The organism is Desulfatiglans anilini DSM 4660 (assembly GCF_000422285.1).
GTDB classification, from domain to species: domain Bacteria; phylum Desulfobacterota; class DSM-4660; order Desulfatiglandales; family Desulfatiglandaceae; genus Desulfatiglans; species Desulfatiglans anilini.
In genome coordinates this window covers 1-43923 of record NZ_AULM01000029.1, presented here as the reverse complement: position 1 = coordinate 43923, position 43923 = coordinate 1, and the positions used below count along the sequence as shown (strand labels likewise).

At 60.4% G+C, this 43923-nt stretch carries 29 protein-coding genes, 2 tRNA genes and 1 pseudogene; 27 read left to right on the top strand and 5 right to left on the bottom strand.

The annotated features are described in order from the left end of the window. Nucleotides 1-109: 109 nt before the first annotated feature. The 10 genes from H567_RS25480 to H567_RS0116315 all read left to right on the top strand — a co-directional run bounded on the left by H567_RS25480 (nucleotide 110) and on the right by H567_RS0116315 (nucleotide 18725). Nucleotides 110-928 (top strand): solute carrier family 23 protein, encoded by an 819-nt coding sequence (locus H567_RS25480; protein WP_051185041.1) that lies wholly within the window; start codon nucleotides 110-112, stop codon nucleotides 926-928. Nucleotides 929-1879: 951 nt separating this feature from the next. After that, nucleotides 1880-4939 carry a sigma-54-dependent Fis family transcriptional regulator gene (locus tag H567_RS27375; RefSeq protein WP_051185040.1) on the top strand — a complete coding sequence of 1020 codons (3060 nt, stop codon included), beginning with the start codon at nucleotides 1880-1882 and terminating at the stop codon, nucleotides 4937-4939. 188 nt (nucleotides 4940-5127) lie between these two features. Further along, nucleotides 5128-5454, top strand: a complete 327-nt coding sequence (locus H567_RS25465; RefSeq protein ID WP_051185039.1) for a putative quinol monooxygenase — start codon at nucleotides 5128-5130, stop codon at nucleotides 5452-5454. Nucleotides 5455-5673: 219 nt separating this feature from the next. Then, nucleotides 5674-10623 carry a hypothetical protein gene (locus H567_RS25460; RefSeq protein WP_153306224.1) on the top strand — a complete coding sequence of 1650 codons (4950 nt, stop codon included), beginning with the start codon at nucleotides 5674-5676 and terminating at the stop codon, nucleotides 10621-10623. Nucleotides 10624-10689: 66 nt separating this feature from the next. Continuing rightward, nucleotides 10690-11955, top strand: a complete 1266-nt coding sequence (locus H567_RS0116340; protein ID WP_051185038.1) for a multicopper oxidase domain-containing protein — start codon at nucleotides 10690-10692, stop codon at nucleotides 11953-11955. A 20-nt stretch (nucleotides 11956-11975) separates the two neighbouring features. Continuing rightward, on the top strand, nucleotides 11976-13304 hold the full coding sequence (locus H567_RS0116335) for a multicopper oxidase domain-containing protein (protein ID WP_035254805.1): 1329 nt from the start codon (nucleotides 11976-11978) through the stop codon (nucleotides 13302-13304). 16 nt (nucleotides 13305-13320) lie between these two features. Further along, on the top strand, nucleotides 13321-14826 hold the full coding sequence (locus H567_RS25455) for an Ig-like domain-containing protein (RefSeq protein ID WP_035254804.1): 1506 nt from the start codon (nucleotides 13321-13323) through the stop codon (nucleotides 14824-14826). Between the two features lie 165 nt (nucleotides 14827-14991). Beyond that, nucleotides 14992-15468: a hypothetical protein gene (locus H567_RS0116325; RefSeq protein WP_028322215.1), complete on the top strand. Its 477-nt coding sequence runs from the start codon at nucleotides 14992-14994 to the stop codon at nucleotides 15466-15468. 16 nt (nucleotides 15469-15484) lie between these two features. Further along, on the top strand, nucleotides 15485-17248 hold the full coding sequence (locus tag H567_RS0116320; protein ID WP_028322214.1) for a S8 family serine peptidase: 1764 nt from the start codon (nucleotides 15485-15487) through the stop codon (nucleotides 17246-17248). A 37-nt stretch (nucleotides 17249-17285) separates the two neighbouring features. Beyond that, a complete protein-coding gene (locus H567_RS0116315) occupies nucleotides 17286-18725 on the top strand; it encodes a cytochrome-c peroxidase (RefSeq protein ID WP_035254802.1) in 1440 nt (479 codons plus the stop codon). Nucleotides 18726-19330: 605 nt separating this feature from the next. Here the strand turns inward: H567_RS0116315 and H567_RS0116305 are convergent. From H567_RS0116305 to H567_RS0116290, 3 genes are all read right to left on the bottom strand, one after another. Continuing rightward, nucleotides 19331-19415: transfer RNA gene (locus H567_RS0116305), tRNA-Leu, on the bottom strand. Nucleotides 19416-19822: 407 nt separating this feature from the next. Continuing rightward, a complete protein-coding gene (locus tag H567_RS30130; RefSeq protein WP_244155492.1) occupies nucleotides 19823-19921 on the bottom strand; it encodes a DUF2080 family transposase-associated protein in 99 nt (32 codons plus the stop codon). A gap of 122 nt (nucleotides 19922-20043) precedes the next feature. Beyond that, nucleotides 20044-20838, bottom strand: coding sequence for a hypothetical protein (locus H567_RS0116290; RefSeq protein WP_028322212.1), 795 nt, complete (start codon nucleotides 20836-20838; stop codon nucleotides 20044-20046). 342 nt (nucleotides 20839-21180) lie between these two features. Between H567_RS0116290 and H567_RS0116285 the strand changes: the two genes are divergently transcribed. From H567_RS0116285 to prxU, 8 genes are all read left to right on the top strand, one after another. Continuing rightward, on the top strand, nucleotides 21181-21927 hold the full coding sequence (locus H567_RS0116285; RefSeq protein ID WP_028322211.1) for a hypothetical protein: 747 nt from the start codon (nucleotides 21181-21183) through the stop codon (nucleotides 21925-21927). Then, a complete protein-coding gene (locus H567_RS0116280) occupies nucleotides 21924-22778 on the top strand; it encodes a hypothetical protein (RefSeq protein ID WP_028322210.1) in 855 nt (284 codons plus the stop codon). The genes H567_RS0116285 and H567_RS0116280 overlap by 4 nt, the downstream gene beginning before the upstream one ends. Nucleotides 22779-23100: 322 nt before the next feature. Continuing rightward, nucleotides 23101-24054 (top strand): molybdate ABC transporter substrate-binding protein, encoded by a 954-nt coding sequence (gene modA, locus H567_RS0116275; protein WP_028322209.1) that lies wholly within the window; start codon nucleotides 23101-23103, stop codon nucleotides 24052-24054. A gap of 339 nt (nucleotides 24055-24393) precedes the next feature. Next, the gene (locus H567_RS0116260; RefSeq protein WP_028322208.1) at nucleotides 24394-25194 is read left to right on the top strand and encodes an ABC transporter permease; all 801 of its coding nucleotides are present in this window, start codon (nucleotides 24394-24396) and stop codon (nucleotides 25192-25194) included. Further along, nucleotides 25184-26104: an ABC transporter permease subunit gene (locus H567_RS0116255; protein ID WP_028322207.1), complete on the top strand. Its 921-nt coding sequence runs from the start codon at nucleotides 25184-25186 to the stop codon at nucleotides 26102-26104. The genes H567_RS0116260 and H567_RS0116255 overlap by 11 nt, the downstream gene beginning before the upstream one ends. Before the next feature lie 12 nt (nucleotides 26105-26116). Beyond that, the gene (locus H567_RS25445; RefSeq protein WP_051185036.1) at nucleotides 26117-27139 is read left to right on the top strand and encodes an ABC transporter ATP-binding protein; all 1023 of its coding nucleotides are present in this window, start codon (nucleotides 26117-26119) and stop codon (nucleotides 27137-27139) included. 49 nt (nucleotides 27140-27188) lie between these two features. After that, nucleotides 27189-28508, top strand: a complete 1320-nt coding sequence (locus tag H567_RS0116245) for an alginate export family protein (RefSeq protein ID WP_028322206.1) — start codon at nucleotides 27189-27191, stop codon at nucleotides 28506-28508. A gap of 494 nt (nucleotides 28509-29002) precedes the next feature. Continuing rightward, the gene (gene prxU / locus H567_RS27970) at nucleotides 29003-29722 is read left to right on the top strand and encodes a thioredoxin-dependent peroxiredoxin (protein WP_084517422.1); all 720 of its coding nucleotides are present in this window, start codon (nucleotides 29003-29005) and stop codon (nucleotides 29720-29722) included. A gap of 255 nt (nucleotides 29723-29977) precedes the next feature. On the opposite strand, the gene radC is transcribed toward prxU, so the two are convergent. After that, on the bottom strand, nucleotides 29978-30712 hold the full coding sequence (radC, locus tag H567_RS0116230; RefSeq protein ID WP_028322203.1) for a RadC family protein: 735 nt from the start codon (nucleotides 30710-30712) through the stop codon (nucleotides 29978-29980). Nucleotides 30713-30967: 255 nt separating this feature from the next. Between radC and H567_RS0116220 the strand changes: the two genes are divergently transcribed. From H567_RS0116220 to H567_RS0116180, 9 genes are all read left to right on the top strand, one after another. Next, entirely contained in the window at nucleotides 30968-35155 is a 4188-nt protein-coding gene (locus H567_RS0116220; protein ID WP_028322201.1) for a PEP/pyruvate-binding domain-containing protein, read from the top strand. Nucleotides 35156-35165: 10 nt separating this feature from the next. Next, on the top strand, nucleotides 35166-36437 hold the full coding sequence (locus H567_RS0116215; protein ID WP_051185035.1) for a type I glyceraldehyde-3-phosphate dehydrogenase: 1272 nt from the start codon (nucleotides 35166-35168) through the stop codon (nucleotides 36435-36437). Nucleotides 36438-36491: 54 nt separating this feature from the next. Continuing rightward, nucleotides 36492-37367 carry a zinc dependent phospholipase C family protein gene (locus H567_RS0116210; RefSeq protein ID WP_028322199.1) on the top strand — a complete coding sequence of 292 codons (876 nt, stop codon included), beginning with the start codon at nucleotides 36492-36494 and terminating at the stop codon, nucleotides 37365-37367. Beyond that, nucleotides 37364-39115 (top strand): DNA mismatch repair endonuclease MutL, encoded by a 1752-nt coding sequence (mutL, locus tag H567_RS0116205; protein ID WP_028322198.1) that lies wholly within the window; start codon nucleotides 37364-37366, stop codon nucleotides 39113-39115. Before H567_RS0116210 ends, mutL begins: the two co-directional genes overlap by 4 nt. A 92-nt stretch (nucleotides 39116-39207) precedes the next feature. Next, nucleotides 39208-40176 (top strand): tRNA (adenosine(37)-N6)-dimethylallyltransferase MiaA, encoded by a 969-nt coding sequence (gene miaA / locus H567_RS25440; protein WP_084517420.1) that lies wholly within the window; start codon nucleotides 39208-39210, stop codon nucleotides 40174-40176. Nucleotides 40177-40299: 123 nt separating this feature from the next. Then, nucleotides 40300-41460, top strand: coding sequence for a hypothetical protein (locus tag H567_RS0116195; RefSeq protein WP_028322197.1), 1161 nt, complete (start codon nucleotides 40300-40302; stop codon nucleotides 41458-41460). A gap of 5 nt (nucleotides 41461-41465) precedes the next feature. Then, on the top strand, nucleotides 41466-42011 hold the full coding sequence (gene pgsA, locus H567_RS0116190) for a CDP-diacylglycerol--glycerol-3-phosphate 3-phosphatidyltransferase (protein WP_028322196.1): 546 nt from the start codon (nucleotides 41466-41468) through the stop codon (nucleotides 42009-42011). A 35-nt stretch (nucleotides 42012-42046) separates the two neighbouring features. Continuing rightward, nucleotides 42047-43291 carry a NupC/NupG family nucleoside CNT transporter gene (locus H567_RS0116185; protein ID WP_028322195.1) on the top strand — a complete coding sequence of 415 codons (1245 nt, stop codon included), beginning with the start codon at nucleotides 42047-42049 and terminating at the stop codon, nucleotides 43289-43291. Between the two features lie 175 nt (nucleotides 43292-43466). After that, nucleotides 43467-43541 (top strand) — tRNA-Val (locus H567_RS0116180). 139 nt (nucleotides 43542-43680) lie between these two features. Here H567_RS0116180 and H567_RS29055 read toward each other — a convergent pair. Further along, a pseudogene (locus H567_RS29055) lies at nucleotides 43681-43923 on the bottom strand (IS1634 family transposase); the annotation flags it as partial.

The following is a 43923-nucleotide window of genomic DNA, read 5'->3' as shown; positions in this document are numbered from 1 at the left end:
CCCAAAGCCAGAATAATTCGACATCCGACCCCCTCTAGTCAAGCGTTTGTGAAAAATACGGCCCCTTCCCGACAGCATATTCTGCCAACCAACAACGGATGGTTGCGAGATGATGGCTTGGCCCATCAGAAGCTTGCCGATGCAGTGTGCTTTGGAGGAAACAGGCTGCGCCGCTCTCAAACTTTACAGTGTCCTTGGCGGGTTGATCACCGGTTATCTCTTATCACTCCCTGCCGGTTTGTTGACCAGAGAGCACTTTCATATGATTGACGCTGTACCGTGGCTGGCATTGCCTTCAACGAAAGGGATGCTGGACATCACTTTCAAGTGGTCACTGGTCCCAATCTTTGCTATCGTCTCTATTACCGGAGCGCTCAAGTCATTCGGCAATCTCATCATGTGTGAAAAAGTCAATGACACGGAATGGACGCAACCTGATACGAAGCGCATCGGCAACGGGCTTGTGGCGGATGCCTGCTGCGCAACGGTCTCGGGTCTGCTGGGAGGAATGGCTTCAGACACCTCAGCAAGCAATGTAGCCTTCAGCGCCGCATCAGGTGCTACCAGCCGCTACATCGGGTACATGGCTGGTGCGCTCTTCATCATCTTCGGTTTCTTTCCGAAGATAACCGGGGTTCTTTCACTCATGCCGATGCCGGTGATGGGGGCCATCCTGATTTTTGTCACCTGTTTCATGATCATTTCAGGGATTCAGATCATATTCGGGGCGGGTATAGATAACCGCAAAACCTTTGTGATCGGCATATCGATTATTTTCGGACTGAGCCTCGATCTGCTCCCCTCTCTTTTCGTCGACATTCCTCATGCTATCAGACCGCTCTTCGAGTCATCATTGACGCTGAGCACCGTAATGGCAGTTTTCCTTAACCAGGTCCTGCGCCTGGGGAAAGTGCCGAAAACAGTGTGAGTCGTCAATCATTCTCAGGACCTGCCCTGGTTTTGTAAAATGCCCGGACTATCATGGCTCTAAAGGACGTCATTCCAAAACAGTGACGGGATTCAGGTTTGACGGTCCCGGCGCGGGCCGCCAGGGGATATTCATCCCCGCCGAGATCAGGAGGCCCCCAATCGCGGGACCATTTTCTCCGAGATATAAGGCGTAAGAACTCCAACTTCACTCCGACTGTTCGTTAGTCGGAACTTGGCCACGCCTCGCGGAGCCTTGCTGAGCTCAGGCGAGCAGTGGCCGAGCCGGCGAGGGCTCGTGAGGATAGGCAGAATCGTTTTCCCGCTCTTGCTATTCTTTCCCTTGTGAGTTAGAAACATTGTGCGGTCGTCCTTGATGTGTATCTTTTAGAAAGGTCCGCGATCCGGAACGATTTTGCAGGGCTTTGAATTCCTTATTTTAGTTGGAATCTCAAGTCATCATGGCGAGTCGAAGAACCATCCTCCAATCTGGCAAACGGATTGGCAGAAAATCTGCTCCAGGGGTTCGGATCCATTCTCTGCGTCAAATTTCAGACAGGTGCATGGGGTCCTCTGGGAACCCTTTTTTTGGTGTTGCTCATTTTGTGCGCCCGACCTGAATTTTCCTGCTGCGAGTTTTATTGGTTTTTTCCGCTGCACTGGTTCGTTCTTGCGGGATCCACCTCACCTCTCCCGCGACATTTTTGAGGGCGGGCTCTATTTCTGAGGCTGCAAAGGGTTCAGTTTCGGCGGATCCATCGGAAATGGTGCAACGTTTGAGGTAGAGGAACAACCCTTTTCCCAGAAGGAATTTTCCCCCCGAGAGGGATTGCACGGAGATGGTCCAGGCCGCTATCCGTGATGAGCGGCACGGGGCCTTTTTCCGGGAGCCGTTGGCAGAAATGGATCGCTTAGCGATGGGGCGAGCGCCCGAATTCAGAGGAGCGAAGCCATGACGGTTGATCGAAGAGAGGGCAGATCGTATGCCCTGATGATTGTATCGGCCTTGGTTTTCGGCGGCCTTTACCTGACAAGCCTTTACAGTTATCTTCTTTTTCATGCGCTGAGCGAGATATTCAGCACGGCTGTCGCCGCTGCAATTTTCCTCCTCGTCTGGAATGCCCGACGCTCCCTTGATAACTATTACCTGTTGCTGCTGGGGGTCGCCTACCTCTTCATCGGAGGTTTGGATCTCGTTCACACACTTGCTTACAGAGGCATGGGCGTTTTTCCCGATCATGACGAAGACCTGGCGACCCAGCTCTGGATCGCCGCCCGGTACCTTCAAAGCCTGTCGCTCCTGATCGCTCCTTTCTTCGTTGAAAAAAGACCGAACTTGAAGGCCGCCCTCGCAGCCTATGCGACGGTTGTGGCCTTGCTCCTGTCGTCTATATTTTTTTGGGATGTGTTTCCCACCTGTTACGTGCCGGGCGAGGGTCTGACTCTTTTTAAGATTGCGAGCGAGTTCATTATCGGTCTCATTCTCCTGGGGGCCATTATCCTGCTTCTGAAGAAAAGAGAGCGCTTCGACCCCGCCGTTTTTCGTCTGCTCATCGTTTCCATAATTTTGACCATTCTTTCGGAACTGTTCTTTTCCGCCTACACCGATGTGTATGGAGAACCCAACCTTCTCGGTCATTTTCTGAAAATCGCCGCATTTTACTGCATCTACAAAGCGATCATCGAGTTGGGCGTGGCAAAGCCGCAGGCCGTCCTTTTCAGGAGTCTCAAAGAAAGCGAGGAGGCGCTCAAAAAAGCCCACGCGGAATTGGAGCGAAAGGTAGAGGAGCGTACAGCGGACTTGGTCAGCGTCAACCGGGATCTTTCAAAGGAGGTGGAAGAGCGCCGGCACGCGGAACGCAGCCTTGAAATCGAGCGGAACAACTTGTTGTCGATCCTGGAAGCGATGCCTTACGGGGTCTACATCGCCAACCAGACCTACGATATCGAGTATGTAAACCCTGTCCTCGAAAAGGAGTTCGGGCCGCCCGACCGGCGCAAATGCTATGAATACTTGGAAGACCGGCTGGACGTCTGCCCATGGTGCAGGAGTCAGGAGGTGTTCGAGGGAAAGAGCGTTCAATGGGAGTGGCAATCCGCCAGGACAGGCAAGACCTATGAAATTTTCGAAACCCCTGTTGCGCGTGATGACGGGAGTATGTGCAGGCTGGAGATTCTTCAGGACATCACCTGGCGGAAAGAGGCCGAAATGGCTTTGCAGGCCTCCGAAACCAAATACCGCATCGTCGCTGAGAACACCTATGACTGGGAATGGTGGGTGGACGAGGGAGGAAGATTTGTCTATGTTTCGCCTTCCTGCAAAGAAATTACGCTGCACGGTGCAGAGGAATTCATCTCCGATCCCCAGTTGTTTTCCAGGCTGATCCATCCTGATGATCAGGCTCTTTTCGGGGGCCACGTGGTCCATATCGAAGATAGACGTCTGGAGGGAGAGGTCAAATTTCGCATCGTCCGTCCCGATGGATCCATTCGCTGGATAGCCCACGTCTGTCTGCCGGTTTTCGATGCGGAGGGCCGTTTTCTGGGACGGCGGGGGACCAACCGCGATATCACCGAGAAGAAGGCTGCGGAAGAAGCTTTGCGAGAGAGTGAAGAACGCTATCGTGCACTGGTCGAAACCATGAACGAAGGGCTTGGGATAAAGGACGAGAATGGGATTTGGACCTATGCCAACAAGAAATTGTGCACGATGTTGGGGGCTGAATGCAGCGAGGTCATCGGACATTCTGTCGAGGAGTGGCTTGACGAGGCGAATCGGAAGATCTTGAGCGACCAGATGAGCCGACGCAGGGAAGGGGTTAGAAGTTCGTACGAGTTGGCCTGGACCAGGAAGGATGGATCCGTGATTTATACGCTGGTCTCGCCCAAACCCATCGTAAGTAAAGATGGGCGGTTCGTGGGCAGTTTCGCTGTCTTGACGGATATAACAGAGAGGAAAAAGGCCGAAGAAGCGGTCTTGAAAGCCTTGTCGGAAATCGAGGCCCTCAAAGACCGCCTGGAGGCGGAGAACATCTATTTCCGGCAGGAGATGAAGCTGAAGCACGAATTCGAACAGATTATCGGCCGGAGCAGCGCCATCAAGTATGTCCTCTTCCGGGCCGAGCAGGTCGCCCCGACGAACAAGACCGTCTTGATCATGGGTGAAACCGGCACGGGGAAGGACTTGATAGCGTCGGCCGTCCACAGGATGAGTCCGCGCAGGGACAAACTCATGATCACCGTCAATTGCGCCGCCCTGCCGAGCAACCTGATCGAAAGTGAACTTTTCGGGTTCGAGAAGGGAGCCTTCACCGGGGCCGATGCCCGGCGGGAGGGGCGGTTCGAGGCTGCAGACGGGTCGACGCTCTGTCTGGACGAGATCGGGGAGATGCCGCTGGAATTGCAGGCAAAATTGCTGCGGGTGATCCAGCACGGTGAGATTCAGCGCCTGGGTTCGTCCAAGACCATCCGGGTGGATATGAGGATCCTGGCGACGACCAACCGGAACCTGGAAGAAGAGGTTCGCGCGGGCCGTTTTCGACAGGATCTGTTTTACCGGTTGAGCGTGTTTCCGTTGACCGTACCCCCGCTCAGGCAGCGGAAAGATGACATCCCTCTGCTGGTCGAGGCCTTCGTCGAGCGCTACGGCAGAGAACTCGGAAAGAGGTTCACATCGATTCATCCTGAGAGTATGAGGATGCTTCAGGAATATGATTGGCCCGGCAACATCCGGGAGTTGGAGAACGTCATCGAACGTGCGGTGATCCTGGGTAAGGGACCCGCGCTGGTATTGGCCGAAAAGCTCGAGAATCAACCGCAGCCCCAGGATTCCGATTTGAGAACGCTCGAGCAGGTGGAACGGGAGCATATCCTTTCCACCCTGACAGCGACCCGCTGGCGCATCAACGGCAAACAGGGTGCAGCTTCCATCCTGGGCCTGCATCCAAGCACGCTCCGCGCCAGGATGAAAAAACTCCACATCCGCCGCCACGAAGTGAACCCTGCTGAATAAACACCCCCGCCTTTTGCTCTTGATCTCTCCAAATATGGATAGTTCGCGAAATATGGATACCCCGAACCTCTCCTCATGCGTTTGATCCGCTCTTTCTCCGTATTGTATAAGTATCTGTTTTTAAAGCCATTCAAGTGATTTCAGCACCGCCTGCCTTTTCTGGCCAGCATCTTGCTATATCCGTTTTCATGATCTGGATCACCTTCCACATGAAAGTCGGGCGGGAAAAAAGGAGAGAACTCCTGCAGACACTGGTCTCGTTGGTCCCTTCTATACGGTCGGTCAAGGGATGTCTCGTCTGCGACCCCTGCTTCAGCTTGGAGGAACCGGACGAAGTCTGCCTGTTCGAGGTGTGGGAGACGCTCGAAGATCTCGAGCGGCATAGGCAATCCGAGATGTACAAGGTGCTGCAGGGCGCCATGAACCTTCTCCTGGCACCCTGCGAGCCCAGACGTTACGCGCGGTTGGCGGAGGAAGCGGTCCATGAATGGGTTGGAAACTGGAATGGTGTGTGACAGCGGTTCCTGTTTCAGCGCAGTTCGGACCCGGGCGGTTCGTTGCGGTGAACGGTCTGAGCGCCAGCGTCGGAGACAGAGGCGGCCTCGGAGGCCGCCTGGATCTGCCGGCCGGAAGGAGTCGCCGGTTGGGCAGCGAGAAACGGAACGGTTTCATGGCGGTGGATGAAGGCGGCAAACAACGAGAAGGAGGATGTCATGGTTCACAGAGGAAGAAGTATGGGAAATCGGAAAGAAAGGTGGAAAACCGGCGGGTGGCTGATGGTCCTCGCCGCTGTTTTCCTTTTTCTGCAAACCTGGACGTTTGCGGGGGCTCAAGCGGCCGTATTCGAAGTGAAGGGCGTACCCCGCGATTCCCTTCAAAAACCCCTGACGCCGGTGCCTTTGACAGCGTACCGCTGGGTCATCGAGGAGGATCTGACCTACCGGACGACTCCGGGCACCCCCGATCCCGACACCCTGGCATTGAGTTTTCACCGGAGCTATATGCCGGTCGTCGCCCAGGGGGATGAAACCTGGACCGTCTTGTGGGGAGATGTGGGAGACGAACAAGGTGTCGATCCCGATGCCATGACTGTCACGCTGGATCCCTTGAAATCCTACTACGTCTCCGTCATTCCCAAAGACTCGGGAAGTTGGAGCATCGGCGCGGCGGCGCTCACAGGGGGAGAAATAGATGTGCCGGTCTACCTGAACGCCCTGCCGCTCCCGACGGCGCAGATCACGGTCTTCGTCTTCGAGGACAACTTCCCCATCAACAATGCGCCGGATCTTCCCCAGGAAGTAGGGCTCGCCGGCTTCAAGATCATCGTGGAAGACGCAGGCGGCCGGTACGGGATGTCGGCCGGCGCCATGATGATGGACGCCTTCGGCAACCCCATCGGGACCACCTACAATCCGGACGGCACCGTGGCGATGATGGGGAACGGCTATGTGCTCACCGATGCGAACGGGGAGGCGGTCATCAAGAATCTCGCACCCGGGAAGTACGGGATCCTCGCCGTGCCGCCTCCGGGCACGAACTGGGCCCAGACCTCCACGATCGAGGGCACCAGGGTTATCGACGCCTGGGTCAAGGCCAACGAACCTCCTTTCTTCGCGGAGTTCGGCCCCCCGGGCTGGCATGTCTTCTTCGGATTCGTGAGCCCGATGAACGACACGACGGTTCTCACCGGCGGGAGCAGCATCACGGGCCAGGTCGTGAACCTCCACCTCTCCCGACCGCCGGACTATGCCTTTTATAACGGCGCCCCGTTCGGGCACACCACCCCGTGGGTCGGCCTGAACCTCGGGCCTGCCGGAAGAGGGGTGTTCGCCAAGAGATGCAACTCCGACGGGACCTTCGAGATCCCCAACGTGCCGCCCGGAGATTACCAGCTCGTGGTCTGGGACGACAACCTGGATCTCATCTTCGCCTTTCACGGCGTCAGGGTGGAGGAGGGGACAGACCTCGAACTGGGTGATGTCCCCGTCTTCCAGTGGTTTACGAGGCTGGAGCACTTCGTGTTCAACGATCTGGACGAAGACGGCTTCTGGGGCGAAGGCGAGATGCCCATGATGGACCAGACCGTCAACCTGCGCTGGCGGGACGGCACCATGTACCAGTCCATGACCACGGACCACGAGGGGTACGTCCCCTTCGACGAGGTTTTCCCGTTTTTCTCCTGGCAGGTGGCCGAGGTGGGGTTCGAACGTTTCAAGGCGACGGGGGTTACCGTGGTCGTCGACCATGGAGGGCCGATAGACGGCACCGATCCCTGGACGTTCGGCGGACAGCTGAATCCGCAGGCCCAGCCGGACAATGGAGGTTTGGCCTATCGCACGGAGACAGGCCCCGTCCTTACCCAGGCCTTCCAGGGTTTTCTCGGGCAAACGAGCGTCATGATGTGGGGCAAAAAGGCGTATGGCCCGGGAGAAAACGGCGGCATCTCGGGGATGGTCTTCTATTCGACGACCCGTGCCGAGGACGACCCCGAATACGGGGCCGCAGAGCCCTGGGAACCGGGAATCCCCAACGTGCGCGTGAACCTGTACTCCGTGGTCTATGACGGAAGCGGGAATCCGGTGCCGGGCCTGCTTGTCAACTCGACCACCACCGACAGCTGGGACGGCGATCCGCCCACCGGCTGCCCGGGCGACCCCGGCGACCCCTTTTATAACGGCGGCCGGTGCTACGACGGCATGTACAACTGGAACCAGGTGAGGCCGGGCGTGTTCGACGGCGGCTACGCCTTTACGGAATACTGCCCTGACGGTGTCACAGTTGACGCATCTGGCAGTGTGATTGCAAATGGCGACGTTGTTCCGCTTCCCGCCGGGCAATACGTCGTCGAGGTGATCCCTCCCCAGGGATACGAGATCGTCAAGAGCCAGGACAAAAACGTGGATTTCGGGGAGGATTACCTCATCAGTCCGCAGCTGCTTCCGCCTCAGTGCGTCGGCGAGCCGTATACGGTCCCTGCTGAACTGACATTGTTTCCCGGTGTCGCCGCCCCCAAGAAAGACGCGGTCTTGAACCTCTGCGACCGAAAGTTCATCAACCTGAGCGGCGGGCAAAATGCGGCGGCCGACTTCTTCCTCTTCACCCAGACGCCGATCGCCGGTCACATTGTCGGATTCATCCTGGATGATACGGCGAACGAGTTCGACCCCACCTCTCCCCAGTTCGGAGAAAAGTATGCTCCGCCCTGGCTCCCGGTCGGCATTTACGACTGGGCGGGCCGCCTGATCGGGCAGACCTACTCGGATGAGTGGGGCAGGTACAATGCCCTGGTGCCCTCCACCTACACGGAGAACCTGCCTCAGCCAAGCGGCATATCGCCCAACATGATCACCACCTGTATGAACGATTCCAACGCCGATCCGCTGGGCTATCACAATGCGCAATACAGCACCTTCTGCTACACCTTCCAGTACATGCCGGGTGCAACCACCTACCTGGATACGCCCGTCATCCCCGTGGCGGCCTTCGCGGGGCCGGACCAGTACCCCCTCGACTGCGAGTTCCCCGACGGGACGCCGGTGATCGACTATGTCCAAAACGGCCCGTACGTTCCGGGGGGCAACAGCCCGCTCACCATTTACTCCATGGGGTCGGTGGCCATACCCGACCCGACCTTCGATGGGGCAGGATCCCGCACGGTCTTGAGGGACTATGGGTTCGGCAGCGGAGGCACGGTCAAGCTCGTCGCGGCCGATGGGACAATTTATCCATTGACCGTGAACAATTGGAGCAACGCCGCTGTCACGGCCACAACCCCGTCCAATATCCCCAGGCAGGGGGCTGCCTACCAGCTGGTCATCACACGCAACGACAACGGCCTTTCCACCATCAGGGGCATCACGGTCCAGGTGGGGACGGCGCGGCAGGCTGAGGTCCTGACCGTCCCGGCAGGCGGCTCCATTCAGGCTGCGATCGATGCCGCCGATCCCGGGGATCTTATCCTCGTGCCCCCGGGCACCTACAATGAATCCGTGATCATGTGGAAGCCGGTGAGGCTGCAGGGATACGGCGCAGGCAGCGTGGTCATCAACGCGGTGAAGGGCGTCCAGGCCGAGAAGCTCACGGCCTGGAGGGATAAGGTTCGGCAGCTCATCGAAGGGAACCTCGTTGACCTCGCGCCGGGCCAGGAGATCGGCTTTGGCGGGATCGAACCCGTGACGCTCTTCAATGAGGAAGGCGCCGGCATCCTGGTGCTCGCGAAGTCGGGCGGGAACAGCCGCTTCGACCACCCGCGGAACCGGGGGGCCCGGATCGACGGCTTCACCATCAGGGGCTCCGATCAGGGCGGCGGCATCGTGGTCAACGGCTATGGGGACTACCTGGAGATCAGCAACAACCGGATCATCAACAACAGCGGCTTTTTCGGAGGCGGCATCCGCCTCGGGCACGCCCAGTTGACCGTGGAGCAGGGCAACACCCTTTTGCACTCGGATGCCGACAATGACTTCATCCGAATCCACAACAACCACATCACCCAGAACGGCGGCCTCGGCGGGGCGGGTGGCGGCGTCTCCCTGTGCACGGGCTCGGACGGCTACAGCCTCGTGGAGAACTATATCTGCGGCAACTTCACCCTCGGCCAGGGCGGCGGCATCGGCCACCTGGGCCTCAGCGACAACGGCCTCATCGCACGCAACACCGTCCTCTTCAATGAATCCTTCAACCAGGGGGTGACGGTCATGGGCGGCGGCATCTTCGTCGGCGGGCAGGCCCCCCTTGGCGGCCCGGGCAGTCTCAGCCCCGGGTCGGGCAGTGTCAAGGTGATCGGGAACCTGATCCAAGGCAACGCGGCTGAAGCCGGCGATGGGGGCGGCATCGCCGTCCAGCGCGCCAACGGTCAGGATGTGGCCGACAATTTAAAAAAGGCCGACCAGTGGCACACCATCGACATCCTCAACAACATGGTGGTCAACAACCTGGCCGCCCTGGCCGGGGGCGGAATCTCGCTCTATGACGGCGCAAGGGTGAACATCCTTCACAACACCGTGGCTCACAACGACAGCACGGCCACGGCAGGCGAGGCCTTTTCGCCGGGCAACCCGAATGTGTCGAGCCCCCAGCCGGCCGGCATCGTCTCCCGCGCCCACAGCCCTGAACTGGCGGCATTGGGTGTGGCCGGGGTCTTCAGCAACCCGCAGCTCGCGAACGACATCGTTTGGGAGAATCGCTCGTTCTACTTCACGGGAGACCCCAATGATGCGGATCCGGTGTACACGCTGCAGCCCGCACCCGAACCTCACTGGGATCTCGCCGTGATGGGCGCCGCCGGAAGCCTGGATCCGGCCTACTCCATCCTGACCGACGCCACCGGATACGACGGGACGAACGTCAGTTTGGACCCGGGGTTCGTATTCCCCTATCTGAACGGCGGCAGGGGGACGACGGTCGTTCCGGGCGAAGGCACCACGGCGCTGCAGCCCGCTCCGGCCTTTGACGAGGGAGGAAACTTCATCAAGGTGCGCTTCGGGCCCCTCACCCGCTGCGACGATGCCGTCCCTGGAGATGGAAACCCCGGGGTGTGCAGCGATTACCACATCCAAGCAGGGTCGCCTGCCGTGGGTGCAGGGACCCCTCTTAGCGGGGCCTACCCGGATCTTGCCTGGGATTTCGACGGCGAGCTCCGAACCGCTCCGGTGGATATCGGCGCAGACGAGCTGCTCCCGTAAAGAGAACCCGCTCTGCCTTCCGGGGATCGCCCCGGCAGGCAGAGATCCAATGAAAGGAGAAACGAGATGAAGCAGCTTTCAAGATATGCGGCTCTGCTTGCCATGGCCTTTCTGCTGCTTGGCGGGTCGGTGCCTGCGATGGCCCAGATCCTTGTCCAATGCCCCGGTGACCTGAACGGGGACAGCATACCGGACCCGTTCCTGCTTCTGCCGAACGGGAAGCCCAGCAACAAACCGAACCCGGAGTATGACCCGGGCGTCAAGTGCATGCACCTTTCAGCCGGAGACGGGTACATCTCCATGGCCGACGGAAGGTCGATGTACATGTTCGGCTTCGGCGACGTGACGGGCATCCCCGAAGACAGGGTGATGGAGGAAGGGATGATGTCGGCCGCTTTCCCCGCCCCCACCATCGTGCTCGATGAAGGGGACCGGTTTTACCTGAACCTCACCAACGTCGGGATGATGATGCGCCCCGACCTCTTCGACCCCCACACGGTCCACTGGCACGGTTTCCCGCAGGCCTCCTCCGTCTTTGACGGGGTGCCGGATGCCTCCATCTCGATCAACATGGGGGCGACCCTCACCTATTTCTACCACGTGGTGGAGCCCGGCACCTACATGTACCACTGCCACGTGGAGGCCACCGAGCACATGCAGATGGGTATGCTCGGAAACCTGTACGTCAGACCGGCCCAAAATCGGCTGCCCGCCGGGCAGGACCTGAACGGCTTCATCCACCAGGCGGGATATACATACGCCTACAACGACGGGGATGGCTCCACCTACTACGACGTCGAGTACCCGATCCAGATCGGGTCCTTCGATTCGGCGTTCCACGATGCAAGCGAATCGGTCAACCCCCTGCCCTTCGCCCTCATGAGGGACGATTATCCCATGCTGAACGGCCGGGGATACCCTGACACGATCGTGCCGGGTTCGCTGACGCCGCCCATGGAGAACATGGGAAGGGTCTCCCAGCCCGTCAGCAGCCTGATCGAGGCAAGCCAGGGCCAGAAGATCCTGCTGCGCGTCTCCAATCTGAACGTGACCCGGTTTTACACCCTCGCGAGCCTGGGCATCCCGATGAAGGTGGTCGGGTATAACGCCCGGCTCCTGAGAGGGCCGAGCCCCGACGGGATCACCCCCGGGAAGGACCTCTACTACACGACCCACTCGGTCACACTGGGCGGCGGGGAGGCCCTGGACGTCATCCTCGACACGGCGGATGTGGATCCGGGAACCTATTTCCTTTACACGACCAATCTCAATTACCTCAGCAACGATGATGATCCCTTCGGCGGCATGATGACCGAAATCCGGATCCAATAAGAATGGAAGGAGGAGTAGCCATGAGACTACGATCCATACACGCGGCGAAGCTGCCCATGGTGCTTTCGGTTGCCCTGTGCCTGATCTTGTGGGGCGGCCCGGCCTGGGCCATGATCGACGGCATCCCGGGGCCCAGCTTCAGCCTGACCGCAAAAGCGGATCACATCAGCACACCGGACGGGGGGAGCGTCTATTTCTGGGGTTATGCGGACGGGGATGGGCGGGCCCAGTATCCCGGACCGACCTTCATCGTCAACCAGGGGGACGAGGTGACGGTGACCCTGACGAACCAACTGCCTTACGGGCAGAATGCATCCATTCTGTTCCCGGGGCACGTCGTGTCAACGCAGGGCGGCACTGCCGGCCTTATCACCGACGAGGCGCCGCCGGGGGGCACAGTGGAATACACCTTCACCGCCACCCACGCGGGGACCTACCTCTACCACAGCGGCACCCACCCGGAACTCCAGGTGGAGATGGGGCTCCTGGGGGCGATCATCGTGAGGCCCACCGGCTTCGATGCCTCCCATCCCACGGCGTACGGGCACCCGGATTCGATGTACGATCAGGAGTACCTTTTCCTCCTGAGCGAGATGGACCCGCGGCTTCACCAGCTGGTCGAGTTCCAGGGGCCGGCCGCCCTCGAGGACACCAACTACCTCTCGGATTACTTTCCGAACTACTGGTTCATCAACGGCCGGTGCGCCCCCGACACCATGCTGATGCCCGGTGTGGATTGGCTGCCGACCCAGCCCTATGACAGCATGCCCATGATGCAGCCGGGGCAGAGGCTGCTGCTGAGGATCATCGGCGCGGGAAGGGATCTGCACCCCTTCCACCACCACGGCAACCACTCCAGGGTGATCGCGCGCAACGGGAGGCTGCTGCAAAGTGAGGCCGGGGCCGGAGCGGACCTGAGCTATGAGGTGTTCACCTTGCAGTCGGTGCCGGGCGAGACGGCCGATGCCATCTTCGGATGGACGGGCAAGGGAATGGGCTGGGATATCTATGGAGATCCCAACGACCCCGACTACGCGCACATGTGCATGGACATGGACGGTGACGGATTCGACGACAACACCTGGGAGTGGTGCGCCGACCACGGAAAACCCTTTCCCGTCGCCCTTCCTCAGGATCTGGATCTCACCTTCGGCGGCTTCTGGAGTGGTTCGCCCTTCCTAGGCCGGATGGAGGCCCTCCCCCCCGGTGAAGGAGGCCTCAACCCTTACGGCGGATTCGTCTACATGTGGCACTCTCACACCGAAAAAGAGATGGTCAACTACGACATTTTCCCGGGCGGCATGATGACGATGCTGATCGTCAATCCCCCCGGCGCCCCCATGCACTAGGAAAGGAGGGACGAACATGAAGCTCACCAGACCAAGGAACAAACCAGGATGGCTTGCATCGATCCTTCTCGCCGTCCTCCTGATGGCTGCGCCCTCCTTCGCCGCGGAGTACAACCTGACGGCGGATGCCACAACGCTCACCATGCCCGATAGCACGGTCATTACCGTGTGGGGGTTTGCCGACGCGGATGCGGGGGGAGTGGTGACGGTGCCGGGTCCGATGCTGGAGGTCCTTCCGGGGGATACCACCCTCACCATCCACTTGACGAATAACCTTCCAGTACCGGTTTCGATCGTGATCCCGGGCCAGGCCTCGGCGCTTTCGCCGGTGGTCGACGGCGGCAGGGTCACCTCCTTTACCGGCACCGTCGCGGCTGGCGATACAGGCTCCTACACCTGGACCGGTATGCGGCCCGGCACGTATATCTACCACAGCGGCGCCGACCCGGCCCTGCAGGTGCACATGGGGCTCTACGGCGGGGTCAAGGTGGTGCCGGCTTTAGGAGAGGCCTACCCTGGAGTCCCGTATGACGCAGAGCTGGTCCTCTTTTACAGCGAGATCGATCCGGCTCTTCACGACCCGGCTCCCCTCCAGGCCCAGCCCTTGAGGTACGACCCGGCCTATTTTCTGGTCAACGGCCAGCCCTATCCGGACACTCCTGCCCTGAATACGGTGAGCGCGAATCAGCGGGTCCTGATCCGCCTCCTCAACGCAGGGCTCAAGAACCATGTCCCCGCGCTTCAGAACGGGTGGTGGACGGTCGTCGCCGAGGACGGAAACCCCTACCCTTACCCGAGGGAGCAGTACTCCGCGCTCCTGCCGGCCATGAAGACCCTGGACGTGATCTGGGTGCCTGAAGCCGCCGAAACCTACGCCGTTTACGACCGGATGCACCATCTCACCAATGCCGGTGTGAGCGGCGGGGGGATGCTGGTGAATCTCACAGTCGGATGGGGCTCCACCCCCGCCGTGAACATCCTTTCGCCGCTCGACGGGGCTTCGTTCGTCTTGGGCGAGACGGTGGCCTTTAGCGGGACCGCAATGGATGCGGAGGACGGCGACCTCTCCGGGACGCTTTCCTGGACCTCGAGCATCGACGGAAACATCGGCACCGGCGGCTCCTTCTCGACCTCGGCGCTTGCCCCAGGCATGCACATGATTACGGCCTCCGTGACGGACAGCGGGGGCCTGCCGGGCTCCGCGACGATCATGCTGACCATCGAGGATGTCAACGATCCTCCCGTGGCGGTGGACGACTACGCCACCACGACCCGAAACACCACCGCGTTCGTCTACCTGACGGAGAACGACTACGATCCCGACGGCGCCATCGATCCGGATTCGATCGTCATCGTCACGCAGCCGACCAGGGGAGGCACCGTGGAGGTGGTGTCCAACGGCGTGGTTTTTACCCCCAGGAAGAACTTCCTGGGCACGGATGTCTTCTCCTACACGGTCAGAGACGACGACGGTGCGACTTCCAATACCGCGACCGTACGGGTCAATGTCGTGAGAAACTGAGGCGGCGGAGCGTCGACCCTTTTCTCCTGAAGAGCGGAAGAGGGCCGACGCCTCCCGCAGCTGCCAGTGCACTCCGGCACCATCGCCGGTCCCCGCACCCGAAACGGCAGCGGACCGGCGGAAATGGCCCGGATCGTTTGAAGAGACGAAAGGGGAATTCGATTCATGACTCTATCACGGCTGCACAGATGGCTGCTTCTGTTCGCTTCGGCATCGATGCTGCTGGCCGCCGGGGCCTGCTCGGAGAAAATCTCTACCCCCGCGCTGGAGGAGGCCTCCCCTAGCGGTGAGTCCGGGGCCATGCAGATGGATCTAGCTCAAAACTGGGGCATCGAGATCGTCGGGATCTGGATGAGCGCCCGGGGACATATGGTTGACTTTCGGTACCGGGTGGTGGATCCGGTCAAGGCCGCTCCGTTGTTCGATAGGAATGTGAAGCCCTATCTCGTGGATCAGGAAACCGGCAAGGTGCTTGGCGTTCCGATGACCGCAAAGGTCGGCCCTCTGCAGGGCACGTCCAACGAGCCTCAGGAAGGGCGGATTTACTGGATGTTCTTCGGGAATCCGGGGCTCGTCAAGTCGGGGAGCGAGGTGACGGTGGTGATCGGCGACCTCGAGGTGAAAAACTTGATTGTGCAATAATCATAAGGAGAAAGCGATGGGCCTTTTAAAACCGGTAAACATGGTGGGATCCGCCATCCTGGCAGCGGGTCTGCTCCTGTTGTGCGCTCTGCCTGCCAGGGCCGGGGTGATCGGGGCGGAGCTCGAAGCGCTTCTCCCTTCGCTCGGTCCTCAGGAAGAGGTGGCTGTGATCGTGACCATGCTGGACAAGGTTGAGTTGCCTGCCTTCTCGGGCAAGGACAGGGGCCTCAGGAGGAGGAACCTCATTCAATCCCTCAAAAACAAGGCGGATGAGACCCAGGCGCCCGTGAAAGCGCTCGCCCGGGCGGGAGGTGCAAAGGGGCTCAGGCCGCTCTGGATCGTCAATGGGCTGGCGCTGACGGCGCGGCCCGCGCTGATTCGCGCACTGGCCAGACGGCCGGACGTGGAACGGGTGGAACTGGACAAACACTTCGAGGCGCCCGTCTCGACCGCCGATGTCCCCGCCGGCCCCGAATGGAACATCGCCCGGATCGGGGCCCCGGAACTCTGGAGCCTGGGCTACACCGGCGCAGGGGTTGTGGTGGCTGCCATGGACACAGGGGTGGACGTCAACCACCCGGACCTCGCCGATCGCTGGCGTGGGGGTGCCAACAGCTGGTTCGACCCGTACGGTGAGCACCTGACCCCCTATGACAGGGATGGGCACGGCACCCAGGTCATGGGCATCATGGTCGGTGGGTCGAACGGGGGCACGGCCGTCGGGGTGGCACCCGATGCGCAGTGGATTGCCGTCAAGGTCTTCAACGACCTTGGTGCTGCCTCTTACAGCGCCGTGCACCTGGGATTTCAATGGCTCCTGGATCCGGACGGAGACCCATGGACGGACGATGCGCCTGATGTGGTGAACAATTCCTGGGGGTTCGACCAGGAGGCCGATCGCTGTGTCACAGAATTCCGGGAGGATGTCCAGATCCTCAAGGCCGCCGAAATCGCCGTGGTTTTTTCAGCAGGAAACGGCGGACCCTCCGATTACACCAGCGTCAGCCCGGCGAATTATCCTGAAGGTTTCGCAGCGGGCGCCGTGGACGCATCCGACAGCATCGATCTCTACAGCAGCCGCGGCCCGTCCGCATGCGATGGAAGCATCTACCCGGAGGTGACTGCGCCGGGAGTGAGCATCAGGACCACCGACCTCACCTTCGGCGGCGTGATCCCGGATTCCTACGCGTATGTTTCGGGCACCTCCTTCGCTTCGCCCCATGTGGCCGGGGCCATGGCGCTCCTCCTGAGCGGCATCCCAGGGTTGACGGTTGCCGAACTCGAAGGCGCCCTGAAAGAATCGGCTCTTGACCTTGGATTCGCAGGGCCTGACAACGTCTACGGTTACGGTCTCTTAGACGTCCTAGAGGCGTTTTATCTGTTGGACTCGCCCTTCTCCTGCACGGATGCCGACGGAGACGGCTATTACGCCGAGGCGGATTGCGGGACGGCCTCGGACTGCAATGACCTGGATCCCTCCATCCATCCCGGTGCGTCCGAGATCAAGCACGACGGGCTCGACCAGGACTGCAACGGCTGGGACCTGACCATCGAGGTGCTCGAAGCGGTGTACGTGCGCAAGAAAGACTCCCTCGTCGTGGAGGCGACAAGTGCCCTGGGAAGCGATGCATCCCTGGAAGTCGGGGGCTACGGCCCCATGAAGTGGAACCGCAAGAGTTCCAGTTGGACCCTTTCCCTCAACAGGGTCGGAGGAAACCCGGGGGAGATCTCCGTGTCGGGCAAAGAGGGATGGGAAATAACGACGGTTTCGGAAAAATAGGGTCGCATCCCACAGGGGATCGAGCAGGAGGGGAATCATGGAAAAGTCAATTGGTCGATTATTCATGGCGTTGGGTTTGGCATTCGGTTTGATGTTCAATGTGTGGCAGCCATTATCGCCGGCAGAGGCCGCACCTGATCCGCCAGCTCTCACCGATCTGGAACTGCTCGGCAAACACCTGTTTTTCGACACCAATCTTTCAACGCCGCCGGGGATGTCCTGCGCCACCTGCCATGATCCTAAGGTGGGCTGGACCGGGCCGAACTCGGAGATCAACGCGGCCGGCGCGGTCATGCCCGGGGTGATCCATACCCGGGCCGGAAACCGCAAACCCCCCTCCGCAGCCTACGCCGGGGAGAGTCCGGTTATGTATTATGATGAGGTAAAGGGTTTGATCTTCGGAGGCATGTTCTGGGATGGCCGGGCCACCGGCTGGACTCTAGGTGATCCTTTGCAGGAGCAGGCCCTGGGACCTTTCCTGAACCCGGTGGAAATGCATAATCCCAAGGAAATCAAGGTCGTCGTCATGGCGCTTCTCAGATCAGAGTATGCTGATCTGTTTGAGCAGGTCTACTGGGATGAGACCGGCGAAATGATTGATCACGGGAAACTGGATGTAGACGCTCTATACCAGGTGATAGGCAAGGCCATCGCAGCTTATGAACGCTCGGACGAAGTCAATCCCTTCGACTCCAGGTTCGATGAATTCTGGCGGGCGGCCACGGCGGCTGGGTTCAAGGTTGAAGACATCAAACAATCCAACTGGGCGGGCTATAAACCTTATGCTGACGGCATCTTGAACGATACCGAACTCTTCGGGCTGGCCGTTTTCAACGATCAAGCCAAGTGCTCGACCTGCCACGTTCTCACGCCCAGCGGCGCGGATGGAAATAAACCTCCGTTGTTCACGGACTTCAGCTATGACAACATAGGGATCCCGAAAAACCCCCTGAATCCCTTCTATACCCAACCCCGAAAGATCAACCCCGATGGAGAGCTTTGGGTGGATCAGGGTCTGGGCGGTTTTCTGGCCGCGACCACGGATACCGCCTCGGATGGTGAGACTTACGCGTCCAAGGCCCTGGGAAATTACGGCAAGCACAAGGTGCCGACGCTGCGCAATGTCGCCAAGCGGGTCAAGTGGAACGGTACGGAGTGGGTGGATGATCCGGAGTGTGTCAGGGCCTACGGCCACAACGGTTACTTCAAAAGCAACTTTCAAATCCAAGATGGCAGCTTCTCTTTCACGCAAATCCACCCTCTGCAGCACATCATGCACTTTTACAACACCCGGGACGTTCCTGGCCAAGGGTGGCCTCCCCCCATGCCCGTCAGGGTGCCCTGGCCGGACCCGGAAGTTGCAGCGAATATGAATACCACCGAGCTTGGCAACCTGGGCTTAAACCCATCATTGGGCCAGCCGGTCCTGCAATTTCTGTCCACCTTGTCGGACACATCAACCCCGACGCCCCCCTGAGGGCTGTGCGCAAGCCGGCGGCAATGCAGTTCATGGGCGCTGAATGGGCGGAGGGACTGAGGGCTTTGATCCTTTTTCCCTCCGCTGGATTTCAAATGCTCAGCACAAGTTTGCCAAAAATTCCAGACTGGGGGTTATTTTGGCCCTGAAATCAGCCTATCTTCAGGAATAAGCATTAGATTTTTCAGCAGGAATGTGTCAATGAAAATGAGATACGCCATGCCGTAAATACCTGTACCCCCCCATCGCTAGCCGACGTTTTCTTGATCCATACGGCGTAGGGTAAGGGGGGGGTAGGTAGAGGGTTGTGATAGAATGCCCTTGAACCGTTCGGGAAAGCGCTGGAAGGCTTCAAAGAGGACTTCTTGGCGTTGTTTCTGAATGGTTCGCGTTATCGATGCTACGGCTGTGATGCGCGGAAGCGGGGGAGACCTCGTCGGCGGGGTGTCGGCTCATCCGAGTTCGTCGGGGGGCTGGGTTCGATGGTATTTACCCTGATCCGTAAGCCCTAATTTTCCTGCTTGCAGTATGCGTATATATTTTCAGCCTCCGCCCGCACTTAAAAAGGACTCACGATTTTAGGCCGTAAGTCCTTGTTTTTACCATGGTGCGAGAGAGGGGACTCGAACCCCTACCGGTTTCCCGACTGGATCCTAAGTCCAGCGCGTCTGCCAGTTCCGCCACTCTCGCGCCTGTGGAAAATCCTTATGAGCGGCCTCAAAATAGACCATCCCTTCTTTGCGGTCAACTTTTTTCTTGGGGTCGGACCAAGATATGTTGCTGATTTATAAACATAAACTTCTAAAAAAGGCGCTCCTGGAAGGCTTAGAACAGGGTTTTTGGGGTCAAAAAGCACTGCCATCGGAGGAATTTGGCAGACTGCAAAAAGAGCCGCACAAGGGCGATTGAAGCGGAAGGGAAGGGAGGTTCCTAAAAGGAGAGGATCATGCAGGGAGGTAAAGGCCTCTGCCCTGGCGGGGGAGCCTAAAAACAGGGCCTGGAGTTGGTGAGAAGGGCGAAGACGGCGCCGAAAGCCTCGTCGCAGTCAGGGCTCGTCTGCTGGAGGAAAAGGGAAAAAAGCGGCGGAAGGGGGGGGATCACTCGATCCGAATAATTTTGACTCTCGAGCCTACCCAGTCCGGGGGGAGGTAAACGCGTCCACTGTTGCTGCTCTGCTTCACGCTCTTTTCCAACATCTCTTCCCCGTAGACCTCAAATTTGACCTTGGTTTTCGTCAGCGGCCTGTTTGGGAGCGATTCGCGCATGTTGACCTTTTTTGGGGCGTGCCTCTTCGAAACGTTGTCAGGGATTGGAGTGATCATGTTTCAAACTCTGTCCTTTGGTGAATTTCCAACCCTAAGTCCAAGAAAACACCCCGGTCGAAGCGGCACAACCGGGATTCGAGCATTTTCCTGTCCTTTGGTGAGGCGCTGCGCATCCATTGGTGCACGGAAGCCGCATCACTGAGTGAAGCGTTGGCGAGAAAGGCGATCAAGGAAGCGATTCGTATCTTGCGCATCCGGATGGATTCAAGGTAGTTTTCCGAAAAACAGCCGGCATCCTCCATCTGCTTATACAGATATGGCAGAAGCGCTTCCTTTTTGAGCTCGAGGATCGTTTCATTTTTCAGCCAGTCGATGACGTCGCTGGTGGAGCATCCACGCCGGCCAAACTGCTCGGTCAAGGCTTCGTGGCGGTGTTTGACGATCGGATAATCCTCGCCGCGAACGTGAACGTAGATGACACGCGGGTTCAGAAGCAGGTCGCCGACGAGCTGGAATTCACAGGCGTCGGCGTAGTTACCTGCGCACAGGAGGGCCAGTTCCGTCAACCGGGCGATGCTCAGCCAGTAGAGATCATCCTTGGTCAGGGCGCTCCTGTCGAGGGTCGCCAGCCGGTCCTCGAGGAACGGTTCGTTGAGTGCCGTGCAGTCCGAGGCGGACTCGAGTTCGCTGTTGAATTCCCGGATGAAAGCGGTGTGCTCCTGCCACGGAGTGGGGTCGGCAGGCTTTCGGGGTGTCAGGAAGACGAAGGCCGATTCCTGCAGATAGAGATGGAACAGCGGTCCGGTCTGGGCCTCCGGGCCCACGGGCGACGAATGATAACCTTGCATGATGGGGGTCCTCGGTTTCGAAAACGCAGAAAAACAGGTTGACAGATGTATCATGGCTGATATAAGTCTTTTCAGATATATGGTCAATACGAATGCCTGTCAAGAAAAATGTCCTTGCCGCAATGCTTTTACTGGGCGGAGGCTGGGCTTTCTCTGAGAATATGAGGGCCCGAGCCCTGGGAAGGTCGTCAGGAAAGATGCGGGGTGTCGGACGCCGGAGGCGGGCTGGCCGGCCGGAGTGCGCGGCTTGCCTATGCTGGGCGGCTCGCTGTATTGAATGGGTTATGAGCCCCGAACGACAGAGATGGGAAAGACGCTTTTTGGAGGGGTTGAAGCGGTCCAATGAAAACCTTCATTTTCCCGGGGTACGTCTCGATCTGGGTTGCTTACGCCGCGACGCTTCTAGCCGTCTGCCTAGGGTGGAATCGCCTTTCCAGATTCTTGTCCGTGGCGGGCGTCGCTTTGAATGGATGTGTGCTCGCTGTGATTACGGTGGTCTCCGGGGTCGCTCCGGTCTTCGAGATATTCAGCGGAATCCTCTTTGTAACGTTTTTTTTGGGGCTGCTGGGCGTCTTTCTCGCTGCTCCCGAAAGGGGCGGGCTGGGCGTCGGGATCTGGGTTTGGATCGAAATGGTGGTTCTCCTGGTGGTCACTCTGTTTTTTCCGAAAGAGCCACCCTCCTACAGGCTGCACCATGCGGATTGGTCGGTCGTCATGTTCCATGGCTTCCGGTGCCTGGCGTTGGCTTCCGCCTGTTTCGCCGCAGCCCACTTCTTCGTTTTCAGGTCGCGGCGCGGCGAGAGAAAAACCCTCAGGCCGGTGTTCAATCAGGGGCGTAACTTTCTTCTACTGAGTGCGCTTTTCTTCCTTTGTGCGGAATACGCTGGGATCCTATGGTGCCAGAACGGCTGGGGGGATTTCTGGCACTGGAGCACCGCGTTCTTCCAATCCACTATCATCCTTCTTCTGCTGATGGCTGCGTTTCATCCCCCCGGGAAGCCCCCCATGTCTAATGATATCCAAGCCCTCCTCGGCATGATGATCCCCATGGTTATGCTCACCGTCACGATCGTGAAGGCGCTGTCATGAAACGAACCTTCGAACTCCTCTCCTCGATGCAGTTCACAACGGTCATCCTCGCCGTGCTCGTTTTCTGGTTTGCATGGGGGATTCTTCTCGCTGAATCGCCCTTCTACGAAGGCGGGTTCAAGATCATGAACAGCGCACTCGTCCCTGTCTGGTTTTCAGGCGATAAGCAGCCGCCTTTGCTCCTGAAGGTCTGGTTCGTCGGGCTTTGCTCCGCGATGCTCATCCTCGCCGTGAACCTCGTCTTCTGTTCGTGGAACAAATTGATCCGGCTCATGAAGGGGAACGTTCTCCGTTCGAGGATGGTCATCCTGGTCATCCATGTGGTGTTCGGCCTGGTCGCGCTCGGGCATTTCGGCAGCTTCCTGCTCGGATACAGATATGAAAACATCCTGCTGAGAAAAGGTCAGTCTTTTTCGCTGCCGCAAGGCTACACGCTTGCTGTCAGGGAGATCCATTTCAAAGACGACATGAAGCTCCTGAACCAGAGCCCGAATGAACATGTCCCGCTCGCTGTGCTTTCACAAGGCAATTTCTCCGAGGTGGCCTTCTTGCGGAACGGAGAAACAGAGGCACAGGGCAGGGCCTATTTCATGAAACCCTTTGTCTGGAAAGACATCCAGGTGACCTTGAAGCGGTTTACACCGCCAAAGGAGAAGAAAGGGCCGGAGTTCGTGCCCCGGACGCCCAGCGTCCGGCTGATTGTCAGCAGAAACCCGGTCAAGGGGCTGGTGCTTTTCCTCTTCCCCGTGATGATTGCCGGAATTGCTCTTTACCTGATGATGACGTGGCGTTCAGGGGGCGGTGGCAACAACAAAGCCCCGTGGCAAGAGCCTGGAGGCCATGGAATGTAAACAAAGGACACCGCCACGAAAGCTCGCTTCTTTTTTGACCTGCCTTCGAGCCGGGTTTGGGACGCCGGATGATATCCCTCCGGCCACGTCGGCGGCATAGACCTCCTGCCCAACGGACCCACCTTTGCCACCCTTCCGGCGCGCATGGATTTCAAGCGCGAGCTACACGCTGAAGGCCGCTTTTCAGGCTGTTTGCGTCATGGCCTCAATGGATGACGTCCGGCAATGGCGCCGCATGTCCAACCCGCCCGCCCTTCGGGGCGGCTAAACAAGGTCTGCGCCTCGGTGGCGCAGTTTGATCATTCAGCGAAAGGAGTGCGAGATGAACGTGATCAAGAATTGGGCGATTTTTTGCTTTGTTGGTGTGCTTTTCCTATTTTCCAATGCATACGCGGAGGATAAAGAACTGCTTTTCCATGCCGGTTTGGGGCAGAGGGGCGCCCTGAATGAAATCAAGGAGATTTTCGAAGAGCAGAACCCGTCCATCCACGTCAATTTTTCCTATAAGGGGTCCGGCTACTTTATCGCGGATATCACCCGCTCAAAGCAAGGGGACCTCTTCATGCCAGGCGAGGAGTTCTATCTGCTCCAGGCGGTGGAACGGGGGTTTGTGACCGACTATCATCCTGAGACGGACATCCCTGCCTATTTTGTGACCGTGATCATCACGCCTGCCGGAAACCCCAAAAACATCACTTGTATAGAGGATTTCGCCAAACCCGGTATAAAAGTGGGGCTCGGCAACCCGCGCTCCTGCGCCATCGGAATCTGGCATCAAAAGACCTTCGAAAAGGCGGGCATCTGGGACAAGGTCAAGGAGAATGCCACCCTGAGCGCCAAGTGCATCCCCGAACTGGGGAATGCGGCGCAGCACCGGGCGATCGACTGCACGATCGTCTGGGCGACGACGGCGGTGCTTTACCTGAGGGATGCGGAGATCATCCCGATCGAACACCAATACCGGGGGATTGTCCGGCTGCCGATCGGCATCCTGAAATTCGCCCGGTACGAAGAAGACGCGCGAAAACTGATGGATTTCATCCTTTCGAGCGAGGGCCGGGCCGTCTTCCACCGGCATGCCTATGCTATCAACCCTGTGATCCCGGTGGACGAGCAGGGCTTCTGCCTGGATGGGACGACCGATCAGGACATGCAATATCTGGTCAACGCCGCCAAGGCCGTCAAGGATGATTCGTTCCCGGTCAATGAGGAAACGGTAGGCGATCTGACCAGTGAGGTCTTACGGCAGAAGAAGACGAAGCGGGCTGGAGATTAGCTCGTTTCCATCCGGAAATGGTCTTTTTGGCCAATCTCGGCGTCAATCTGCATGTTTGCTTGTGCGGCGACCACCAGGTCGCCTCAGCGCAAACGCTTGATTTCATTGATATTGGCCAAAAATCCTCATTTCCGGTTTGGAAACTGGGTTCTACCGGGAAATCATTTCCGGATGGATAGCTTATTTCCGAATGGGAAACCGGGTTGTGCCGGGAAATCATTTGTGTATGGACACCTGGCCCGTTTCCATCCACAAAACGGTTTTTCGAACCGATCCGTCGATCCTGCTATTCCGGATCTTCAGAAAGGACCCGGAGCTTCCAAACAGGGAGGAATCAGCATGACTCTGACGTCTCGCGGGGGATGGTGGCCGGCCTTGTGCACCACAACGGTTGGCGCGGTCCTGGCGGTCTATGTTTTGCTCGTGGCGAGCAACTGGATTTACCTCGGCTGGCACGACACCCTCTATTTTTTCTCGAAATCCCGGATGTGGGAGCGCTTCTGGCTGACGGTCTGGACGGCGACGGTTTCCACTTCCTTCTCTCTGATCATCGGGATACCGGCGGGATACGCCCTTTCGAGGTTCCGATTTCCGTGCCGGCATCTGTTCGCTACGATCATCGACTTGCCGATCGTGGTTTCCCCGGCGGTGGTCGGTGCATTCCTATTCGGCATTACGACCCGCTTCCCGTTCGACTGGATCAGTGAACATTACACCATCTACATCGGCCGGAACGTATACGGCGTGCTCCTGGTCCAGTTTACGGTGACCGCCGCCTTTTGCGCCCGGCTCATGAAGGCGACCTTCGACATGATTCCCGTCAAATTCGAGATGGTTTCCAACAGCTTGGGGGCATCGCCCGCACGGACCTTTTTCAAGGTCATTCTCCCGATGGCGAAGAACGGCATCATCGCCAGCATGATCGTCGTCTGGGCAAGGGCCGCCGCCGAATGGGAGGGGTTGATGCTCTTTGTCGGGGCGACCGAGGGAAAGACGGATATCATGCCTTTCGCCATTTACCTGGACTGGAACGGAGGAATGATGGGATGGGTCACCTCGATGAGCATCGTCTGCATCCTGATGGCGGTTTCCGCAATATCGGCGATGAAATGGATAGGAGGGAGGAGCAATGTCTGGTAAAAGGCGCAGCCGCAGCCTGTTCAACCTGTTTTTCACCTGTTTTGCCGGCCTGCTGTTCTTCTATTCCGCCTACCTGTTCCTGAGCAACCTGGATCAGCTCTTCGTGGATCAGGCAGCCGTGGAAACCCGTGAAATCATCGAGGTATGGGGCGAGGACCGGGAGATTATGAACGAGTTCGGAGGCGGATTCTGGAAGGATGCCTATTTCTGGAAGTCGCTCAATCTGACCTTCGCGATCACGGTCCTTACGACCTTCATCGCGGCCGTGCTGGGCATCCCCGCAGCCTATGGGCTTTCCCGGTACAAGATCCCCGGCAAATCCTTCATCGATGTCCTTTTCTCTTCCCTGATGGTGATGCCCGGTTCTGTCATCGGCATCTGCCTGATCGTGATGTTCAACTACGGCCCCTTGTGGAAATTGCAGCAGGCCCTGGGCTTCAAGTTCGCCCACAGCATCTTTCCGGGCATGGTCATCGCGTCGCTGGTGCTCTCTTTCGCGTTCGGAATGAGCGCCTGGAAGGCCGCCTTCGACAGCGTCAATCCGCGCTTCGAGCAGATCGCCCGGTCGCTCGGCAGCAACCGCTACCGCGCCTTTCGCACGGTGACCCTGCCTCTGGCCAAAAGCGGGATCGTCGCCGGGATCATCCTGGCGTGGACCCGGGCAATGGCGGAGTTCAGCGCGGTCCTCTTCTTCTGCGGGACCTTTCGGGAACTGCCTCCGTCGCGGTTTTCGGACCTGACCAAAATGCTGCAGATGGATCAGGCCGACTGGGTCTCGGTGGCCGTCTGGGCCCAGGTGGAGTTCGGCAATGTGGAATACGGTTTTGCTCTGGCCTTTGTTCTGGTGCTCGTGGGGGGGATTTCGGTCTACGCCATGCACCGCATCGGGGCAAAGGGCTATGTGTGGTAAGGAGATCAAATCATGCTTGAAGTCAAAAAGCTCGGTGGAAATCTGGGGGGGTTCACGCTCCACGATATCGATCTGAAGGTGCCGAAAGGGGAGTATTTTTCGATCCTCGGCTCGACCGGCGCCGGCAAGACGGTCCTGATCGAGTATATCGCGGGGATTTACAAGCCGGATAACGGCAGCATCCTGGTGGGTGGGGAGGACGTGACACCCCTCTATCCAGAGGAGCGGAACATCGGGTATGTCCCGCAGGACTATGCCCTGTTCCCCAATCTGACGGTCGAAAAGAACATCGCGTACGGCCTGGAGGCGAGGAGGATGCCTGTGGATCAGATCTCCCAGGTCGTTTCGCAGATGATCTCACTGCTCCGGATCGAGTATATCCGTCATCGCATGCCCCTCAACCTGAGCGGCGGCGAGAAGCAGCGGGTCGCCCTGGGGCGTGCGCTGGCGACCAGTCCGAGGCTGCTCCTCCTGGATGAGCCCCTGAGCGCATTGGATGAAAATCTGAGGGGAGAGATGGCGAGGGAGTTGAGGCAGATCCAGCGCGAGGTGAATGCGACCTTTATCCATGTCTGCCACAACTTCGAAGAGGCCGCCGATGTCTCCGACCGCGTCGCCATCATGGACGGTGGACGAATAGTCCAAATCGGCACGCTGAAGGAGATCATGGCCAGTCCGAAGAATGCCTTCGTGGCGAGGTTTGTAAAATCGCAAAACATCTTCCCGGCTGAGAGCGACGGATCGGAGATCCGGATCGGCGAGCATTGCTTTAGGAAGAAAAACCCGTTCAAGGGAAAGGTCATCGCCGTGATCAGGCCGGAGCACATCGAGGTTCTGGAAAATGAAAACGGCAACGAAAAACAAGGCTCTGTCGTGACGGTCATCCGCACGCTCGAAAAACCCTATTTCAACGAGATCACGGTCGATGGCGCCATGCCATTGGTCATCCACACATCGACCGATCGGGTATCCCATACCGGAGATCGCATCAGGATACATATTCCGCCGGAACATATTGTGGTGATGAATGATTGAGAAACGTAAGAAAGGGGAGATTATGCCGTCGAGACACGCAAGAGTTTTCATGATTTTTCTGGTGCTTCTGTTTTTCGGACCCTTGATGGTGCAATCCGAGGCGAAGGCCGATTGGCTGGACGATCGGTTGAAGGGGATCGAACTCGGCCCCGGCAGGCTCGATTTGAGCGCCAATGTCCGTTTCCGGTACGAGTATATGGACCAGTTCAACATCCAGACCTACGGGACGGGCCGGGACGACGAGGTTTTGCTGACGCGTGTACGGGTCAACCTGGGGTACACGCTGCCGCAGAAGATAAACTTTTTCGTGCAGTTTCAGGACGCGCGCTTCTTTCTCTCCGACCTCGACAAGGATGATTTCGGGCGGAGCTGTCCCTATCTGAATGAGCTGGACCTTCGGCAGGCCTTCGTGGAATGGCGGGAGATAGGGACATCCCCCTTGGGTTTCAAGGTGGGAAGGCAGGCTATCAAGTACGGAGACAACCGGATCTTCGGTCCCGGAGACTGGGGCAACGTCGGCCGCTACACGTGGGATGCCGGAAAGCTGCTGTGGCAGAGCAAGAGTGTGGATGTCGATATCTTTGCCGGGGAGCGCATCTTCTACCTCAAAGACGAATTCGATGACGAACACTATCCCTACAAGGCGTACGCAGCCTACGCACAGATCAAGGCGGTCCCGGGGAACAAACTCGACCTCTTCTACGTCGTCAAACACGATTCGGATGAGACCACCAAGGGCGAATCCGGGCTCGGAGACCTGCTGGTCCAGACCGTGGGTTTTTATGCCAAGGGGAAGTGGAATCGGCTGGACTACGCCTCAACCTTCGCCTACCAGTTCGGGGATTATGGCCGGGACAGCGTCCGCGCCTTCGGTTTCAACGTCGAGGGCGGGTACACCTTCCCGGCGCCTTGGAAGCCGCGTCTCGCCGCCGCGGTCAGCTACGCCTCCGGAGACGATGACCCCAAGGACGGGAGACACGGGACGTTCGACGGGGTGTTCGGCGCCATCGATCTGTACTACGGGCGCATGAACCTGTTTTCCTGGATGAACCTGGTGGACCTCCAGGTCGGCGTGGGGGTGAAACCGGCCGAGAAGATGAAACTGTCCCTCGATTATCACCACTTCCGCCTGGCGGAGGATCGGGATGCCTGGTACTACTGCACCGGAAAAAAGATGCGGTGGGACCCGACCGGCTCCTCCGGCTCGGAACTGGGAGAAGAGATCGATCTGATCTGGAAGTATCAGGTGTGCCCTCGCATCGGGCTGATGGCGGGATGCGCAGGATTTTACCCGGGCGAGTTCGTCGAAAAGACCGGCAGCCATGAGGATGCCTATTGGGCCTTCGGCCAGATCGAAATCAAGATCTGATCCGGGGGCGCAGGACGATCCGCCATCCTGGAATTCTTGCTCTTTTGCCCGGAGAAGGTTATGTTAGGGGCGCATGACTGCCTTGATCGAAACGGACGGCCCCCGCCGCCGGCGGAGGAGCCGGTCCGGATCTTTCGCGGCACGCAAGCGATGCGTGAAGAAATGAGTGTCACCGTTAACTTGTTTCGATCCGGAAATGGTTTCCCTGGTACAATCGAGTTTGCAAATCGGAATTGAGGGCTTTTCTTCACACCCTTCGGGTGCTCAGCCCCATCCCGCAGGGATGGGTCCTGGTTTCTTCACTCCCCCCGGGTGCTCGGTTCCAGCGCTTCACTGTGGGTCCAGATTTGCCGATTTCAAGGAAATCGAGCGTTCATGTGCCGGCGGCCTGGGAGTCGCCGCACAAGCAAACGTGCAGATTGACGCCGAGATTGGCAGAAAAAGGACCATTTCCGGATGGAAACTTACTAACCATCGCGTAGAGGAGGATTTCTATGGCGGAAAAGCCGAAAGTGGGCTGTGCGCGTCCAACCGGCGGTTTGGTCGGACAGGCAGGTGAGGCCAAAGAACCGCAACCTTCGACACCGGCAAAGGAGGAAAGAAAGATGATCCAGGTGGGAAAACCAGCCCCCGATTTTGTCGCCCCGGCCTATCACAAGGGCGAGTTCACAGCCGTAAAGCTCTCGGAGTGTTTGGGGAAATGGGTGGTATTGTGCTTCTACCCCGGTGATTTCACCTTCGTCTGAGCGACCGAGATATCGGCGGTCGCCGATCGATATCCAGAGTTTCAGAAACTGGGGGTCGAGGTCCTGTCCATGAGCGTTGACAGTGTCTTCGTGCACAAGATGTGGAACGACTACGAATTGTCCAAGATGGTCAAAGGAGGCGTGCCTTTCCCAATGCTTGCCGACGGTGGGGGGAAGGTCGGGCTGGCCTACGGGGTGTACGATGAGGATGCCGGGGTCGAGAACCGCGGCCGGTTCATCATCGACCCGGACGGCGTGATCCAGGGATACGAGGTCCTGACGCCCCCGGTCGGGCGCCATGTCGCCGAGACCCTTCGCCAGATTCAGGCCTTCCAGCACGTCAGAGCGACCAAAGGGGCCGAGGCCACCCCATCGGGATGGCGGCCCGGCAAGCTCACCCTGAAGCCTGGGCCGGACCTCGTGGGGAAGGTCTGGGAGGTCTGGAAACCGGAAATGGAGCGCGAATAGCGCATTTTGAAGGGGCTGCATCCCCGCGGCCCTGCATCAGCCACATCCCTTGCCGGCGGCGGCCACCGTTCACGAAACGGTGCCGCCGCCGGCGTCTTCGGGCTTTGCCCCCGGCCGGTGCTCCCGGGGCCGAGCCGGGGCCGCTGCGCTTTTCATGGGCCTTTGCTGCAGGCGCCCTGGGCGCTCCTTTGGAGGGAGGCGCCTCCGGGGCTTTGGCATACGTCCTGCCCCCTGCCTGCGCGGCTCTTTGCGCTCTCAGATGGAGCGCAGGCGCTGGTCGTAATCCTCCGCATACCGCCGGATCTGCCCCTGGTCTGCGAAGCTGTAATAGGTGTTGTGTCCGATCACGATGTGGTCGAGGACCTGGATCATGAGGAGCTTTGCGGCCCAGACGAGGTCCCGCGTGAGGCGCTGGTCCTCCGGGGAGGGGGAGGGGTCGCCGGAAGGGTGGTTGTGGACGAAGACGAGAGCGGCCGCCTTGAGCTCCAGGGCCAGCCCCATGATCTCCCGGGGATAGACGGCGCTTCCGGTCAACGATCCGGCAAAGAGGTCCCGATCCTCGATCAGCATGTTCTTGCGGTTCAGAAACAGGACCTTGAAGACCTCGCGCTTGAGGTCCCGCATGCTGTGAAACAGGTAGTCGAAGATGCATTGCGATGAGGAGAAGAAGGGCTGGGCTGCGGCCCGGTCCCGAAGGTAGCGCGCAGCGGTCTGGTGAACGAGTTGGAGATACAGGGCGTTGCGGGCGCCGATCCCGGGTATGGCCGTCAGTTTTTCGAGGGGCGCCGAAAGGACCGCCGACAGGCTCCCCAGGCGCTTCATGGCCTCCCTCGCCGCCGGTTTGAGGTCCCCCCGGGGCGTTCCGAGCGTCAGCAGGAACTCCACCACTTCTTCATCCGAAAAGCGTTCGAGCCCGCCTTCCACAAAACGTTGACGCAGCCTCTCGCGATGGCCTTCGACGCGCCTGCGCCATGCGGCTTCGTCCTTCATGACCTGCCGTCAGAATCAAAAAGGGTTGAGGGTTTTTTCCTGGGGCCGCGAAGGGCTTTGCCTGAAATCGAGGAAAAGCTGGTCCGGGGGGGCAGCGCAACGGAAAGCGTAAAACCGGCCGCTTCGGGAAAGGGGGATTGCCTTGGGGGCCGTCGCGATGATAGAATAAAAAAAATATCCTCCGGAGTCAATCCACCTTATAGACACCCTCGGACTCCGCTTTCTTTTTATAGATTTCCTCAGGGTCTCCGCCGCATGGAAAAGCAACCGCCAGAATCTTGCGCACTCGAAGTCAACCTGGCCTGCACCCGCGTGGATGTCACCGTCGACGAGCGCTACCGGGTGATCGAACGGGTCATGGCGAAATACCCGGGTCTGAAGGAAGGCCTCGAGACGTACCTCGAGGAGGTCTGCCACCCTTACCGCAACTGGGCCTTTATCGTCAAAGAGACCCGGGGGTACGCGCTGAACTATTTCCACGCGTTGAAGACCCACCCCGAGGGGGTCGAAGCGGCCGGGGTTTACTGCGACATCTTCTTCATGGCGCTTGGATCCGCGGGGACCAAATCGGTCAAGCAGGATGCCGCGGACAACCTGCTTGTGCTGCTTCAGAAGATCATCCGGGAAGGCGTCCGGGAGGCCCCGGCCTTCTATGCGCTCCTGGACCGCGTGTTCGAATCGATCCGGTGCCTGGAGGAGGGCCTCTTCCGGCGCTTCGTCCGGAGTTTCTACCGCATCAACCGCCTGGGGCGCGAGCTGATCGACGCGGGGCCCCCCGACTGCACCGTCGCCGCCCTGCGCCGCCTTCTGGCGGATTATTACCGGGCCGCCTATGACGAGTGGATGGCGCAGCCCGATCCACTGGAATGGTTTCGGGCCGAGGCGGCGCCGGACACGAAGGCGGTGCCCGAAGACGCCTTCGCCGATCTCCAGCATGCGAGGCTGGCGGCCGCGCGCGAAGACCTCGAACAGGCGCTCCGCTCCTCCGAGGAGGACGGCCTGAAGCCCGTCGAGCGCATCCTGGCGCTCCCCGGCTACGGGGAGATCGTAGCCGCCTATGAAGCGGCCCCGAGGGCGATCGAGGAGGCGGGCGGCGGCGGTGAGACGGGCCGGATGTGGAAGCTCTGGTTCCTGCTGCACATGATGGATCTGGAGGGGCTCGCCGTTCTGCACGAAGAGATCCTGCGCGAGATCAACCGGACGCTCGTCCGCCTGATCGAGCACGAGGGCCCCGAGCGGGTCCGGGAGGCCCTCGAGAAGACCTTTACCATCCTGAAGCGCATGGCGGGCGCCTATCCGGGGACGGCCCTGACCTGCGTCCTGAATCTCGGCCAGGCCGTTTACAAGACCGGGGACTGCGGGCTGATCCTCTTTTTCCAGGACCACGCGATCGGCATGGGCTTCGAGGCGCCCGATTTCCGGGGGGTCACCGACGAGTGGCAGCTCCAGGCCAACGATGCGCACGTACAGAACATCCGCACGTGGCTCGGGTTGATCGAATGCGAGCCGCGCTGGAGCAGGCGGTTGCTGTCGGCGCTGATCGTCCACTTGGGGCTGAGCGGCGTCCTCATCCGGGACACCGACCTCTTCCCCCGCGACATCACCGCGCTCCTGAACAGCGGCGTTCGCCCCGTCTACAATCTCGTCAAGCAGTTGGCGCGTCTCTTCCCGTCCTATTTCAACGACATCGGCGCCGAGGGCCCCCTGCGCGACGTGAGCACGCGCCTGGATGAGATCACGCGCCGCGACGACGCGCTGGTCCATTTCGTCCGCAAACAAAGCCATGTCGAGAGCAGCAACCGGATCGTCGGGCTGATGGAGGGGCTGCTGCACTACTGGCTGACCCGGGAGAAAATCCCCCTCGAACCCTATGTCCCGCTAGGCCTTTATGAGCGCCTCGGCAGCGAAGGCCCTTTCCTGGACGGCGTTCATGCGGTCCTCAGCCAGGCCGCCGAAGCGGCGGGGGCGCGGGGTGTCGAGGACCTGCTCGAGATCCCGGATGAGACGATCGCCGAGGCTTCCGATGTCGACCCCAAGGAGGCCGAACGGGTGCGGCTCGCGATCCGCCTCTACCGCCTCCTTTTTCAAAAATACGAACACGGCTACACCGACCTCGAGTCCTATCTCGGCGTAGTCAGACCGGGGGTCCTGCCCGGGGTGGAGCGTCTTAGGGAGGCGCTCCACGTGGCCGATCCGGTCAGCCAGCTCGAAGGCCTCCTCGACCACCTGGAGGAGCTGAAGGACCTGATCCTGTCCGACGAGCGCTTCGAGGCCCAGGAAGACATCTATCACAAGCGGCACTTCGCGGTGGACATCCCCTCCACCTACGGGAGCTACCACGAGCCGAAATTCGATGCCCTCGGGCTGACCTTCAGGCTCGAAGCCCTGGTCAACGTGCGCTTCGAAAACCTGCTCGAAAGGATCGAACTCGGATTCGTCACCCGTGGGGGCTTCCGGGAGATCCGGAACACCCTGCGCCTCTTCACGCGCGCCCTTGCGGTGGACGGCATCCTGAGCCAGGAGCTCGAACGGCAGCTGGACCTCCTGGATCATTCCCTGGCGATCCGGGGGTTTTCGGCCGGCCAGTATGTGGACATTTTTCAGGGCTTCTCGCGGGCCGTCGGGAACATCGTCCAGGACTATTTCAACAACATCCACCAGGAAAACCTGCTGAGGGCGGCCTCCGAGGTCCCTCTGACGCGGATCCTCCCCCGTTTCAGGGACCCGCAGGAACCGGAAGGCGGGGAGGCGGACCGCACGCGGCTTGCCCAGCGAATAAGCGAGATCTTCCTGCGCGATCGGATCGCTTCTTCGCTCGGCCTTCAGCCGTTGGATCGCCTCATCGGCCGGATTCTCGACACGCTCAGGAAACAGGCGGCGGAGCTGCCGCCCGAGTCGCTTCGTCTGCTCCTGGACTATGAGCCGCAGCGCGCTGTGACGCCGTTTCACCCGGTCAAGCCGGAGGTGAAGGACGTCATCCATTTAGGGAGCAAGGGGCTGAATCTCGTCCGCATCCAAGAGCTGGGGCTGCCCGTGCCCCCTGGATTCATCGTCACGACCGATGTCTTCCGCGGCCGGGAGCTGGTCCGGGATTACGAACCGGTGCGCCGGCGCTTCGAAGCGGATCTCCGGCGCGGGATCGCGCGCCTCGAAGAGGAGACCGGGCGGGGCTTCGGCCGGCCCGAGAAGCCGCTCCTCCTGGCGGTCAGAAGCGGCGCGTCGATTTCGCTGCCGGGCATGATGACGACTTTCCTCAATATCGGACTCGACGAAACGATCGTTCAGCGCCTGGCGGAGGAGAGCGGCAACGCGTGGTTCGCCTGGGACACGTTTCGGCGGCTCCAGCAGTCCTTCGGGATGGCGGGGGGCATCGCGCGGGACCGTTTCGACGATCTCATGGAGGAGCACAAGGCCGGGGCCGGCGTACGCCACAAGCGGGAGTTTTCGGACGACCGGATGAAGGATCTCGCACTGGCCTATGCGGCGCTTGTCCGCGGCCAGGGGATCCTGGTCCCGGATGAGCCGATGGAACAGTTGATGGCTGCGTTGCACCTGGTGTTCGATTCCTGGTTTGCGCCGAAGGCCGCCGCATACCGGAAGATCATGGGGATCTCGGATGATTGGGGGACTGCCGTGACGGTGCAGGGCATGGTCTTCGGCAACCGGTCGCGGGATTCGGGCGCGGGGGTGCTTTTCACCCACAGCCCGCGGATGCCTGCCGACATGGTGCGCCTCTGGGGGGACTTCACCCCGGGCAATCAGGGGGAGGATGTGGTCTCGGGCCTGGTGACGACCCTCCCGGTTTCGGAACAGCAGGCAGCCATGGAAGACCGCGCCGGGGAGGGCTCCCTCGAAACCCTCTTCCCGGAAATATATCTTGCCCTGAAGCGCTATGCCGAAAGGCTGATCGATCAGAACGGCTGGACCCCGCAGGAGATGGAGTTCACCTTCGAGGGGCCTCAGCCGGAGCGCCTCTATTTTCTTCAGACCCGCGACATGGGGATCCGCGAGCGGAAGCAGGTCCAGGCCTTCGACATCGCGGACGGTGAGCCGCCGCGGGTGCTGGGGCACGGCGTGGGCGTCAGCGGCGGCGCGATGGTCGGGCGCGTGGTCTTCAAGCGGGAAGAGATCGCAGACTGGCGTCAGCGGGAGCCGGAGACGCCCCTGGTCCTGGTGCGGGGGGACACAGTGCCGGACGACATCGTCGAGATCCACGAGGCCGACGGGCTTCTGACCGCGCGGGGCGGGGCCACCTCGCATGCGGCGATCGTGGCCCATCGGCTCGGCAAGACCTGCGTGGTGGGGTGCACAGCGCTCGTCTGCATGGAAAAGGACAGCGCCTGCTCGCTCGACCGCCAGGTTTTGAATGCCGGGGACTGGATCAGTCTTGACGGGAGGAGCGGGACGGTTTACCTTGGAAAATTAAAGGTTCGAACGGCATAAGGAGGTTGCTATGGCGGATATCATCGGCGGCGGATCCGGTCAGGGACGCAAACTTGGCATCAACGGCCTCGGCCGCATCGGCAAGATGACGCTCTGGCACCACGTGGCCCGGAAATATTTCGGGGAGGTGGTGGTCAACGTCGGGCGCGGTGTGGGCACCTCCCTCGCGGATCTCGCGCACTATATGGTTCATGACTCGACCTACGGGTCGCTCGGCGGCTACCTTTACGGTTATCAAGCGGGCCCGGTGGTCGAAGCGCTCGACGAATCGGCCGGCACCCTGCGCCTGGACGGCGTGCCGGTGAAGGTCCTGCGGGAGACGCGCAACCCGGCCGAGATCGCCTGGGCCGCGAACGGGGTCGAACTGGTGGTCGACACGACCGGGCAGTTCATCGATCCCACCCTGCCCGTGGACGCCCCGAAGGGGAGTGCGCGCGGGCACCTGGCCGCAGGGGCGCGCAAGGTGATCGTGTCCGCGCCCTTCAAGATCAAGGACAAGTCCAAATCCATGCCTGGGGATGCGGTGACGACCGTCATGGGCGTAAACGAGGACGCCTACGACCCGAAGGTGCACAAGATCGTCTCGAACGCCTCGTGCACGACCACCTGTTTGGCGCACATGGTGAAGCCGCTGCTCGATCGCTTCGGGGCCGACCGGATCCTGACGGCCTCGATGGCCACGATCCACGCCGTGACGTCCTCCCAGCAGGTCCTCGACCGGATGCCGGGCGCGGGGGCGACCGATCTGCGGAAGAACCGCGGCATCCTGAACAACATCATCCTCACGAGCACGGGGGCCGCCAACACGCTCGGGCTCGTCATCCCCGAGATGAAGGACATCGGGTTCATGGCGGAATCGGTCCGGATTCCGAACTCGACCGGCTCCCTCGTCATCCTCGTCGTGAATCTGCAGGAGGACCCCACCGGGGAGGGCATCCGCCGGGAGGACATCAACGCTGTTTACCGTGAGGCTGCGCAGCAGGATTCGCGCGGGTACCTCCATTACTCGGAGGAGCAGAACGTTTCCTCCGACATCATCGGGCTGCCGCGCGCGGCGGCCTTGATCGAGGGGCACGAGACGCTCACGCGGACCGCGGAGGTGGCGATCGACCTCGGAAAGGTCTGCGGCATCGACGCGCGCCCCGCAGCGGGCGCGCCGGCCGAACGCGTGCGGATCGCCATCACGCAGGCGGTCATCTATGGCTGGTACGACAACGAACTCGGATGCTACGTCAACATGCTCGGCGATCGGACGGTCTCCATCGCAGAAGCGATGGAATGATCCGTTGGCCGCCTTTTCGGCGGCGAAGCCATCATAAAGGAGTGCAAAGCGACTTTGGGGCGAAAACGGTTTTTTCTGAAGGTTCTGTGTTTTGTCGGACTGGGTACCTTCATTCAATGGCTGCAGGCCGATTGGGCCTTGGCGTGGGGGCCGGGGGTCCACACCCTCACTGCCCTCCATTTGATGGGGCATCTGAAGGAGATCCTGCCGGCCATCGCCGGGGCGGTGACCGCCTATCCCTTCGAATACCTTTACGGCTGCATGGCGGCCGATTTTTTCATCGGCAAGGGGAAGAAGAAGGCCGACGATCATCCGCACCACTGGGAGGGCGGGTTCCAGTTTCTCGCGGAGGCCCGCGACGATCAAGAACGCTCCTATGCCTATGGGTTTCTGTCCCACCTCGCGGCGGATGTCGCGGCGCATCATATCTTCATTCCCAAGATGCTCAGCCTCTTCCCGCCCGGAAACCGGATGGGCCATCTGTACTGGGAGCTCAAGGCCGATTACTGGATCGGGACCGATTATACGCAGCTGGCCAACCGGGTTCTCAAGATGGACCACCAAAACTGCGACGCCATCCTCGGGTTCATCGGCGGGAAGAGCCGGGGCCGGATGAGCGCCAGCAAGCTCCTCTACACCCAGTCGGTCAAGTTCACCGGTTTCGTGAATGCCAACCGCGAAGCGATCTGGGGGATGCGCGCGCCGCGCTGGCCGCTCTTCGAGCAGTATCTGGCGTTGACGCTCGATCTTTCCTGCCGACTGGTGCAGGATGTCCTCACGCGCCCCGATGAGAGCTCCTGCCTTCGCTTCGACCCGATGGGCAAGGTGCCGATCGAGACGGCCTGCCGCAAGTGGTTTTCGCGGCATCTGCGGAGCAGTGCCAAGCGGCCGGCGCCGTTTGTGATCGATCCTGATCTGCTGAAGCTATGAACGTCATCCATGTTTTGCCCCAACGGCTGGCGAGTCAGATCGCGGCCGGCGAGGTAATCGACCGCCCCGCCTCGGTCGTGAGGGAACTGATCGACAACGCGATCGATGCAGGGACCGACCGGGTCTCGGTGGAGATCGGCAAGGGGGGCCGGACCTCGATCCGGGTGGCGGACCGTGGGGTGGGCATGAGCCGCGAGGATCTGGCCCTGTGCGTCGAACGCCACGCGACCAGCAAGATCCGGAGCGCAGAGGACCTCTCCGCCATCCGCACCCTGGGGTTCCGCGGGGAGGCGCTGCCGAGCATCGCCTCCGTCTCCCGCTTTTCTATCACCTCCCGGCCTCATCATGAGATCGCCGCCTTCCGGCTCGAGATGGAGGGCGGGGGGAGGTGCACCATCATCGAGGCAGGCGCCCCGCCGGGGACGACAGTCGAGGTGCGTGATCTGTTTTTCAATCTGCCGGCCCGCCGGAAGTTCCTTCGGGCGGACCGCACCGAAGGCCGCTACGTCGTCGACACGGTGACGCAGATGGCCATGCCTTTCCCCGAGATCGCCTTCGAACTGGAGGAGGACGGCCGGGAGCTGCTGAGCCTCCCTGCTTCGGACAAGCCCGTGATCCGCTTTTCGGCTCTGGTTGGGCGCGACGTCGCTGAAGCGATGGCGGATCTCAAGAGTGAATGGGGCGGCTTCAGGGTCCGCGTCTTCACGGCGCCCGGAGAGTTTAGCCGAAAGCGGCCGGACCGTCTTCTGATCTATGTGAACCGCCGATACATCCGGGACCGGCTGATCCACCGTGCGGTGATGGACGCCTACGGCCAGCGGCTGATGCGGGGCCAGTACCCCCAGGCTCTGGTCTTTGTCGAGATGGACCCCGAAGAGGTCGATGTCAACGTACACCCGACGAAGCAGGAGGTCCGCTTCCGCAATGCCCAGGCGGTCTTTCGGGCGGTCTTCGAGACGGTTCAGAGGTCTTTCGGTGCCCCGTTGACGGCGGCTTTTGCAGGAGCCCCGCCGCCTCGGATGGACGCAGCCCCCCCGCCTGTCGAACAGTCGCTCCGGTTCCGTGCCGCGGAGCCTGAACGCACCTACGGTCCGATGGCCTCGGATCCATCGGATCCGCCGCCGTGGCGTTTCATCCCGGAGGAGGAGCCGGAGGCGCCTGGCGGAGAGGCTCGACCCCTTTCCGTGATCGGCCAGCTGGGGCGAAGCTACATCCTTTGCGAGGCGGCCGAGGGCCTGCTCATGGTGGACCAGCATGCCGCACACGAACGGGTGGTCTACGAGGCCCTCAAAGAGCAGGTCCGGGACGGACGCCTGGCCACCCAGGCCCATCTCTTCCCCCTGGAGATCGAGCTGGGTGCGCGGGAGGCGCGCACGGCGCTCGAGCAGCGGGAACAGCTCCTGCGGGTCGGCATCGAACTCGATCATTTCGGGGGCAACACGTTCCTCGTGAGGGCGGTGCCCGCCGTCTTGAAGGACCGGGACTGGCGAAAGCTCCTGGCGGATCTCCTGGCCCTCGCCGAGGAGGGCCGCACCTTGAGGGGTGAGGATCTTCTCGATCGGATGCTGATCACAATGGCCTGCCACGGTGCCATCCGGGCCGGGGACAGGCTCGTGCGCGAGGAGATGGAGCGGCTGCTCGAGCAGTTGAAGGGCCTCGATGTGCCCGATCACTGCCCCCACGGGAGGCCGGTCTTCCGGCAGATCCGCTACACCGAGCTCGAGAGGATGTTCAAACGCACGGTGTAGGCGTGTCTCGAGCGTTTCCTCGATGGAGGCCGAAGAGCTCGGGTCTCAGGGCATCGTTTATACATGCCGCAATGACGGCCTGAAGGGAGACAATGCATCGGGAACGGTCCAAGGTCATCGTGATCGCCGGACCGACGGCCGGCGGCAAGACCGCGTTGGCGGTCGAACTGGCGCAGCGCCTCGACGCTGAGGTGGTGAACGCCGATTCCATGCAGGTTTACCGCGGGATGGATATCGGTACGGCGAAGCCTTCGCTTTCCGAGAGGGCCGGGGTTCCTCATCACCTGCTCGACGTCGTGGACCCCGACCAGCCGTTCAACGCGGCGATCTTCCGCTCCCTGGCGCTTCCAGCCGTCCATGACATCGTCCGCCGCGGCAGGGTCTGCCTGGTCGTGGGCGGAACAGGGCTCTATATCCGGAGCCTCCTCGGGGGTCTGATGCCCGTGCCGCCGTCCGATCCGGCCGTGAGGAATGCCCTGATCGCGGAATGGAAGGATGGCGGCCTCGAGCGCCTCTATGCGAGGCTCGAACGACTGGATCCCGAGGCTGCCGCGAAGATCCACCCGCACGACGGGCTGCGGATCACACGGGCCCTGGAGATTCTGGCCCTGACCCGGCGGAAGGCCTCCGCCCTGGTCCGTGCCCACGGGTTCGGCGACAGGACGCTGAGCGCCCTGAAGATTGGTCTGGACGTTCCAAGATCGAAGCTTTATGAGAAGATCGATGTGCGCAGCCTCCACATGATGCGCTTGGGCCTGGTCGAAGAGACCGAGGGTCTCCTCCGCAGCGGGTTCTCCCCGGACCTGAAGCCGATGCAGGCGATCGGGTATCGCCATGCCGTGGGTTTTTTACAAGGCCGGTGGTCTATGGATGAAACGGCGGCGCTGCTCCAGCGGGACACCCGGAGGTATGCGAAGCGGCAGTTGACCTGGTTCAAGGCGGATCCGGAGATGCATTGGATGGCGCCCGAGGCGGTGGACAGAGTGCTCGCCGTGATCCGGAGGCACCTCGAAACAGACGACGGTGCGCTAAGAGATTCGAGCGGCGCGAGGGCTGGCTGATTGAAGATGGCCGGTCCTTTGCATCTGGCGGGCATTGAGGTTCAGAAGCTGCAGGCGGCCGGGTTTTCACCCTGAGTCTTTCTGCAGCCGAGGCACGATATCGTTTCAGCAAGGGGAGGGTTGATGAAGTATATAAAGGGAGCAGCGCTGCTGGCGATCCTCTGGACCGCGTTGACAGGAGCCGCCTTCGCGCAGATGAAGGAGCCGCCGGACCGGTACGTGATCGGCAGTTCGTCCATAAAGGCGGGGAATCAGGCGGCAGCCAGGCAGGGGGCGATCGCCGCCGCCCTCGCGAAGGGGATCGAGGCGGCTGTGGCTGACCGCGTGGAGAGCGCGCAGCTTGCGTCCGGGCTTGAAAGGGTTGTCAAGGACGTGCTCCCGAGATCGGCGGAACTTGTCCAGGAGTATGCCATCCTGCAGGAGGTCGCATCGGAAGGGAGCCTCTTTGTGCTCGTCAGGCTGCGGGTGAACGACGCCATGCTCGAGAAGGAGCTTCAGAAAGCGGGCCTCCTCCAAGAAGCGAACGCCCCGATCAAGATCCTGTTCATGGTGTCCGAGAAGCGGGACGGCGAACCGGCCTGCTGGTGGAAAGACCCCATGGCGCAGCCGGCGCTCGACACGACCGAGATCCTTCTGCATCAGACGTTCCAGGATCTGGGTTACGAGCCGGTGAACCGGGTGACCGCCTTCCCGGGCAAAGACATCGCCGCGTCGATGCGGGCTCTGGACCTGCGGGGCGAGGACATCTACCGCTGGGGTGGGTTGTATGGGGTGGAATGGGTGCTCTCGGGCCGAAGCGAGGTTCAAAGCGAGGGGAAGGTTTCCCTCGACCTGAAGGTCTATGATGTGCGCGCTCGGAAGGTGTTGGCTCAAAGCCGCGTCGTCGAGAGTCCGGGGGGTGGCGGGAGTGTGGAAGAGTCCGATCTGGCCGCATTGGACAGGGCGGTCCGGAAGGCGGCCGCCGAGCTTCAGCAGGGGCGTTCAGCGGCCCCGGACCGTGCTTCGGGTGAAGTGAGGACGCTCGAGGTGTTTTTGAAAGGCTTCCGATCCTATGAGGAAGTAAACCGGTTCCAGAGCTTTCTTGCAAGCGGCGTCCCCGGCGTGCAGTCGGTCAAACCCAGCCGCGCCGGGCGCGATGGGGTCGGCTACGAGGTCCTCTTCAGGGGCGACGCGGCGCAGCTGCTCACGGTCGTCGATCAGAGCCCGAACCGCCCCTTCGCGATGAGGGGGGAAACAGGTCCTGACGGTGCGCTGATCTTTTCCGTTTCACCTTCGGGTTATTGAGCGATATGACGGTCCCGAATCTGATCACCAGCCTGCGGGTCATCCTGGTGCCGATCTTCGTCATTTACCTCCTGGATGACCGGTTGACCGCCGCCCTGATCGTCTTTGTCATCGCCGGGGTGAGCGATGGGGTCGACGGCTTCATCGCGCGCGCCTTCAATCAAAAAAGCCAGATCGGCGCCTTCCTCGATCCCCTTGCCGACAAGATCCTGCTGGTGGCTGCCTTCATCGTCCTGGCGGCCCGCGGCTTCATCCCCGTGTGGCTCACGGTGGTTGCCATCAGCCGGGATGTGCTGATCCTCCTGGGGGTCCTCATCCTCTTCATCACCCGGCATGAAGTGGTCATGTGCCCGTCCGTGGTCAGCAAGATCACGACCTTTTTTCAGCTCCTCAGCATATTCGTGGTGCTGTCCGATGAGAAACTCCACCTGCGGGGGTTGGTCGGTGAGCCGGTGTTCTGGGTGACGGGGGCGTTGACCGTCGTCTCCGGTCTCCATTACATGCGTTACTGGTTTAGAAAAATGAGCGAGGAGGAAACGCCGCGCCTCTGAGCGTCCCCCTGGCAGGGGCCGGGCGTTTGCGCATTATGGAGCACCTGCAGAGTCTGCTCGGTTTGTTGACGCTGGTTGCGGCCGCCTGGTTTTTCTCGGAGAACCGGCGGGGGGTGAGGCTGCGCATTGTCTGCACCGGCCTTGCGCTGCAGGTCCTTTTGGCCGTCCTCTTTTTGAGGCTGCCGGGCAGCCGTGGCCTCTTTTTTTCACTGAACACCGTCGTCGGCTTCATCGAGGAGGCGACCCGCGCAGGAACCGGATTCGTCTTCGGTTACCTGGGCGGGGCCGAGCTGCCTTTCGACGAGAAGGCACCCGGGTTGAGCTACGTCTTTGCCTTCAGGGGCCTCCCGCTTGTTCTGGTCATAGGGGCCCTGTCTTCTCTCCTCTTTTACTGGAGGATCATTCCGGCTGTGGTCCGGTCCTTCTCCTGGGTGCTGGTGCGGCTGATGCGGATCGGCGGGGTCGAAGGCCTTGGGAGCGCGGTCAATGTCTTTGTCGGGATGGTCGAATCCCCGCTGATCGTGAGGCCCTATATGGCAAAGGTCTCGAGAAGCGAGCTCTTCACGATCATGACCTCGGGGATGGCGACCATCGCGGGTACGGTGATGGTCCTTTACGCCGGCATCCTCAGCCGGGTGGTGCCGGACATCATGGGGCACCTTCTGACGGCCTCCCTGATCAGCGTTCCGGCGGCCATTACGGTCGCCAAGGTGATGGTCCCGGAGGAGGGCGAGCCGTCCTCCGGCGACATCGCCATCCCGCGCATGGCGGACAGCTCCATGGACGCCATTACCAAGGGGGCGCTCGAGGGGGCGAAGCTCCTCATCGGCATCATCGCGATGCTGGTCGTTCTGGTCGCCCTGGTCAAGCTCGTCAATCTGATTCTGGCGATCGGGCCCGACATCCACGGCAGCGCCTTGACGTTCCAGCGCATCCTCGGCTGGGTCATGGCCCCGGTCACCTGGCTCATGGGCGTTCCGTGGGCCGAAGCGCACATCGCGGGCGCCCTGATGGGCACCAAGACGGTCCTGAACGAACTCCTGGCCTACATCGATCTGTCCAATCTGCCCGAGGGCGCCCTGAGCATGAGGAGTCGTCTGATCATGATCTACGCCATGTGCGGCTTCGCCAATTTCGGGTCCCTCGGAATCATGATCGGCGGCATGGGGACCATGGCGCCCGAGAGGCGGAGTGAGATCGTGGCCCTAGGGCTGAAATCCATCGTGGCCGGCACCCTCGCCACCTGCATGACCGGAGCGCTGGTAGGGATCATCCTCTAGCCCGCCGCCGACACGGATCCCGTTCGGCAAGTGATGGTGGGATGCCCCCCCGTTTGCGGGTGGAAGCGGATGCGCGTGCCGCAACGCACCTTGGGTCGGCAAGACAAAATCGCGCGCAAGCAAGAATTGATCTTGACAAGAACCCCCGGCCCCTGCTATCTAACAAGCTTTCCACAGGCACGTAGCTCAGGGGGAGAGCACTACCCTGACACGGTAGGGGTCCGGGGTTCAAATCCCCGCGTGCCTACCAGAACAAAACCAAAGACTTAGGCCAGAGACTTCATGTCCTGGCCTATCTTTTTTTCGGTCTAAATCTGTTAGCCCAAGTTTGCCATTTTTTTTACCGAAAGCTGATATTTCAGTATGTTAGTCGATTTTATGGTCACTACTCATTTTACGGTCGCGATTTTTTTCGGCATGGGGACCTCCTTTAGCCCGAGGTGCTGATAGATTTCCTGATGTTCGGGTTCAGCGCTGCTACAGAGGCGCAGATGCTTGCGCTGGACCGTATCCTGTTCTTTGACATTGAACTCGATGGTCAGGCGTTGGTGGGTCGAGAGGATATCTCGGACAGTGAGCCATGAACGATGGTCGCCACACAGGCGCAGCTTGTGTTCAATGATGTGCAGGAT

Coding starts and splice junctions, on each gene's coding strand:
- H567_RS25480 (WP_051185041.1), top strand. CDS start 110: ATGATGGCTTGGCCCATCAGAAGCTTGCCGATGCAGTGTGCTTTGGAG.
- H567_RS27375 (WP_051185040.1), top strand. CDS start 1,880: ATGACGGTTGATCGAAGAGAGGGCAGATCGTATGCCCTGATGATTGTA.
- H567_RS25465 (WP_051185039.1), top strand. CDS start 5,128: ATGATCTGGATCACCTTCCACATGAAAGTCGGGCGGGAAAAAAGGAGA.
- H567_RS25460 (WP_153306224.1), top strand. CDS start 5,674: ATGGGAAATCGGAAAGAAAGGTGGAAAACCGGCGGGTGGCTGATGGTC.
- H567_RS0116340 (WP_051185038.1), top strand. CDS start 10,690: ATGAAGCAGCTTTCAAGATATGCGGCTCTGCTTGCCATGGCCTTTCTG.
- H567_RS0116335 (WP_035254805.1), top strand. CDS start 11,976: ATGAGACTACGATCCATACACGCGGCGAAGCTGCCCATGGTGCTTTCG.
- H567_RS25455 (WP_035254804.1), top strand. CDS start 13,321: ATGAAGCTCACCAGACCAAGGAACAAACCAGGATGGCTTGCATCGATC.
- H567_RS0116325 (WP_028322215.1), top strand. CDS start 14,992: ATGACTCTATCACGGCTGCACAGATGGCTGCTTCTGTTCGCTTCGGCA.
- H567_RS0116320 (WP_028322214.1), top strand. CDS start 15,485: ATGGGCCTTTTAAAACCGGTAAACATGGTGGGATCCGCCATCCTGGCA.
- H567_RS0116315 (WP_035254802.1), top strand. CDS start 17,286: ATGGAAAAGTCAATTGGTCGATTATTCATGGCGTTGGGTTTGGCATTC.
- H567_RS30130 (WP_244155492.1), bottom strand. CDS start 19,921: ATGTTGGAAAAGAGCGTGAAGCAGAGCAGCAACAGTGGACGCGTTTAC.
- H567_RS0116290 (WP_028322212.1), bottom strand. CDS start 20,838: ATGCAAGGTTATCATTCGTCGCCCGTGGGCCCGGAGGCCCAGACCGGA.
- H567_RS0116285 (WP_028322211.1), top strand. CDS start 21,181: ATGAAAACCTTCATTTTCCCGGGGTACGTCTCGATCTGGGTTGCTTAC.
- H567_RS0116280 (WP_028322210.1), top strand. CDS start 21,924: ATGAAACGAACCTTCGAACTCCTCTCCTCGATGCAGTTCACAACGGTC.
- modA (WP_028322209.1), top strand. CDS start 23,101: ATGAACGTGATCAAGAATTGGGCGATTTTTTGCTTTGTTGGTGTGCTT.
- H567_RS0116260 (WP_028322208.1), top strand. CDS start 24,394: ATGACTCTGACGTCTCGCGGGGGATGGTGGCCGGCCTTGTGCACCACA.
- H567_RS0116255 (WP_028322207.1), top strand. CDS start 25,184: ATGTCTGGTAAAAGGCGCAGCCGCAGCCTGTTCAACCTGTTTTTCACC.
- H567_RS25445 (WP_051185036.1), top strand. CDS start 26,117: ATGCTTGAAGTCAAAAAGCTCGGTGGAAATCTGGGGGGGTTCACGCTC.
- H567_RS0116245 (WP_028322206.1), top strand. CDS start 27,189: ATGATTTTTCTGGTGCTTCTGTTTTTCGGACCCTTGATGGTGCAATCC.
- radC (WP_028322203.1), bottom strand. CDS start 30,712: ATGAAGGACGAAGCCGCATGGCGCAGGCGCGTCGAAGGCCATCGCGAG.
- H567_RS0116220 (WP_028322201.1), top strand. CDS start 30,968: ATGGAAAAGCAACCGCCAGAATCTTGCGCACTCGAAGTCAACCTGGCC.
- H567_RS0116215 (WP_051185035.1), top strand. CDS start 35,166: ATGGCGGATATCATCGGCGGCGGATCCGGTCAGGGACGCAAACTTGGC.
- mutL (WP_028322198.1), top strand. CDS start 37,364: ATGAACGTCATCCATGTTTTGCCCCAACGGCTGGCGAGTCAGATCGCG.
- miaA (WP_084517420.1), top strand. CDS start 39,208: ATGCATCGGGAACGGTCCAAGGTCATCGTGATCGCCGGACCGACGGCC.
- H567_RS0116195 (WP_028322197.1), top strand. CDS start 40,300: ATGAAGTATATAAAGGGAGCAGCGCTGCTGGCGATCCTCTGGACCGCG.
- pgsA (WP_028322196.1), top strand. CDS start 41,466: ATGACGGTCCCGAATCTGATCACCAGCCTGCGGGTCATCCTGGTGCCG.
- H567_RS0116185 (WP_028322195.1), top strand. CDS start 42,047: ATGGAGCACCTGCAGAGTCTGCTCGGTTTGTTGACGCTGGTTGCGGCC.